A 53,605-nucleotide genomic window follows, 5' to 3' on the forward strand; every position below is an offset into this window, starting at 1 on the left:
TAAGCATGCCGCCAGCGTTCGCTCTGAGCCAGGATCAAACTCTCAGGTTCATCACGTCAGAGCCAAAGCCCCAACATAACAAACAAAGCCAAGTCCTAGCCAAATTCCTATCATTGACAGGAACATGTACTCATCGAAACATCTGTATAAAACGCGTCTGTCAAAAGATACGCTAAACAAACGTCCAATCAGTCAGACTTAACCTAAAGTCCAACCAACCAACCCCCCAGATCAAAAAGCCCGAAAGCCCCCTAACCCAAGAAGAAACGCCGTCAGCATATCCCTCTCTATTCCATATTCTCTTGTCAAAGAGCAGGCCGCCAACCAGCGGGCCGAGAACTTTACCGGCTTCGTCCGAGAAGATCAACCCCTCAGCGCCGCCGGTGAACGGGGGTATAAGCCCCCTCACACCACACCGTCAACACCAACCCACAAAAAAAACGCAGATTTTTCACCTCAACCCGCAGAACCAGCAGCCGACCGCGATTTCAAGCCAATCGTAGCCACCCCGACGGTCGGGAAAGACGACCAACATTGCCCGTTTCTGCCGAATGGCCGATACGGCGACTATGACCGAAAGCAGCCAGAACGCCCGGAACTCTCGCGGTCAGCCGCCGCATTCCGACGCCAACGCCCCTGAGGACGCCCATACCGAACAAGACAACGCCTCTCCCCAGAAGCGTATCGTTCGCAATGTCAGCATCCTTATGGCCGGGCGCGCACTTAACGCACCGCTGGCCCTACTGCACACGTCTCTTGCCATACGGTTACTGGGCGCCCACGATTTCGGCCTGATCGTCCTTCTCTATGCGTTCGCGCGCACGGTTGGAGACATCGCCGACTTTCAGTCGTGGCAGACGGTCCTCAATTTCGGCAGTGAGTCTCTGGGCAGGCGCGACATCAACGCGTTCCATCGAATCCTGCGTTTCGGCCTGACGCTCGATATTGCCGGAGGGCTCTTCGGCGCCCTGATCGGCGCGGCCTTCGCCTGGTTGGGACGCGACTGGCTCGGCTGGCCGGATTCACTCGCCCTCCTGGGGCCGTTATACGCCACGAGCATATTCTTCATGGCGTCAGCCACTCCAGTCGGCATACTCAGGCTTCTGAACAAATACAGCCTGATTTCGGCGCAAAGCGTCGTGGCCACCGTGGTGCGGCTGGTCGGGACACTCATATTATGGGCGTGGGGCGGCAGCGTTACCGCAATGGCTGCGGTCTGGATGCTGGCGGAAGTCGCGTCCTGCGTGACGTTGTTTGGGTTCGCTACGCTGGAATTGGCGAAAAAAGATCTACTGAGGGGCCTTCTGGATCGCCCCGGGCAAATTTTCGAGGATCTTTTTCGTGGTGGAATCAGTCGCGCATTTCCCGGGGTCTGGCGCTTCGCGCTGACAACCAACCTGAATTCGACGCTGACCCTCGCCTTCGGGCATATTGGCACCCTGGTGATCGGCGGCATGTTGGGGCCGGTGAGCGCCAGTTACTATCGTGTCGGAAGCCAGATCGCCGCCGGCATCGCGAAACCCGCGACCCTCGTGCAGTCGACGCTGTACCCGGAGATGACCCGACTCTGGAATAAACGGGATACATTGCACTTGTATGTATTGGCTGTGCGCGCGGCCCTTGCCGCCGGAGCCCTGGGAAGCGTGCTACTGTGCTTCGCATGGTTTCTCGGAGGGCCGATCCTGCAGATCGTAATCGGACCGAACGGAGCAGACGCCCTACCCCTCACGATGTGGTTGCTTGGAGCCGAGGTCGTAGCCATATGGGGATTGCCGCTTGAGCCTCTGTTGTTCACGATGCGCCGGATTGGCGCCGTGATCATCGCCCGAGGCTTGGACGCCATGCTTTATCTGCCACTTCTCGTGCTGACGACCGAGTGGTACGGTCTTGATGGAGCGGGCCCGGCGATACTTGGAGCCACCGTATTTCTTGTCCTTATGCAACTGGGATTTGTCTGGCGACTGAGCGGCGCTAAGCCGGCAGGCGTGGACGCGCCCCCCAAAGGATAGTGCGTAACCTACTGATGCGTTTACTTTTTCCCTATATAGCGCAACCTCACCAGACGCTTCATTCCCTCCCCATCGCCATGGAGACCGCCAGCCGCCACCCCGGCGTGGAGGTCCATGTTGCCTGCGCGACCGAGAAGCACCTGGACTACGCGAAGTTCCTCGCCTCGTTTTACCCGGAGGCACAGGTACGATTCGAGCTCCTACACTTGCCAAACATGATCCGCAGGCAGGTTGAGAAGCACGGACACACCGTTATTTCGAAGTTTGCGAGCCTGTTTTATAACAAGAATTATTTCTCTACATTTCAGGGCATAGTGGTTCCAGAGAGAACTTCGCTCTATCTCCGCAAGCTCGGCGTCCAAACCCCGCGGATGATCTGGACTCGCCACGGCGCCGGCGACCGCGCCATCGGGTTCGCTCGTGACGTAAGATTGTTCGATTACGTTCTCATGGCGGGCCGCAAGCTTGAGCAGCGCCTGCTCGCCGACGGGTCCATCAGGCCGGGGCGCTACAAGACAGGCGTCTACGCGAAATTCGACATGGTCCAGCGTATGCAAACGGGACGGCCCCGCCTGTTCCCAAATGATCGTCCGACCGTCATGTACAATCCACACTTCAGTCGTGGGCTGTCTTCGTGGCCGCGCTTCGGGCTTAATATCCTTGATCATTTCGCCCGACAGGACCGCTACAACCTCGTTTTCGCGCCGCATTATCGTCTGTTCGACACACGTCGCGCCGAGATCGCGCAGCTAAAACGCGCCTATGGCCATTACGAGCACATGCTGATCGATACAGGCAGCCCGCGCAGCCTCGACATGACCTACACCATGGGCTCCGATCTCTACCTTGGCGACGTCAGCTCTCAGGTGGCGGAGTTTCTGATCCGGCCGCGCCCCTGCCTGTTTCTCAACGCTCACGACGTCGCCTGGCAGGACGATCCCAACTACCGTTTCTGGTCGCTGGGCGACGTCAGGGACAGCGCCGACGATATCGGCGGGGCGATTGATCGGGCGTTTTTCACGCATGAAGATTTCATCGCCAGCCAAAAAGACTATATAGGCGACACCTTCGACCTCAGCGGCGACGCCCCTACAGCGCCAGTCGGGGCGGACGCAATTGTCGATTACCTTAGAATGGCCAGCTGATGACCGTCATATCTCGTGTGGATAACGCTTCTTTGAATCTTGCGTTCCAGAACACATCGCCAGCTCCAGTTCCGAGCGCCTCCGGACAGAAGCGCCGCCACGGAGATTTCGACACCTTCACCGCAGCGCTCGATTACGCTGCGGAAGGCTCGGCCGGTTTCAATATATATTCCGGACGTGGCGTGCTGCTTGAAGCGCTTCCTTACGCCGCTCTCAGGGAGCAGGCGCGGGAAATGGCGCTTCGCCTGCTTGCGCTCGGCCTGAAGCCCGGCGACCGCGTCGGCCTGATCGCCGAGAGCGATGGTGATTTCGCACGTATCTTCTTTGGCTGCCAGTACGCCGGACTGGTCGCGACCCCCATGCCGTTGCCCGTCGCCTTCGGCGGACGCGAAGCCTATGTCGCGACCATACGCGGCATGATCGAAAGCTCCGACGCGTCCGCTCTCGTGGTCCCGGACGTCATTGGCGGATGGACCGACGAAATCGTCGCCGGCTTTGATTTGAAATTCGGCGGAAACCCGGCGCAACTGGCCTCCCTACCCGCGCCAATGCGCCCGCTTCCTGCAGTCAAACCAGAAGCGCTGTCCTATCTTCAGTTCTCCTCAGGCAGCACACGCTTCCCTAAAGGCGTTTGCGTCACCCAAAAATCGGGCATGGCCAACGCGCGCTCCATCGCGCGCGACGGCCTCCAGGTGCGGGAAGACGGAGATCGTTGCGTATCCTGGCTGCCACTGTACCATGACATGGGCCTCGTCGGGTTCTTCCTGACGCCCATGACATGCCAGCTGACAGTCGATCTTTTACCGACCCGCGAATTCGCCCGCCGCCCTCATGTGTGGCTGGAACTGATCTCACGCAATCGCGGCACCATTTCCTATAGCCCGTCCTTCGGTTACGAGCTTTGCGCCCGTCGATCCGGCTCGGGCGATATCGACCTGTCGTGCTGGCGGATCGCCGGTATCGGCGGAGACATGATCCGGCCGCACATCCTCGAAGACTTCGGGGAACGCTTCGCTTCCGTTGGCTTCGATCAACGGGCCTTCGTCGCCAGCTACGGCATGGCCGAAGCCACCCTCGCCATCAGCTTCGCCCCTTTGGGAAGCGGCATCCAGACCGACACGGTCGATCTGCGCCGCTTGGAGTCCGAAGGCGTGGCGATTTCCGCGAACGATCCCTCCCTTTCGCTGCGCACGTTCATGCTGTGTGGCCGCGTCCTGCCTGGGCATGAAATGGAAGTGCGCGGCCCGGACGGCTCGGCCCTGCCCGAACGGACAGTCGGCGCGATCTACGTGCGCGGGCCGAGCCTGATGAGCGGTTATTTCCGCCTTCCGGTGGAAACCGCCGAGGCGCTAAGCGCCGATGGCTGGCTGAACACCGGCGATCTTGGCTACATGAAGGACGGCCAGATCGTCGTCACCGGCCGGGCAAAGGACCTGATCATCATCAACGGCCGCAATATCTGGCCGCAGGATCTGGAGTGGTGCGCCGAAACCGAGATCGAGACGCTCCGCAGCCGCGATGTCGCCGTGTTCTCGATCGAGGAAGACGACAGGGAAAAAGTGGTGGCGCTCGTGCAATGCCGCGCAACCACAGCTGACGCGCGAGAGGAACTGCGCGACCGCGTCGCAAGCCTTTTCCGTCGCTTGCACGGTGTCGACGTCAATGTCGTGCTCGTGCCTCCGCACTCCCTACCACAGACGTCCTCCGGCAAGCTGACGCGGGCAAAGGCGAAAACTATGCTGCTGTCCGGCGCTTTCGACCCTCGCGACGAAACAGCCGACGCCGCATGATGCGCCGCGCGCATGACGCGCGCGCAATGCCAGGCCGCTTCTGGCCAGCCATCAGCTTTTAAGCCATAACGACGGCGCTCGGCTCGCACGGCGAGGCGAAGGTCGTCGTCTGCGACAGATACAAGCCGACGCGTGGCGGCGGACAGCAATGATGAAAGGTGATCCGATGAGCGAAACAATTGAGGATGTATCGGCGCTGATCGTCAACAAGCTGCTGGCCAATCCCAAGGTGCCCCGCGACATAAACGGGTCCAGCAAGATAGTGGAAGATCTGGCTTTCGACTCACTCGCCGTGATGAATTTCGTCATGGAGATCGAAGACGAAATGGATGTATCCGTGCCGCTCGACCGTCTTGCCGACATCCGCACCGTGGACGACCTTGCGACCTGTATCGTCTCCCTCAAAAATGGCGGTTGAGGTCTGAATGAGCATCTTCGACAAGTTCCGCACCGTCGAGCAAAGACTCGCCCTGCTGACCGCTGGCGGCGGCCGTAACCCGTTCGACGTGATGATCGAACGGCCCGTGTCCTCGACAGTCGGAATCATCGAAGGCCGCGACACGCTGCTGTTCGGCACGAACAACTATCTCGGACTCAGCCAGTCCCAGCGTGCGATCGACGCCGCGATCGACGCCGTGCGCGCCAGAGGCGTAGGCACTACCGGATCGCGGATCGCCAACGGCACGCAGAGCGTGCACCGGCAGCTTGAGCAACGCATTGCCTCGTTCTTCGGGCAGAAGCACTGCATGGTGTTCTCCACCGGTTATCAAGCCAATCTCGGAATGATCTCGACCCTCGCCGGCAAGGACGATTACCTGATCCTCGACGCCGACAGCCACGCGAGCATCTACGACGCCAGCCGTCTTGGACATGCCCAGGTTATACGCTTCAAGCACAACGATCCCGACGATCTGCACAAACGCCTGCGGCGCCTTGAAGGAGCGCCCGGCGCCAAGCTGGTCGTCGTGGAGGGCATCTATTCGATGACCGGCAACGTCGCGCCACTCAAAGAGATGGCCGCGATCAAACGAGAAACCGGCGCGACGCTGCTCGTCGACGAAGCCCATTCGTTCGGCGTTCTCGGCCCGACCGGACGCGGCGTCGCCGAGGCTGAAGCCGTCGAGGCGGATGTCGATTTTATCGTCGGCACGTTCTCGAAGAGCCTGGGAACCGTCGGCGGTTACTGCGTCTCCAATCACGACGAGATTGATCTCGTCCGACTGCAGTGCCGCCCCTATATGTTCACGGCCTCCCTGCCGCCGGAAGTAATCGCCGCCACGATGGCGGCGCTCGACGACATGCTCGCCCAACCGGAACTGCGGACGCAGCTGTCACAGAACGCAGCGCAGTTTCACGCAGGCCTCAAGGGTCTGGGGCTGAACGTCAGCCAGCAGGTCAGCCCGGTCGTGGCGGTGACTCTGGAAACTGTCGAAGAAGCGATTGCTTTGTGGAACAGGCTTCTGGACCTCGGGCTTTACGTCAATCTGAGCCTGCCGCCCGCGACCCCTGATCATCGCCCGCTTTTGCGGTGCTCGGTGATGGCCAGCCATACGAGCGCGCAGATCGCGCGCGCTGTCGAAATCTTCGCCGAAGCTGGCGCAAGTCTCAGTTAACGTAAAGGCAGGGTCCGTATCAGCCTTTATCGGCAAGTAGACGGACCCCACCGGGTTTTCCACCACCCTTACGGCGCCTCAGCATATCGAGGCCCGATCAGGCGTCCGTTGACGAGCGTCTGCGTTACCAAAGCGCTGTCCAGTCGCCATTTTTGGTACCCCCACCCAACTCGCGTCCTTCCAGCTCATCCGACGCTTCCCCCGCTCGGCAGGCGTCACTCGAGCGTGAGGCGATCCGATGATTACGCAGGATCGGAAAAATCCCCGAAAAAATAGGGATCTGGCACCTTATCTATTCACACGGGTTTACGGATAAAGTTCCTGTTCATCGTTTTGGCGAGCATTATCCGACCAGCCGATTCCATCTGACCGGATGACGCCCCAGGATCGAATACAGAACTGACGTCGACAGGTGCGATTCCACAACAGCCCTATCGCAACTCCGCCGCCGCATACCGACCGACGCCAGTCACGCCCCAAAAAGCGCCGGAGCGTCCGGCAACGCCTCCACACAGAGACCGAAACATACGCTCGACATGCACGAAAACGTCGCCGAGGCGAATTTTTGCGTGGCGCGCCAGCAGAACGCCAACGCGTATGCATCCAGCGTAATCATATCCGAAGTAGAGGCGTCCGCATGATCGGCAAGGCGAAAATCGCCCTCTCCATAAAGGCAAAACACCGACAACGTCGCCGCGGAAGAAAGAGGAATGGAGAAGCTTTTCCTGAACGGCCTCAGGGTTATGCGTACCTTTCTGACGACCGCCAACGCGGCGACGAGAGATACGGTCTGTTCGACATCCTCTCTCAGAAAACGACAATTTTGTGAAATCTTTGCTTTGTCTCGAAGAAACAAGATGGCCTGGTCAACAGTGCCTGAAAACGCCACCCCGTCGTTTACGGGTGCATCATTGACGATATGCGCAGTCCAGTCTCGAGGCGCCTGACGCCCCCAGACCACGATGTCGGAAGATGCCCCTAAAACGTCAGCAACGATGGCTGGATCTGACGACGCCGTGACCCTTGCGCCAGCATCGTCCCGGCTGGCCGGCCAGCTATCGACTACGAACATTTAAGGTGCTCGCTGCAACGGATTGTTGAACGTTCATTCCGCATGCCCCCACGTGATCGACGGTCAGCAGCAAACGCCGCGTCGAAATGGAAAGCTCGGAAAGCGGCGGCGACCGGTGAAGCACGGCTCCTGCGGCCACCCCCCCCGGATAGAGCAACCCTTTAAGAATAACTATATCTCCGGCAAGTGTTTCGTGAATATCGCCATCATCGGCGCGTTTCCACTGCACGCCGGGGCCGATATAGGTGCAGAGCAACCGCAACCCAACATTGTCGACGTGAAAACGGCGGCAACTGTCGTGGTCAATGCACTCAAGTCGAAGACGCACATCGTCTTCTCCGGTCAAATGCCTGTAATGATGCACCAGCGCCAGAATGTCGTCGACGAGACATGCTGCGGCATTCCCGGCAACGCTCATCAGCCGGGTCTCCAGAATCTCCGGCCTGCCCATATCGAGGAAAAGTTCCGGACCACTCTCAAGATAGGCGAATACAGCCCTAACGAGACCTTGATCCAGAACGCGCGGCAAGTGGGCCAGATGACAATCCGGGCGCTCTATCTCGCGCAACGACGAAGGAACCAGCAACCGTCGCTGTGTCGCACATCCGGAGCGCATTTGAGTTCCCTGCATTTGTTATGTTATAACATAACATGACGCTCACCTTCGGCGCAACAGCAGGATCAGCCCCCATGACGTCCCGCCTTCCCGTCACAGTTCTGTCCGGCTTTCTCGGCGCCGGAAAAACCACGTTGCTCAACCATATCCTGAACAACAGGCAGGGGCTGAAAGTCGCCGTCATCGTCAACGACATGAGCGACGTGAACATCGACGCCGAACTGGTGCGAGAAAACGGCGCCCTGTCCCGCACGGACGAAAAACTCGTCGAACTGAGCAACGGCTGCATCTGCTGCACCCTGCGCGACGACCTCCTGCAGGAGACGCGCAGGCTCGTTGAGGAAAAGAGGTTCGACTATCTCCTGATAGAATCAACCGGAGTCTCGGAACCTCTCCCCGTCGCAGCGACATTCGAATTCCGAGACGAAGCTGGATACAGCCTGTCCGACATTGCCCGTCTCGACGCTATGGTGACGGTCGTTGACGCCGCGAACCTGCTGAACGACTACAGCTCCTCCGATTTCCTGCGCGAGAGAGGCGAGAGCGCCGGGGAGGAAGACGACCGTACACTTGTCGATCTTCTTGTGGAGCAGATCGAGTTCGCGGACATCGTTATTCTGAACAAGATATCGGCCGCAACAGTTGAGCAGCAGGATGCGGCGAGACAGATTATTCGCAGCCTGAACCCGGACGCTGACGTCATCGAGACGGACATGGGCGTCGTGGCGCCGGACCGCGTCCTGAACACCGAACGCTTCGATTATGAAAAGGCGCACAAACATCCTCTGTGGTACAAGGAATTGTTCGAGTTTCAGGATCATGTTCCAGAAACCGAGCAATACGGCGTCCGCAGCTTCGTCTATCGCGCCCGCCGACCGTTTGTCCCCGAAAGATTCAAGGCGTTCATCGACGCTTCATGGCCCGGCGTCATTCGCGCCAAAGGGCACTTCTGGCTGGCCACCCGCCCGGAATGGGTCGGCGAACTCGGGCAGGCGGGCCCGATGGTCCGCACCCAGGCCCTGGGCTTCTGGTGGGGAGCGATCCCGAAAAGCCAATGGCCCGAAAGCCCGGAGTGGGAGGACATGATCCTGTCCAAATGGGACCCGCTATACGCGGACCGCAGGCAAGAGATCGTATTCATCGGCACGTCCGCCATGGACGAAGTCGCAATCCGCAAGGCGCTCGACGCGGCCTTGATCCCGGAGCTGGACGCCGGGCGCTTCGACCCGCTGCTTTACGCGCATTTGCCCGACCCATTCCCGATCTGGCGTCGCGAGCAGGAGGAGGCCTTCGAGGATGCCTGATCCCGGACGCTCTAATGAACGCACGCTACGAGGCGAGATGTGGCGGCGATATGAAGGCGACGACTGGGACGCTTTCGACGCTCTGCCCTGCGCCGTCCGCAGGAGGCTGAACGAGCACAGCTATGACGCGTGGGCCGTCAATGTCCTGATGCTGTGGCGTCATTACAAGCGACAATATGGACGAACGCCTCGTGCGGAGCGGGCTCTGATCCGTTATCTCGATTATTGCGAACGACTGGAGCGGCAGGCGTTCGCCGAGCGACATGCGGAGCGGTTCGGATATCCGCTCGCCCACGACGCCGCCCGGGCGAGCGTCCTGCGTCTGTCTTCCTGACTGCTCAAACTCCCTCCGCCGAGAGCGGAGAGAGCGGAAGTCGTTTCGCAATACTATTCGCCTGCTGCGGGCAGGATCGCGACGGACGCTTCGCTGGTCAGAACACGGAACGTGAAGCTTTCCTGCAGATACAGCTCGACAGACTCGGTAGAATGGCTGCTGTACCCGATGGACAGATCCTGCCCGATATTCAGCTCGAAATCGCCGCCACGGATTGAAAGAACATACACACCCTCGATGGCGGGCGCGAAAACGATTTTGTTTTCCACGAGGCGCTCGATGTGGCGGAGAACCGGATATCCTTCTTCGTTCCCCCCGCTGACGGCGGCGGAGGCGGCCTCGCCAAGAACGACGGCGTAGGGCCCGTTGACGCCCGCGAGGCGCAACTCGTTCAGCGCATCAGCGATAACCCGAGGGTAGTCCATGACAGATGTCGGCAAGGTAAGCTTGCGGTTCGACGTTCCCTCACGGACGCCCTGAATCCCGGCGGCGGCGTAACCGTCGAACACAGCGCGATCTTCTGCAAAAGCGATCTTCTTCGCCGCATCCTTCAGCGGCTGCCAGTCGGAGTCCAGTGACCCGCGCTCGACGTCGTCAATCGCCTCCCGGCTCAGGGAGAACGGAATACGAAGCTCCACCAGTGGCAAAACCTCGCGACGTAACGCCCGAATTCCCTCCGCGGGGCCGTCAATTTTCGTCGTGTGACCCGTCGTCACTGCGGCGAAGCCGACGCCCTTGGGCTCCGGCGCATCCACGACACGGCGCGCGCCAAGGTAACGTTTCAGCGTGCGTGAGGCCTCGTCCTCGATTTCCGCCCAGGCGGCGTCCGATATGGGAGCGAGATCCCTGTGCAGATTATTCATGTCAGATTTCTTCCTTCAATGAACCGATACCGAGAGATCCCTTGGGCGAGGCTTGTTCAACGGGGGGCGACTCACCCGCGCCCTGAACGTCCTCGGCCGCCACGGGCTCTGCGTCCGCAGACGTGGCGTCCAGAAAATCCGCTGTAGGGATAAAGAACAACGATCCTGTCACAGCGCGGCTGACGTCGAGGAGACGATCATAATTACCCGGCGGCAGGCCGATGAACATGTTGCCGAGCATCCGCTCGATGCGTGCAGGCGATTTGGCGTACCCTATAAAGTAGGTGCCGAACTCTCCCTTGCCGACATCGCCGAACGGCATGTTGTCGCGGAGAATCTGCAACTGCTCGCCATTCTCTTCAATATTCGTCAGAACGTTGTGCGCGTAGCTGGGCTTGGCGGCCTCTGACAGTTCGATGTCCGAGAGCTTCTTGCGTCCGACAATTCTTTCCTGCTGTTCAACGGGAATCGCATCCCATTTTTTGAGATCATGCAAGTATTTCTGGATGATCACATAGCTTCCGCCAGCGAAATCCAGATCTTCGTCGCCGATTATGGTGGCGGCGACGGCGTCCTGCTTCACCGGGTTTTCCGTCCCGTCCACGAACCCCAGCAGGTCGCGCTCGTCGAAATACTTGAACCCATGGACCTCGTCGACCACGACCGCCGAGCCCTCAAGGCGCGAGACGATGTTGGCCGCAAGTTCGAAGCAGAGGTCCATACGCGCCGCACGGATATGAAACAGCAGATCGCCCGGCGTTGACGGCGCGTGGTGAACGCCGTTGATTTCACGGAACGGGTGCAGTTCCTTTGGACGAGGCGCGCCGAAAGTCTGATCCCACGCCTCCGACCCCACGCCCATCACGCAGGACAGACGACCGTCCGGCGCGCGGAATCCAACGCCGCGCACAAGCGAGGAGAGATCGGCGCAAAGGTCGCGCAGGGTTGCGCCGTGCTCCGGTCCGCGATGCAACGTCAGGGTCAGAAAAATCGCGGCGCTCGTCAGTTTTTCCCCGACGGCCTGCGGCGTGGCTGAAGACAAACCCTGCTCTCCCAATTCAACCGTCGTGAAATCAGCGCCACGACTTTGCTGCGGGCCTCAACGATCGCCGCCCACGATTTTAGACACCTCGGCGTCAGATCGAAAAGCCCCAGCGATACTTTACTCACTTGTCGCCCGGACATTGCCGGGCGCCTCAGGACCGTCCAAAGCGCTCTCGCCACTGGCGTCTCTTGCCGGGCACAACCATCTGACTGCGCAGAAAGCTCATGTCCGGACGCGCTTGCGGACCACGCAGGCCCGTTCGATCAATGCTTCCGGAGCACTCGTCCGGCGACGACTTCCAGCTTGCTCAGCAAGGCCGGGTCGCGGTGCGACGGCGCCGTGATCAGAGCATGCTCCAGCGCCCGGTCGCAGCCAGCCGGACACAGGCCGCGCGCCTTGCCAAGCTCCGGGATCATCGCCTTCACCAAAGCGCGCGCGTGATCGGCGTTGTCGTGCATGACCTTGACCACGGCGTCGACCGTCACGCTGTCGTGCCCGTCGTGCCAGCAGTCGTAATCCGTCACCATGGCGACCGTCGCGTAGCAAATCTCAGCCTCTCGGGCGAGCTTGGCCTCCGGCATGTTGGTCATGCCGATCACGGCGCAACCCCAGCTCCGATACAGTTCACTCTCGGCGCGGGTGGAGAACTGCGGTCCTTCCATCACCAGATACGTGCCGCCGCGCGTATGCGGAACGCCCAGTTCCGCCAGTTTCGCCTGCGCCACGTCGCCTATGCGCGGGCAGACCGGATCGGCCACGGACACATGCGCGACGCATCCCGTGTCGAAGAAGCTTTTCTCGCGCGCGAAGCTGCGGTCGATGAACTGGTCGACGATGACGAAATGCCCCGGCGGCAAATCCTCGCGCAGCGAGCCGACGGCGGAGAGCGAGATAATGTCAGTGACGCCCGCAATCTTCATCGCCGCGACATTGGCGCGATAGTTCAGGCGCGAAGGGGGCAGCGGATGGCCCCGACCGTGCCGGGGCAAAAACACGCAACGCACGCCGTCCAGCGTGCCGAACAGCAGTTCGTCAGACGGCGCGCCCCAGGGCGTCTCGACCTTGCGCCACTCCTTGTTCTCGAGCCCCGCGATGTCATAGAGGCCGGACCCTCCGATGACGCCGATGACGGGGCTCACGCTCTGCGTAGCGTTAGTGGACATTGGACCAGACTCTCCGTTTGAGAATGAAAAGAAGGCAACCGAGGAACAGCAGGTAAAGCGTTACGCGCACGCCGACGCGGCGTCTCTCGTCAAGATGGGGCTGGGCGACCCACGCCAGAAAGGTCGTGACGTCCTGCGCTTCCTGATCCAGCGTCGCCTGCGTGCCGTCGGCATAAACCACCGAACCGTCATGCAGCGGCGGCGGCATGGCGATGGTCCGCCCCAGAGCGAAGCGGTTGTAGAACGTATCCTTGGCCTCCGTCACGCCCGCAGGCGGCGGCCCATAGCCAGTCAACAGGGCGTAGATACGATCAGGACCGCCGGGATAGACGACCGCGAGCCGCGATTGATCGGGCGGGATGACCGCGCCCGGCGTCAGGCCCCGCGCCACAGGCGGCGTCGGGAAAGCATCATCCAGTGTCGCAGGACGCGTCTTTCCTTCCACGCCGTCTGGAACCGTATGGCTCTCCGCGACGGCCTCAGCCTGATGGTCGTTCAGGCCCATCCCGCGAAGATCGCCGAAATAGACATGCTCCATCCCGTGGCAGTTGGAGCAGACCTGTGCGTAGACGGCGTAGCCGCGCTGAACGCTGGCGAGGTCGAAATGGCCGAGCGGTCCGTCGAAGCTCCACGCCCGTTTCGGCGCAGGGTCATGATCGCCCTTGGCGGCGAAAGACGACGCCGGAGACAGGAGCGCTGCGACAATGGCGGCGCTCGCCACCCCCCTCAGAAAGGACGGTCGGTTCATGGCGCGCGCTTCGCCGCCGCGATCTCGCGATGCGAGACCAGCGGCATGAGGGCAAGAAAATGCACGAAGTAATAGAGCGTGGCCGCCTGCCCGACATATAGCCACACACCCTGAACATGCCGTGCGCCAGCCATGCCCAGCAGAATGAAAGACACAACCAGCGCAGCCATCCCGGCCCGATAGACCGGACGCTCGCGGGCGGAGCGGACCGGCGACGTATCAAGCCAGGGCGCAGCGAAGAGCACGAGAATGGAGCCTACCGACGCCAGCAGCCCACCCAGTTTGGACGGCACCGACTGCAGGACGCCATAGAACGGCAGCAGGTACCATTCGGGCTCTATGTTGGGCGGCGTGCGCATCGGGTTGGCGGGACGATAATTCGCCGGTTCGACGATCAGGCTCGGCAAAAAGAACATCACCGCCGCGAACGCCAGAGCGAAGACGACCAGCGCAAGCCCGTCTTTGGCTGTGAAATACGGATGGAACGGAAGGGTTTCGCTCGGCCCTGCTGGAGGGCGGCCGCTCGGCGTCCCCGGCCCGGAGACATGCAGCACCGCGATATGCAGCCCGACGACGCCGAGCACCGCAAACGCGAGCGTGAAATGCAGAACGAACAGACGATGCAGAGTCCCGTCGCCCGGATGATCGCCACCGAGGAACATGCGCTCCAGAAGAGGCCCCACGCCCGGGACGGCAGCGATCGCTTTCCCGGCGACGTCGGCGCCCCAGTAAGACATCTGCCCCCACGGCAACACGTAACCAGCGAAAGCGGTGACAAGCACCATCGCGAACAAGGTCATGCCGATCAGCCAGAGCAACGCGCGCGGTGCCTTGTAGGAGCCGTAATAAAGCCCCCTGAACAGATGCAGATACAACGCGCCAACGAACAGGCTGGCGCCGGTCATATGCATTGAGCGCAATAGCCAGCCGCCGGGGACGCGTCGCTCGATCTCCTCGATTGAGGCGAAAGCATCTGCGGCGCTGGGCGTGTAGTGCAGGGCCAACGCCAGACCGGACAACAGCATCAACGTCAGAGCAACGGTCAGCATCGCGCCGACCGTCCACAACAGATTGAGGGAGCGTGGCATCGGGAAGCGGACATATTCACGCTTGAAGACCCCGACCACCGGCAGTCGCGTGTCGACCCAACCCAGCGGTCCCGCGGGATGATCGACCGAGCAGTCAGTGTCGTGGTCTGAAGGCGCCGTCGTCATGCGCATTCCCTCTCGAAGCCGAAAAGCCGGAAATCGGTTGCGCGACCAGAGCCCGCGCGCCTGTTTAACGGCCGAGCCGCCACTCTTGCAATGAGCCCGACCTTGCAATGATTGACTGGATGGCGCACCCGTCTTGCGCGACTGGCGACGCCGCGCGAACGCAGCGCGTGCGGCCGGACGAGCAAACAGGCGGAGGCCCCGATATGGAACAGTCCGAGAACGTCGGCGCAACGCATGAGGCTATGAAGGCCGAGGCCCGGAGCTGGTTCGAAACGCTACGCGACCGGATCTGCAACGCGTTCGAAGCGATCGAGCAGGACGCGGTGGAGCACGGGACGCAGACCCTGCCAGGCCGGGAGGCCGCCGGACGCTTTGAGCGCAAAAGCTGGTCGCGCGAAGACGAAAGCGGCGGCCATGGCGGCGGCGGCGTTATGAGCCTGATGCGTGGGCGGGTGTTCGAGAAGGTCGGCGTCAACGTCTCGACGGTGCAGGGCGAATTCAGCCCCGAGTTTCGCAAGACCATTCCTGGAGCGGCGGAGGATCCTCGCTTTTTCGCCACGGGAATCAGCCTTGTGGCGCATATGAGCAATCCGCTCGTTCCCGCCGCGCATTTCAACACGCGCATGATCGTCACGACCGAAGGCTGGTTCGGCGGCGGCGGCGACATCACCCCAATGTTCCCCGAAAGCGCTGAGGCGCAGGACGACGCCGCGCGCTTTCACAAGGGGTTCGAAACCGCGTGCGACCGCCACGACCCGGATTACTATCCGCGCTTCAAGGCGTGGTGTGACAAATACTTCTACCTGCCGCACCGCATGGAGCCGCGCGGACTGGGCGGAATTTTCTACGACCACCTGCGAAGCGGCGACGCAGGACGCGACTTCGCCTTCACCCGCGACGTCGGGCTTGCCTTTCTGGAGACCTATCCCGAGATTGTCCGCGCCCGCATGTTGGAACCCTGGACGCCCGAACAGCGCGAAGCGCAGCTGGTCCGACGCGGACGTTATGTCGAGTTCAACCTGCTGCACGACCGGGGCACGCTGTTCGGGCTTCGGACCAACGGCAACACAGAAGCCATCCTGATGAGCCTGCCACCAGAGGTGAAATGGCCCTGATTTTGCCGCAGACGCGCTTTAACCTGGTTGTAAGGCTGGTCGTTTGAACTGATAAAGCGATGAAGGGAGTCTGGAGTCACGTGCCTGAGGCCGATTACGACGTAACTGAAGACGGGAGCGAAGCCCCACGACGTCGCGAGCGAAAGCCGCCGCTGAACGTCGCGGCCCGCCGCGACGTCCTGAAAACTGTCGGCGCTGTCGTGGGGGCGTTGACCGCCGCCCGCTGCGGCCTCCTGCACGCCGCGCCTCCTCTACGCACGCAACACGCTCGCCCCGACATCGAGACGGTGGCGCAGGTCACTGCGGCCACGGCGATCGGCACCCCGACTTTGATTGTGGCTGGAAACGCAGCCCCCGCACGCTGGGCGTCGCTCATCGCCTCGAGTTTTTCGGAAACGCTCTCCACCGACTCCCCGATCGTCCTGCGAAAGACCGGCGGCCAGGACGGCGTGACAGGCGCGAACCTGTTTGACTCACTCGCTTCCGCAGACGAGAGCGGCAGCGCGCTGCTGGCGCCGGGCGCGGCCATTCTCGCCGCCCAGGCCGGCGATCCGCGCGTGCATTTCGACTATCAACGCTGGCTGCCCGTGCTGCTCAGCGTTAGCGCCCCTATCGCCGTCGGTCGCGTGGACTTCCGGCGCAGCTTACGCACCATGCTGAAGGACCGTCCTGTTCGCGTCGCAGTTTCCGCGCCGAATGGACTTGAATTGCCGACCATGCTTGCGCTGACGATCCTGTCGATGCGCGTGATTCCAGTCAGCGGCTTCGGTGGAGCAGAGGCGGCCATAGGCGCCCTGCGCCGCGGCGAGGTCGACGTCGTACAGCTCCCCGCTGACTCTGCCCACCCTGACTTGTTGCAGGGTTTGGCCGCAGACGGTTTCGAACCACTGTTCGCCATCACGCCGACTGCTGATCCGAGCGTCTCCATCGCACAGGATTTCACCACCCGCTATGAGGCGTTGCGAGGTCACGCTCCCACGCACCCCCTTTACCCCGCATTCAAAGCCACAGCTGCGGCCGCGTGCGTCGACATGGCGCTCGTATTGCCCATGCTCACGCCGCCCGCACAGGCCGCGCGTTGGCGGCACGCCGCAACACTGGCGGCCGCCCAGCCCGAAGCCACGGCAATGGCGAAAAATGATGGCGGTCGCTTGATAGCGGGCGCAGACGACGCTTCCGTCTACGCTGCGTTGGCGCCAGACCTCTCGGCCATACTCGCTCTGCGACGGTGGCTCGCGGAGCACGGACCGTCTTGGCGAGTAGGCTGATCTGATAAAATCTGGCTGGCGGCAGCCCACGATTTGAGATCACGGTTTCATCGAGCGCAATGTCGCCGAGCCGCAGTCAGCCACAGCGTGTGCCGCGATATCCGCCAGGCGCCGATCTTAACGTCTGGACATGCACATCACACAGGCCCCGCCCCATCGCGGCGCCGGACTGCCTCCCTGACGAAGATCAGGAATCAGGGCGGGTTCAGGACGCTTTTACGAAAATCCTCGCATAGTCTTTGCGTGCCGCCCGCGAGTATTCCCACATCACTGCCGATCGCTACGAACCGCGCGCCCATCTCGACATAGCGCTGCGACAGAGACAGATTGCTTGACAGGATTCCGGCCGGTTTCCCTGCGTCCATAATGGTATGGAGCGCCGCCTCGACGTGGCGTTGAACATCGACATGCCCCGGATTTCCGCGATGTCCAAGATCGGCCGCCAAATCTGCCGGGCCGATAAAGACGCCATCAACGCCATCGACCTTAAGTATATCATCGAGCGCAGCAAGGCCCCTGCGGCTCTCCACTTGCAATAGCAGACAAATTTCTTCGTCAGCCGTTTGCAGATAATCCGGAAGCCGATTGAACGACGATGCTCTGGCCAACGCGGCGCCCACGCCGCGTTTTCCTGCCGGAGCATAGCGCACGGCGCGCACCATTTCCGCCGCCTGCTCGGCCGATTCAATCATAGGCACGAGGATCGTCTGCGCGCCCGCATCGAGTATCTGCTTTATCATCCATGTTTCGGGCGCTACAGGGCGCACAACGGCCTGTCCTCGCCCCGCCACAATGGCCTGCAGTTGCCGCATGATGCTGCGAATATCGTTAGGAGCGTGTTCACCATCCACAAGAAGCCAGTCATATCCGGCTCCAGCACAGATTTCCGCCGTGTAGGCGTCCGCCAACGCAAGCCAGAGTCCGATGAGGGGCTTATCCCCCCCTAGAGACGCCTTGAAGGCGTTTGACGGAGCAGGCATGGCTTTACGCGTTCCTTTCAAAAAAGCAGCTTATGGTTCCAAGCTTCCCGTAATCAGCGACTATGGTGTCGCCTGGCCTGGCTTCGACCGGCCGTATGAAGGAACCGGAAAGCACGACCTGCCCCGCCTCGATCTTGCCGCCATACTGTTTCAGGCGCGCCGCAAGCCACGCAATGCCCCGCGCCGGGTGGTTGAGAACACCGGCGCCAAGCCCGGTTTCTTCTACCACTGCGTTACGAGAAACCATAGCTCCTGCCCAGCGCATATCGACATCATCGACGTGATGCCTGCTCCCGCCAAGCACAATGCCCGCGTTCGCCGCGTTATCTGACACAGTGTCTATGATGGAGCGCGGAGTCTTTGTGGTGGGATCAACGCGCAATATCCGTGTATCCAGAATCTCCAGCGCGGGGACCACATAGTCCGTCGCAGCGAGCACGTCGAAAGAAGAGATCGCGTCACCCGTCAGATCCCGCTTGAAGACAAAGGCAAGCTCCGCTTCAATCCGCGGCTGGATGAAGCGCGTTGCGGCGATACTCGCGCCATCTTCAAACAGCATATCGTCAAAAAGTACGCCCGAGTCGGGGGTATCAATTCCAAGGGCGCACTGCATCGCGCGAGAAGTAAGGCCAATCTTCCAGCCGATGACTCTTCGGCCTGACAGAAGTTTTTTTCTTATCCATGCATCCTGAATCGCATACGCATCCTCAAGAGCAGCGTCCGGATATTTGAGGGAAAGCAACCCGATCTGCTTTCTGGTACGTTCCGCTTCATCCAGAGACTCAGCGGCCGACAATATCTGCTCCGATGTCAGCATGTCGCCTCCCTATTCCTCATCCGCAATGGAGTTTTCCAGACGACCGAGTCCGGTAGCCTCAACTTCCACAACATCTCCGGGTTTCAACCACACAGGCGGTTCCAGACGCGCGCCGGCGCCTGTCGGCGTCCCGGTGACGATAACGTCTCCAGGAACAAGTGTCGTAAACGTAGAAATATAGGAAATTATCTTACGGAATGAAAAAATCATCCGACCTGTTCTGTCATGCTGTCGGGTTTCCCCGTTCACGCGCGTTATCAGTTTCGCATCGCGAATCTGCTCTTCAGAAACAAAGGGAACGAGCCACGGCCCAATAGAGCCCGTGCCGTCAAAGTTCTTTCCTTGCGTGACGTTGAACTTGGCGTGCCTTACCCAATCGCGAATAGTGCCTTCGTTGCAAAGGCTCAATGCGGCAATATGCTCAAGCGCCTTATCTTCCGGGATTCGACGTCCTGCCTTGCCGATGACCACGACAATCTCGCCCTCGTAATCAAGCTGAGGCGATTCGGGTGGACGTCGCAGAGCCTGCTTGTGACCAACAAAGCTACGCGGGAATCTAATAAACAGGGACGGATTTTTTGGGGCTGTTTGTCCGTCTTTGTATTCTTCGTTACGATCCGGAAAATTCACTCCCACGCAAATAATTTTCTCTGGATTTGTTACCGGAATCAAAAATTCAATTTCCGATTCCTGAAAATCAATTCGATCTGGGGCAGTTTCGACGATCTCCGTCAGTGTGCCTGCTTCTATCACCTCCTTGAGAGTCGACCAACGCTCCCCGAACACAGCGGAGAGATCCGTGATTCCCTCGGGACGCCACAGCCCGTATCGAGTTTCACCACCAGTCGAGAATGTTATCAATCTAGCAGTCACTTTGCCCCCCTTCTTCCTTAACCGACAGACCCAACGCAAATATATTTCAATTCTGTATAATCTTCGATTCCATGACGCGAACCTTCACGTCCGATACCGGACATTCCACGCCCGCCAAAGGGCGCTTCTGCCGTAGACACGGCGCCCGTATTTACGCCAACGATTCCACACTCAAGCGCTTCGCTTACGCGAAAAACACGGGACGCATCGTTGGTGCAGAAATAGGCCGCCAGACCAAACTCCGTATCGTTGGCGACCGAAATCGCCTCGTCCTCTGTATCGAACCGGATAATCGGCGCCACTGGCCCAAAAGTTTCCTCATGCGTAATACGCATCTGTGCCGTGACACCTTTAAGAACCGTCGGTTCAAAAAAAAGTCTGCCTTGTTTGTGTCTCTTCCCACCAACAAGAATCTCGGCTCCGTTGTTACAAGCGTCAGCGATATGCCCCTCCACTTTCAACAAGGCCCTTTCGTCTATAAGCGGCCCAAGCAACACATTCGGGTCCAGACCATTTCCGACGGAAAGCTCCTGAACTCTTTCGCTGAAAGCTTCAGAAAATTTGTCATAAATATTTTTTTGAACGTATATTCTATTAGCACAAACACATGTTTGTCCATTATTGCGAAATTTTGCCAATATGGCAGCCTCAACCGCTACATTTAGGTCCGCATCGTCAAAAACAATAAAGGGAGCGTTTCCCCCAAGCTCCAGACTCAGCTTTTTTATTGTCGGCGCGCATTGTCCATAAAGAAGGGCACCGATCGCAGTAGAGCCCGTAAAGGTCAGTTTTCGAATTTTCTGACTGGACGTCATGACCCCGCCAATTTCGACCGCATTGCCCGTGACGACGCTGAACAGCGCCGTCGGGAGTCCAGCGCGCTCCGCAAGAACAGCAAGCGCGATCGCTGAAAACGGGGTCTGCTCTGCAGGCTTCAGCACGACAGCGCATCCCGCCGCCAGAGCGGGCGCCACTTTACGCGTGATCATCGCGCAGGGAAAATTCCATGGCGTAATAGCAGCCACAACACCGACAGGCTGCCTGATGACCAGAAGACGCTTGTCCTCCTGATGCCCAGGGATTATTTCCCCGTAAAGTCTGCGAGCTTCTTCTGCGAACCAGAGAACATAGCTGGCGCCATATTGAATCTCTCCGGCTGCTTCAGCCAAAGGCTTTCCCTGCTCCAGAGTCATAATCAGCGCAAGGTCGTCTTTGTTTTCAAGGATCAGTTGATACCAATGCCGCAATATCTCGGCGCGCCGACCCGCCGTGACGCGGGCCCATGCCCGTTGGGCGACCACCGCGGCATCTATCGCCTCGTTTACCTGAATGTCACTGACCTCAGGAACCCGCCCTACCGCATCCCCAGTAGCGGGATTGAAAATTGTGCGGCCGGATTTCGGCCGCGATTCAATCCAATGTCCGGCAACCAGGGCCGCTTCACGCAGCAGAGAAGGATCCCGCAATTCCATTACCGTTGTCCTAATTATGGGGCGATAATCGGGCTCGCCGTCACAACCGGCTCTTCGACGCCAACGCCTGAAAACAAGCTACCGTGCTCGAACCACGACCGGGGAGCCGGAGCCCCCCAAAGGGTCTGCCGCTGAGGGTCTTTCAGATTCCAGCGAATCGGTTCGTTATCCGGATCCACCGTCTGATAGTCTGAACAATAAATTTCAATTCGGTGACCGTCCGGATCAAGAACATATAGAAAGAAGGCGTTAGATATGCCGTGCCGGCCAGGGCCACGTTCGATATTCGCGACATAACCAGTCGTAGCCATAAGATCGAGCAGATCAATGATATTGAGGGGAGTTGGAACCCAGAATGCCGTGTGATGCAGTCGCGGTCCCCTGCCACAGGTAAAGGCCATGTCATGAACGCCGCCTTTCCGGTGCATCCATGCCGCCCACAACCGACCAGACTCTTCGTCTTCCGTGTATTCCGTGGTTCTGAAACCCATTTTGTTGTAAAATGAAACAGATTTGTCGACGTCGCTCGAGAAGCAGTTGAAATGATCTATGCGCAGCGGCTTCACGCCGTGATAGAGGGCGTATTTTTGATGGATAGGCGCCAACCGATCCATCTTGAAATAGAACTCAAGCGGAATTCCGGCGTTGTCATGCGTACGAAACGTGCGACCTTGATAAGGCCTGTCAACCCACTCCACCAAGTGCTCCAGCGCGCGAAAATATTCAGCCGCCTTATCCAGATCCAATTCAGAAAAAACCTTGAATGACAGGGATCTGACTTCGGCGACGTCGCTTTTTGTGAGCACCATACAATGGTGTCCCCGTTCCTCCATAGCCCGGAGGTAGATATGTTCACTGTCTTCGTCCGTGATCTGTAACCCCAGAGTGTCCGCGTAGAACGCCCGACTGCGAGCCAGATCGGTCACAGAAAAATTGACGTGACTAAGACGAACGATATTAAAATCAGGATATAAATTGAACGGTTCTAGAGCCATGGTCCTGCTTCCTGATAAGTCGGCTCTCGGCCGCCGACATGTTGTTTTTCTTACTTAACTCGAAGGAAACGTTATCCGAGGCGTGGAATGACGTGTTCCGTTGTAGCGAAGGAGACATTTTTGGTCTCCATGTAGAAATCGAACGACCAGTCTCCACCGTCACGACCGATACCGGATGCTTTGACGCCACCAAATGGAGTATCGAGATGCCTCACATTTTCAGAATTCACCCAGATCATGCCAGCATCCAACTTTTCTGACACGCGAAACGATCTTGTGACATCCGAAGTCCAAAGGTAAGCGGCCAGGCCGTACTGGGTGTCATTCGCAAGACGAACTGCCTCATCCTCCGACGCGAAGGGAATCGCTGTCAGCACAGGGCCAAAAATCTCTTCTTGCGCAATGCGCATGTTGTTCGTCGCATTTGTAAAAAGTGTAGGCGCGACGTAACATCCGCCGCCAGGGCCAGAGAATTTTTCGCCCCCTGCGGCGACGGTCGCGCCTTCCGTTTTCCCGATTTCTATATATTCAAGAACCTTTTTCTCGTGAACGGGATGAATAAGAGGTCCTACAACGGTCGTTGGATCGAGCGGATGCCCTACTTTTATATTCTTCGCACGCTCAGCCAGAGTGGCCGTGAACCTTTCATAAATGCTCGCTTCCACAAGGAGGCGCGATGACGACGTGCACCGTTCCCCGTTGAGGGAGTAAATCATGAACAACGCTGCATCTGCCGCTCTCTCAAGGTCCGCGTCTGCGAAGACTACGATCGGATTCTTTCCTCCTAGTTCAAAGTGAAAACGCTTCAAAGTATCTGCGGCCTGCTTCATGATCAGCGACCCGGTGCCGCTTTCTCCTACAAAAGCTATCGCCTTGATATCCGGATGCCGCGTCAGTTCAGCTCCAGCATCTTCACCAAATCCGTTTACAAGATTCCACACACCCGGTGGCAACCCGGCGTCTTCAGCAATTCGAAGTAAAAGTGATGCAGTGATCGGTGAAAATTCAGCAGGCTTGTGAACGACGGTACATCCGGCGGCCAAAGCAGGCGCGATCTTCCATGTCGAAAGCATAAAGGGAGTATTCCATGGCGTGATGACACCCACCGGTCCGACCGGAGTTCGCGTCGTCACATTCGCCTGTCCAGAGGCGGGCAGTGACAGTCCGTTTCGGGCGGCGGGCGCCTTGTCCGCGAAATACCGGAAATTTTCTGCGCCACGCAAAGCCGCCTTTGACATAAACCGCAGAGACTGACCGGTATCCAAGCACTCCAGAAACGCAATTTCTTCCGCACGAGCTTCAATGGCATTAGCTATCGCGTGCAGGATTTCTCGACGTTTCGGCCCGCTTAACGCGGTCCACCCGGGCTGTGCGGCTTTTGCAGCCTTTGCCGCCAGATCGATATCTCGTTCATCGCCCCTTGCAACGGAGGCAAGCGGCTTGAGATCGATTGGAGAGATGGTTTCAAAAAACTCGCCACCAAAAGCTGGGCGCTCCTTCCCACCTATACGGTTGAGAACGCCCGTTTCCCGAATATGCGCGATATATTGCTCCGCTTTGTTTATGTTTTCCTGCAACGTCGCCATACCAGATCTCCTGCTTTACTTATTTTCGTTCTTTTGTTTTTCGCCATGCTATCTTCTTAACGAAGGCGGCCGTGCATTGAATTTTTTTTCCAACTTAATCGAGAATCTATTTCTCGAATCTCAAGAGAAAGAGCAAAGTTAGATTTTTCTAGGAGCTGTCCGGTCACCATGGCGGCGGTGGAAAAAATTGCTTCACCCGCGCGCTTCTTTTCGTCGAGCGTTCTACCTTCTCCGATTCGAAAAGACATATCGATGAACGCGTTTTCTGGAAGCATATCCGCCACCGCCCAAGCCGACGCCTCGAACGCCCGAACACGAACCGCACCTACTTCAAACAAACCCGTTTCCAGGATCGCATCTCGCAATCGGACGCACAGCGTCGTCAGGTCCACGCTTTCCCGCAGGTTCGCAGAATACTCGATAGAGAGGTGCGGCACGAAGAGCCTCCTGTTTTCGAGACAATTTAATTAACGTGTTAACATTATAACAACCAACCGGCCTATTCGTGTCCTCACATTTACGTTACGCTTCCTCATTTTACAGTTCATGATATTCTTTTCAGAACGTTCCCTGCCGAGGCTAAGCATGCCCCCCCTGAAGCGCCCGTCGGCCCCGCGCGACACTAAGTCCCCCGCATCCAACCCAGCCTCCGAGCTACCTCACGAAGCGACCAAGGCCATGCCGATCGCGCTCCTCAGAGCCCGAGAGGCCCTTATGTCCCGCTTTCGGCCCATGCTGGCTGAGCACGATTTCACGTCCCAACAATGGCGCGTTATCCGGCTTCTGAACGAGCATTCGACGCTTGACGCCGCCCAACTCGCAGAGAAAGCATTCATCCTCCCCCCCAGCCTGACGCGCATCCTTGCTAATTTGGAAACCCGCGATTTGGTGACGCGCGTGCAGTCTTCATCAGACCGTCGGCGCTATCTCTTCACGCTGACGGCGCCCGGCGAGGAGGCATTTCGCAAAATTTCTCCTGACAGGATAAAGGTTTACAAAGAAATAGAAGCGTATTTTGGCAAGGAGAAAATCAACCTGCTCCTGGGCCTTCTCGACGAACTGGCTCAGTTCTGAGGTATGGTCAGTTCGGCGCGACGCCCACCGTCGCGCCGACGAAAGCTCGATCCAGATAAAGAAGCGGATGACCTACCGCCGAACAACGAATGTCCTGAACCTCGCCGAATATTACGTAGTGCGTGCCAACGACGTGATGCGCCGCGATTTTACAGTCGAAGGACGCGATCGCCCCCGTCAGAGCAAGGTTGCCAGAGGGCAATTTCTCCCACATGCCTGACGCGTAACGCTCTTCCATATCCGCCACCTTGCCTGCGAAATACCCGGCAAGATCGACGTGTTCGTGACCGAGCACGTTCACACAGAATACTTTATTCTGGAGAAACAGATCGCACTGCGCGGATCGCCGGTTCATGCAAACAAGCAGCGTCGGCGGATCGTCGCTCACGGAACACATGGCCGTCGCAGTAAAGCCGCCACGCCCTGCGCTTCCGGCAGATGTAATGACGTTCACCGACGCGCCAACTCTCGCCATCGCCGCGCGGAACTCGAGTTGGGCGGACTTCACGCTGGACGCCCCGCGTTGCTGTTCATGCGTGGAATTCATTGCGCGCCTCCCCCAGCCCCTACCGGCTGTAACCACGTTTCCCCAGTCCAACCGTTTTCGTCGTAATCGCTCATGCAGGTGTCCACGAGTTCTTCCATTTGACGCAATACCGATCCGCGCTCGGCTCCTTTCAGTATCTGCAAGCGGACATCTTCGGGACTTCCCGCGTAGTTCAGCTCGTAGAGGGCATGACGACCGCCGAATTCCGTGCCAGTCGCATCCCACAGGAGCTTCATGACCTTGATACGCTCCTTATGGCTGATGCCGTTTGAGCCGCGCACATACTGGGCAAGGTATCCGTCGATTTCTGGGTTGGAGAAATCCTTCACGGAAGAGGGAAGATAGATAAGCCCGGACGCCACACAACGACGCACCAGGTCGATGACTCGCGGGTATGCGTCCGACATGAAAGCCCGGTAGGTCAGCGCGGCTTCAAGGTTGGGAAGCACTGCTCCGTTGTGCCACTGCTGCGGCGCTCGCGCCATGGCGTTGGAGAGAGACCAGAACAGGTGACGTAGCCCGATGACCTCCCCCAACGCCGCCTGATTGCCACGAAAGGCGTCGCCCCCGGTGCAGCGAAGCGCCTTCGCAAGCACGCCCGCAAGAAAGTCCAGCTTGACCGCGAACCGCGTGCATCCCTGAAAGCAATACCCCTGCATGAAGCCGGAGCCGATCGGGAAAGACAGGATCTTCTTCGCATCCCGGAGGATCAGGACATCCTCCCATGGCACGAACACGTTATCGAGCACGAGAATAGCGTCATTTTCGTCAAAACGTGACGACAGCGGGTAGTCGAAGGGCGAGGACACCCTGTTTGCCGTTTCTTCATATGAGGTACGACAGATCATTTTTATGCCCGGCGCGTTCATCGGAGCGATGAACGTCACCGACATCGAAGGATCTTCTGTGACTGTCGCAGAACTCTGGGCGAGAAGGTTATAATGAGTCAAAGCGGACGAGGTCGCGACGACCTTCGCTCCAGAGACATAGATGCCAGCGTCCGTCTCCTTCGTTATATGGACGAAGACATCCTTGACCTCTTCAGCCGGCTTATGCCGATCGATGGGCGGGTTTACAATCGCGTGATTAAGGAAGAGAACTTGCTCTTGTGTTTTCGCATACCACGCGCGGGCGTTATCTGCGAAAGGACCATACCACTCCGCGTTGACCCCCAGAGTATTGGTCAAAGCCGCCTTGTAGTCCGCAGTCCGGCCCATCCAGCCGTAGGTCATTCTGGCCCAGCCAGCTATCGCCTGCTGTTGACCGACAAGATCATCGACTGATTTGGGGGACACAAAGCTTTTATGCGTAAACCCTCCATTGCCCGTATCGGTGAGGGTGGTCAGCGTTTTACTTTGCTGCTCATCATGGAGCGCGTCGTATAGGCGCGCTATCGAGCGTGCAGAATTGCGCATCGCCGGATGCGTAGTGACGTCATCTATGCGCTTTCCGTCTATATAGACATTGCGCCCATCACGGAGCGATTCTAGATATTCCGCGCCAGTAAAAGGGCGTTTCGTCCGGTTCAGCTCGTTGCCTTTCGAGAGTCGCATCTCGGCTGCATCGCTCATTTTCGAACATCCTTTGTCATTATTATTGCTTTTTATGGTATGCTTTCCCCCATCGTTCGGGAATGCAGAAAAAAAAGAAAAACTTGGATTTTTTTGAAATGCGCCAGAAGCCTGATATTCCAAATTTCCTGACATACGGCGTCGATCAAAAAACTGACGACATAGGTTTTGTGCATGTTGAAAAGGTTATGGATCGTAAATTGATCCATAACGGCCATGTCCCGGCGCACAGACATGAACAGATCTGCCAATTATGTCTATGGACCTCAGGCTCTGGCGCTTACGCCATTGAGGATCGTCTTATCGAGTTTCAAGCGCCCATGTTTCTTTTTATTCCCGCGCGGGTGGTTCACGGCTTCGATGTATCGTCAGACTCCGACGCCATCGTTTTTTCTCTCGCCAACAGCTATACTGATTCTGATCCTCTATTTAAGAGTGCGGCAACCAGAACCCCGCTGATTTTGGGTGCCCTTGGATACGCTCCCCCGACACCGCTCATGACCACGCTAATGCAGGTCGGGTACGAGCGTTACAAGAGCGCTCCCCAAACCTCTCAAAGCGTAATTCGAGGTATTGCGATCGCAGTTTTTGGCGAAGTCGTATCGTTAACTAACGCGCCGCGGACCCATGATGAGAGCAGCGCCGCCGCCAGAATCAGATGCTTAATCGAAGAGCGATTCCGTGAACCGTGGACGGTCAATGACTATGCCCATGAACTCGCTCTCACGCCTTATCAGATCAACAGTGCGGCGCAGACCGCTTTTGGTCAAAGTCTCAAACGATTGATCATTGATCGCAGGCTGCTTGAGAGCAAGCGGCTTCTTGCGTTTACGATTCGTCCCGTAGAGGCGATAGCAGCAGAAGTCGGAATTCCGGACGCTGCTTATTTTTCACGCTTCTTTCATACCTCATGCGGGTTTTCCCCACGAGAGTGGAGGCGCCGATGGGCGGAAAACGCCAAAAACCGTCCACCGGCGGCCGCGTCAGAGAACACGCTTACGTGAGGTTGCTTAACGTTCATTTTTTTAGTTAACATGATAATCAAATTATTCTAAACTCCGGGACTAGACGGCAGTGCGACGCGTTCGACGCCCGAACATCTGTCAGGAGATTCATGTAAGTTTTTTCTGCCTGAACACGGGCGAAGTCACGCTGAATAAAAAGAAAAAGGCGGCCTTCAATGTCTGAAAACCTACAACATACCCTTGCGCCACGACGAAGCATGGGATTGCAAATGCATGACCTGCTTGCCGTTCTGTATTTGGCGTTGGTTACATGGTTGGTGATCTACCTCGTCCAAAACGTACACGATCATCCGTTTATTCTCGCTTATGTAAAATTTCTACTTTTGGCTACATTTGGCGAGTGTCTTAAAAAGCGTATAACCCAAGGCACATGGATGCCTGACCACCTGATTCTGCGCGCCCTTATCTGGGGTTGCTTCGGCGTGTGGATTGCGACGTCGTTTATGATTCTCGATTCAGGCGTCCGCTGGCTTGTCAGCGCGAGTTCTCCCTCGAAGGCGATTACCGCATTCGCAATCAGCGCCTGGATGAATGTTTTTTCAGGATACGGCTTCTTTATGATGCTGACTCACTTTATTACTGATCGAATGATCGATGAGGGCGTAAAAAATCCGGTCGAGTATATGCGCTCTCAGGGCTTCGCCAGATGGGCGAAAATAGTTTTCCTGTGCCTGATTTTTTTCTGGACACCGGCTCACACGATTACATTCCTTCTGCCAAATATGTGGCGCGTCGTTTTTGCCGCCTACTTAGGAATCGCGTTGGGAGCGATTCTTTCTTTCGCGTCCGACCCAGGCGCCCGGACGCCACGAGCCGCCTGATACGGCCGCCTGACAATAACGCGTCTACCCCATCCCTCATACGCTTCTGTCTGAATAACAAAAAAATTCAGTCAGGGAGGAGTGTTTCATGAACTTCGTCCATTCGGGGCGAATGCTTTCGTCCGACCAGGCAACGCGGTTACGGGCTGGGTTGCTCAGCCTTTCGCTCCTGGCAACCGCCACGTCAGGCGCCGCCCGTGCGCAAAACGCGGCTCAGTTCCCGAAAACATCCTCCAGCAGTCACTTTTGGGACTCAACCAGCGTCGCAAAAGATTTGCAGATTCGTTACGAAAACGTCCAGGGGCCGATTACGCTGGTCCCATCCGAGCTCCCTCCCCAGGTTTTGGCCGGCGCACCGCTTCTGACGTTGCCCGAGTCTCGGCCGCCGAAAGGCCCTCTTACGTTTCTGGGACGCTTTCTTCGCCGCATCGGATTGACCCCGCATGCCATTTTCAACCAACTCTATATGACCAATCCTGATACCGGTCCTCGGCCTGGTCGATTTTCTCTCGGAACCGGAATCGCTTTAGGTCTGGACGCCAATCTTCAGAAAATCATCGGCGTAAAGGGCGGCGAGATACATTTCGAGGAGATTCTCTTTCGCCCAACCGCGAATGGCGGTTACCCGGCGGGCCCAGCATGGGCGGGCGCGGTCGGCAGCTATTTCGCGGGCATAGATCAGCATAACGATATCGCGGGAGGGTGGCTTGCTCTTCTTACGTATCAACAAAAACTCTTTCATAATCGCGTTAATTTTTCTGTCGGCAGAACTCATCCGAGGCGGTATTTTTTCTTCAACAACTGCGATAACGTCCTGAATTGCACGGATCCGATCATGCAGGCTTCCGCCGGTATACTTCCGCCTCCATATGCGACATGGGGCGGGTATGTCACGGCCCGCATGTTTAACGACGTCAGCTTCGAAGCCGGAGCCTTTGAGGCCAACCTGAATCAGTATTTTCAACACGGAAACGGGTGGCGCTGGGACACCCGCACGGCCTCCGGCTATCTTTTGCTTGGCGGTTTCAATTACAGACGACTGCAGGTGACGCATCTCTACGGCGGCCGCTATCAATTATCCGGATTTTATAACAGTTCTCAGTATACTGACCCCTATACCAAAACGACGCATTATGGGCGTGCCGGCGCCGAATTTCGTGGCCAGCAACTCATCTGGCGCCGCGATCACAACCATCCGGTTCTTTCACCTATCCCCAAAGGTCTTAATGTCTTTGGAACTCTCGGCTTTGCGGCCGACCCCTCGGCGCCATTCAAGGCGCTCGCCGAAGGCGGGTTCAGCTACCATGGCCTTTTCGGACGCCTTCTGGATAGAGAGCAGATCAAGTTCAGCTATGTCAGGGCGTCCAGACATCAAATGCTCTATCAACGAAATCTCCGCATAGCGGCTGGCGGAGATCCACGAATGGGATCGCAGGACATTATGCGTCTGGAAGCCAGCGGGCACATCTCGATTTATCCCGGAGTGGCGTTCGAACCCAGCATTCAGTACATATTCAATCCGGACAATTACTATAATCCGTCAGCGAAAAAGATCAGCTCCAATGGAGTCGTTCTTGCCGGACAGCTGATGATCGATATGGGCTTTCTGTCTGGACTTTCCGCTCACTGACCAAATCCTCGGTCCTGAAGTTGGCGAGACATGGTCGGACCCCCGCGTTTCCTCGTCCGACCACATCGCGCAAACATGCGATCTCATTGCTCCCGATCATAACGACTCACTCAGGAAGGCGCTCGGACGGAATTACAACAGTCGGGCTAGCAGAGTATCGCGGCTCCTCACGTCCGGTTCCCGTCCATTGCGGATCACACCGTGTTTTCGTGGCGATGAGTTGGAGGCGCCTCCGAATTCGTGCGCAGCCTCGGCTCGGAGACCGTGCTCATGCACGACGCTTCCCCTGAAGCCACAGCCGTCAAGGATCGGCGTCATCACGGTATCGCGGCGTCGAGGCTTGATAAACTTTAGCAACGATATCTACTATCCCGCGCGACAAGCCAGCAGCCGCGGGCGAGGACTGCGATTGGTCTTCCGTCAGAGCACGGACGTCGGGACGGCCGCCGACCAGATGCTGTCTCCGGCGCATATTATGACACTTTGTTACCGAATGGAGCAGAAATTGAGCGACGATCAGTTGTCCGCCGAGCAGCGCGACGCGCGGTATGTGATGCATCCCCTGACGGATGCGCGCGCCAACCTGCAAAGCGGCTCGCTGCTCATGGAGCGTGGTGAAGGCGTTTATGTGTTCGACAACGCAGGCAATCGTTACATAGAAGCCATGGCCGGCCTCTGGTCCGTCGGGTTGGGTTTTTCCGAGCAGCGTCTGGTCGATGCGGCGATCAAACAGTTGAATCGGCTGCCTTATTATCACGCTTTCAGCCAGAAGGGTCACAACCCGATGGTCGATCTGGCGGAGAAGCTGGTCGGTATGGCGCCGGTTCCCATGAGCAAGGTTTTCTTCACCAACTCCGGGTCGGAAGCCAACGACACGGTCGTGAAAATGCTTTGGTACCGCTCAAACGCTCTTGGCGAGACACAACGCAAAAAATTCATCGGACGCAAGAAGGGCTATCACGGCATCACGGTCGCGTCGGGAAGCCTGACGGGCCTGCCAGTAAACCACCGCTCCTTCGACCTGCCTCTACCGGGGTTCCTCCATGTCTCCACGCCACATCATTGGCGCGAGGCGCAGCCCGGCGAGGGCGAGGAAGCGTTCGCGACGCGCCTCGCCACAGAACTTGAAGAACTGATTCTCAAGGAAGGGCCGGAAACTATCGCCGCGTTCATCGGCGAACCCGTCATGGGCGCAGGCGGCGTAATCGCGCCACCGGCGACATACTGGGAGAAGATTCAGGCCGTCCTCTCGAAATACGGCATTCTGCTCATCGCGGACGAAGTAATCTGCGGTTTCGGGCGAACCGGCAACATGTTCGGGTGCGAGACGTTCGGCATCAAGCCGGACATCATGGTGCTTTCCAAACAATTGTCGTCCTCCTACCAGCCGATCTCGGCGATCCTGCTCAATGAACGCGTGTTCGAGCCGATCGCTGACGAGACGCATACGATCGGCACGTTCGGTCATGGCTTCACCGGGGGTGGACACCCGGTCGCGGCGGCAGTCGCACTCGAAAATCTCAACATTCTCGAAGAGCGCAATATCGTTGGTCATGTCCGCGATATTGCGCCCGCTCTGCAGGAGGGCCTCCGCACGCTCTCCGATCATCCGCTGGTCGGAGAAGTGCGCGGTCTTGGCCTGATCGCAGCCGTCGAACTGGTCACGGACAAGGGCGCCAAATCATCGCGCCACCCAGCGGGCGCGCTCGGCAAACGTGCCGCCGCCATTCTTCAGAACAAGGGCGTCATATCGCGCGCCGCTGGCGACGCGCTTACTTTTTGCCCGCCGATGATCGTCGAAAAGGATCAGATTGACGCCATCCTGACCGCCCTCCACAGCGCTCTCGATGAAACGGCGAAGGAAATGCTGTGATGTCCACCGTCTCTTCGTCAGGAAGTTCAGCAGCGCCAGTTCAGGATCTTTGCGATCTGGATGCCCGCGCTCTGCTGTCCGGCTATGCGGCGAAGAGGTTTTCTCCCGTTGACGTCACCAAGGCTGTGCTGACGCGCGCCCACGCCATGCAGGACACGCTGAATCCGTTCGTGCATATCGACGACGACGACGCCCTCGCCTCGGCGCAGATGTCAGAGCGGGCGTGGAGCGCAGGTTTGCCAACGCGGCCGCTCGAGGGCGTTCCGGTGTCGATCAAGGACACGGCCCTGGTGAAAGGTTGGATACCGGGCCGGGGATCACGGTTGTCCATCGGGCAGCCCCCCGCGGCCGAGGACTGTCCCTCCGCCCGCCGTATCCGGGCGTCAGGCGCAGTCATCTTCGCCTGCACCACGACCTGTGAGGGCGGCTGGAAGGCCGTCACGGACTCGCCTCTGACGGGAGTGACCCGCAACCCGCACAATCCGCACGTCACGCCGGGCGGAAGCAGCGGCGGCGCGGGAGCGGCCATCGCCTCGGGTTGCGGCCCCCTCGCACTCGGCAGCGACGGCGGCGGTTCGATCCGCGTGCCGGCGAGCTTCAGCGGCGTATTCGGCATGAAGGCGACCTTTGGCCGGGTGCCTCAGTGGCCGATGGGCGTGCATTATTCCGATTTTTCCCATTACGGACCGCTGACCCGTTCCGTCGCTGACGCCGCGCTCATGCTCTCGGTGCTGGAAGGCTACGACCCGCGCGATCCCTACAGCTTCGCCCCCGCCGAATCCGGCGCGTTTCTTGCGGGCCCTCTGCCCCTGGCGGGTCTTCGGATAGGCGTGACCGAGGATTTTGGGTTTCTGCCGGTCGATCCGGAAATCCGCGACGCCTTCCGTCGCGCCGTCGCCATCGCAACTCAGGCAGGCGCCGACATTCGTGCTGCGCCCGTATTCGAGGACTGGCGCCCGACCTACCGGACTCTCTGGCGCTCACGCGGTTGGCAGGCCCTGAAGAATCTGCCCCCGGAGCAGGCTGCGCAGGTCGATCCGGAGTTTTGGCAGGAAGCGACAAAAGGACGTCTCCTGAGCGCTGATGAGGTAGCCGACGCTCATCTCCGCCGCATCGGATATCGGCAGCAGGCCGGGCAGATGTTCGAAAATTTCGACATTGTTCTGTCTCCCTCCGTCTCGATCCTGCCATTCGAAGCCGGAAAAACCGTGCCTGATTCATCCTGGCCGGACTGGCTGGAATGGGGTGGTTTTGCTTTCCTTAATAACCTCACCGGACAACCGGCCGCATCGTTGCCGATCGGTTTTTCATCCACGGGACTTCCCATTGGAATGCAAATCGGCGGGCGCTCGCAGGACGACGTGACAGTTCTGCGAATTTGCGAGACCCTGCAGGGCCTGATCACCGAAGGCGCCTATGCGCCTTCACGGATTGCGGCGAAACTCGCTGCGACGAAACCGAACTGAAGCGAACCATGAGCGCATATCCAGACACACGCCTGTTCATTGACGGCGCATGGCGACCTGCCGATGACGGCCAAACCCTTCCCGTCGTCAATCCGGCTACAGGCCTCGTCATCGGGCAAGTCGCCCGCGCAGGCGAAGCCGATATTGCGCGCGCCGTCGACGCCGCGCGGAAAGGTTTCGCCGCGTGGAGCCGCGTCGGGGCGTTCGAACGCTACAACGTGATCCGCCAGGCTGCATCCTTGCTGCGCGAACGGGTTGATACGATTGCGCGTCTGATGACCGTCGAGCAGGGCAAGCCTCTGGTGGAAGCCCGCACGGAAATCCTTGGGTCGGCCGACATTCTGGACTGGCTTGCTGAGGAAGGGCGGCGCGCCTATGGACGCCTCGTGCCGCCGAGAGCCCCGGACGTAACGCAAATGGTGCTGCGTACGCCGATCGGGCCGGTCGCCGGCTTCTCCCCCTGGAACTTCCCAATCAGTCAGGCGGCCCGCAAGCTCGGCGCAGCTCTGGCGACCGGGTGCTCCATCATTCTCAAGGCGCCGGAGGAAACACCGGCGTCTCCGGCGGCTCTCGTGCAGGCCTTTATCGACGCCGGATTGCCAGGAGACGTGCTCTCGCTGCTTTATGGCGTTCCTGCGGAGATATCGTCCCGCCTCATTCCAGACCCTGCGATCCGCAAAATCAGCTTCACGGGGTCTACCGCCGTCGGACGCGAGTTGGCCGCAATGGCTGGTCGCCATATGAAGCGGAGCACGATGGAACTGGGCGGCCACGCGCCGGTGATCGTCGCTGCTGACGCCGATCTGGATCAGGCGGCGGCGTTGCTGGCGGCGTCCAAGTTCCGTAACGCCGGGCAGGTCTGCGTCTCTCCGACACGGTTTCTTGTCGAGCGTCCGGCCTATGATGGTTTCCTTGATCGTTTTCTATCCCATGTATCGGCCGTAAAGCCCGGTGACGGACTCGACGCAACGACGACCATGGGGCCGCTAGCGCATGAGCGTCGCGTCAGCGCGATCGAAACCTTGATCGACAACGCGACCTCGCTGGGCGCCCGCGTCGAGACAGGCGGCGGCCGCATGGGGAACGCCGGGTATTTTTTCCAGCCGACTGTCGTCACGGGTTTGACGCCGGATATGCAGATCATGAACGAGGAGCCGTTCGGCCCGGTCGCCCTGATTACCCCGGTTGAAGACATCGACACAGCCTTGAAGGAAGCCAATCGGCTGGATTACGGGCTTGCGGCCTACGCTTTCACCCGGTCCGGCGTGACAGCCACCCGTCTGCGTGACGAGGTCCGGTCAGGAATGCTGACAATCAATCATCTGGGGCTCGCCTTGCCGGAAACGCCTTTCGGCGGCATCGGCGATTCCGGCTACGGATCGGAGGGCGGCGCGGAGGCGATCGAGCCTTATCTGGAGACCCGGTTCGTAACCCACAAGACAGTCCTCTGAACCACGAAGCGTCGGCGATGTCCGACGCTTCGTGGTTTGTTCTCTCCGCGGAATTTCATTCAATTTTGGCGCCCGCCAAAGGTGTCCGCAATGGACGACAAAGGCGGCGGCACGTAAGATCAGCCCGCACATACATTCCGATGCGGGAACGATATTTCATGCCCCCCAACATTGCTTCCGAGCACGGGCGCGCGTCCGGCAGCATGACGTGGCCCATGACCGGCAACCTGCCGGCTGACGATTATTCGCGGAGCTTCGAGAGCAACATGAACAATATTTTGGCGCCTACAGAAGAAGCCACGACGGAATCTTCTATTTTCTAGTCCGCAGAGCCTACGGCTTACGATCTTGCCCAGATAGGCTCTGATCCGCAGGCCAAGGCCTATTTCGAGGCCCACGGACTGCCGAACCTGCACGACGCGTTCACCGTCGCCAACATTCTCCATACCAATCAGAACTTCAGCGGCGCCGCAGCGATTTATGGCCTCGCCTTTCGTATGCACCCGCGCGACCCGGGCGTTTACCCCCTGGCGCAGTCGCTACTGCAGGCCCGCCTCTTATGCCTCCTGAAGGGAGGATGCCGGGCGCCGCAGGATGAAATTGAAGCCTTGCGTCGCCTCAACCTTCCATTCGCCAACTATATTCAGGGAATTGAAGCTGCATGGCGCGACCGTGACGGGGAAAGGGGACCGCGAACCATCGGTAACGCCTTTGAAGAGTTTCATACCGGCTAGGAAATCGACAGCCTGTATCTTGGCCTCGTGCGTCAGTACATGCCGGGATTGCTGGACGGGGCAGCCTTGGATTCGTCGCGCATCCCGTTCCGCGTCTACATGTATTGGGACCAGAATCCGCCGACCGAAATTCAGGAGAATTTTGACTATCACCGCCAGATTCAAGGGTTGGATTATCAGGTTTTCAACAAGGACCACGCAACCGAGTGGCTTTATCAAAACTATGGAGTCGAAGCGCGGGGGCTGTTCCTCGGCGCCAGGCATCCCGCTGAGGCCGCCGATTTTCTCCGCGTGCATATAATGCAGCTTTACGGCGGCTGGTGGCTGGTGGCTGGTGGCTGGTGGCTGGTGGCTGGTGGCTGGTGGCTGACGCCGATATCCGGCTCCGGGATGAAGAAAGCGTTAACTTCCTGCGCGAACAAACTGCACAGAACGTTCTGTTGCTGACCGACAACGGCGTTGTTCATAACGATTTCTACGGCAGCGTGCGCAACAGCATCATTGGTCAGGACTGTCTGCTGTCGTTGTACCGAAACTGCTACCTTCATCACGGCCTGTTCATCGCCTACAAGACCGGCCCGGGCATATTCAATCGAGCGCTTTCACGGATCGCGCACCACTCGCTGATCGGCGAGAAGCCCAACCAAACTATAAAAATTTACGACCACATCATGTTCGACCGGGTCATCCACCAGTTCGCGCCCCCCTACAAGCAGCGCCTGCCGTCCTGGCACACAGCCTGACTTGAAGCTGGTCATGCGTGCGTCACCGGACTCCCAAATGAGGTCGTCCGAGACTACTGTGACGCAATGGCTGTCGCAGGGAACATGCTTCGACCGCCCACACCCGCAAAGCTGGTGGGCGCGATCGGCGCTTGATTATTGCGCAACCTACGCAGACGGCCTCGCATAAGCGGATAGCCACGCCAGCATCGTGCTTGGTGCTGGCGTGCAACAGGCACTATTTCGTCGTATAGCCGCCATTCGCCAAAATGGTCTGCCCTGTGATCCACCACCCATCGGAAACGAGGAAACGGATCAGAGGCGCAATATCTTCGATATCCGTCAGGCCGGTCTTGCTGAACGCTGACAGCGCGGCCGCGGATTTGTGATAGGCGACGGCGTCTGCCCCTTCCTGCCCATAGAAGAATGGTGTGTCCATCGGACCAGGGCCGACCGCATTCACGGAAACCCCGCGCGCGCCAAACTCTTTGGATGCCGCGCGGGTGAAATGCTCAACAGGGGCTTTAGAGCCTGCATAGGTCGAATAGAACGGCGTGTAAGCGCCCAGAAGCGACGTAACCACCGTAACCAGCTTTCCGTGATCGTTAAGGTGTATGCCTGCTTCCTTGATGAAAAAATATGCGACTTTCGCGTTGATCGCGAACATCGAATCAAATTCTTCCTCGCTTGTCTCAACTATTGGCTTCTTCAGCACCTTGCCGACCGTATTGATCGCTATGTCAGGCCGACCGATAGCAGCGACGGCGTCTGCGAAGAATTTCTCTGTAGCCCCTGAAGCCGTCAGGTTAGCCCGAAACGCCACAGCCTCGACGCCCGCAGCCTTCAGTTCGCTCAGCGTTTGCTCCGTCTGCAGCCGACTGCTCTCGCTGTTATAATGAATGGCGATCGCTTTCGCCCCATGCGCAGCCAGATCCCTGGCGATCAACGCCCCGAGGTTTTTGCCGCCGCCGGCGATAAAGGCCGTCTTGCCCGCAATAGAATGGTCGACCATGTCAGTCTCTCCCTGCTTCGAAAGCGCCGGTCATGTCGGCAAGCGGCGCTACGTTTATGACCATATCGTCCAGAATTGACGTATAAATACGCTCACTCTGACAACTCTGGTCAGGTTTGACGAACAATAAGACGGGAAGCGCGCTTGGACCGGATAGACCTCTTTCGCATCTTCGTGCGTGTAGCAGACACCGTCAGTTTTTCCCGTGCGGCGGACGCCCTGAACATGCCGCGTTCGTCGGTTTCCGCCGCAATCATGGAACTGGAGGCGCGGCTTGGCGTCCGCCTCCTGTCACGCACCACACGATCAGTCTCGGTCACGCCCGACGGGCGTCTGTTCTACGAACACTGTCAGCGGCTGATCGCCGACATGGAAGAAGCAGAGGCCCTGTTTTTGACAGAACGCAACCGCGTCCGGGGCGTGCTGCGCGTCAGTCTCCCCGGACGTATCGGACGGCTTATCGTAGCGCCCGCGCTGCCGGATTTTCTCGAACGGTATTCGGACGTCGATATTGACCTCGACGTCACAGACCGCGTCGTTAATCTTGTCGAGGACGGCGCCGACTGCGTCCTGCGCGTCGGAGCGTTGCAGGACTCTGCTCTGGTCGCGCGGAAAATAGGAATGCTGCGCATGGCGAACGTCGCCAGCCCGGCGTATCTCGCCCTCAAGGGACAGCCGAAGACGCCGCACGAACTCGTCGGACACGATGCCGTGCGCTATGCATCGCCATCGAATGGACGGGTTGAGCCCTGGGAGTGGGAGGAAAGCGGGAAGCTTCACTCCATAGCGCTGTCAGGTCGCGTGACAGTCAACAGCGCCGAAGCCATGATCACATGCTGCATTGCCGGTCTCGGCGTGGCGCAAGCTCCTCTCTACGACGTGCGCGGTCATATTGATCGGGGCGAACTGATCGAGATTTTGTCGGATTATCCAGCCGAGGCGATACCCATGACATTGCTCTATCCGCACCGCAGACATCTCTCCGGCCGCCTTCACGTCTTTGCGGACTGGCTGGATGCGCTTCTCCGTCCGCATCTCGACTGCGACGCTACGTAAACGATGGCGCAACTCATGAACGCGCAGAGATTCCCCGCTGGAAACACTCACACGACGCATCATTCTGATCGTGGCGCGCGGAGTTCAGCATACTGCTGACATGAACGTGAATTCTATCCGGCGCCGCTCACGCGCAAGCATTTCGCGCAGAAAGCTTTTTTGCTCCGAAACCTCACCTGTTTGCAGGACGGCATGTCATGACTCACTCTGCACATATGCACCCGGACGACATCCGGTCGCAATTTTCGGCTGCGATGTCTGTAATGTACAAAAAGGAGGTGCCACTTTACGGCGTCCTTCTGGATCTGGTCGCTGACGTAAACGAAGCCACATTACGCAGACGCCCGGACCTTCAGGCAGACTTCGAACGCACCGGCGAACTTTCCCGTATCAGTCTGGAGCGCCACGGAGCCATTCGCGTCGGCTCGCCGGAGGAACTGCACACACTGCGGCGTCTATTCGCTATCATGGGCATGGCTCCCGTCGGCTACTACGATCTTTCGGTCGCAGGAATGCCGGTCCACTCCACGGCGTTTCGTCCGATCACCGACGCCAGCCTGACGCATAATCCGTTTCGCGTCTTCACGTCGCTGCTACGCGTCGATCTGATCACGGACGAGGCCTTGCGCTCGGAAGTCGCCGCAATTCTGTCTCGCCGCAACATTTTCACCCCAGGCGCACTTCGTCTGATCGAACGGGCCGAGCAGGAAGGCGGCCTTACACCCGGAGAAGCCGATCTCTTTGTGAGCGAGGCGCTCGAGACTTTTCGCTGGCATGGGCAGGCGTCAGTCAACGCTGAAACCTACGAGCGTCTCTCCGCGACGCATCGGCTGATCGCTGACATCGTCTCGTTTCGCGGGCCGCACATCAATCACCTAACGCCGCGCACTCTGGACATCGATACGGTTCAAAAAGAGATGCCTGCACGCGGCGTCTCGCCGAAGGACGTTATCGAGGGCCCTCCGCCCCGCGCCTGTCCGATCCTTCTTCGCCAGACGAGTTTCAAGGCGCTCGACGAACCGATCTCCTTTCCGGCCACAGACGGAACTTTGGAAAAAGGCGTCCATACCGCGCGGTTCGGAGAAATAGAGCAACGCGGCGTCGCGCTGACCCGCAAGGGACGGGCGCTGTATGACCGCCTTCTGGCGGATGTCCGGGAAAAGGGCGGCTCCGGCTCTACCGCAAGCGATTACCCGACACGTCTGGCTGAGGTTTTTCGCGACTTCCCGGACGACTACGACGACATCCGGCAGCAGGGCCTAGGCTACTTCCGTTATACCCCGACGGACGAAACCATCACCGAGGACGTCACCACCATGCCCCCGGAAGCGCTGGTGGAACGCGGTTACGCGATCGCCACGCCCATCATCTACGAGGATTTTCTCCCCGTCAGCGCTGCAGGAATTTTCCAGTCCAATCTCGGAGGGCAAGAGCGCCGCAGCTACGCCGCCAACGCCAACAGGGAAATGTTCGCGAATGCTCTGGGCGCGGACCTTATCGACGAGTTTGATCTGTATGACGCCGCGCAGGCCCGCTCCGTTGAGGCGACGAAAGCCAGCCTGAACGAGCGTTCGAGCACCGTCGCCAAGTCTTTTTGAGCATGCTCATCAAGGGACGGCGCCATCCTTCGCGGCTTCTCCCTTGTTCCCGCTCCGGACCGCAGTCCCGCACACTCTCATCCGCGTAACTGCGGCTTTCATAACAGGCGAACAATAATGACAATAACGACCGCCTTAACGAACGACGACGCACTTCAAAGAGGCGCACTCTACCGTCGCGTCGCTTTTCGCATCATCCCGATTCTCGCTATCTGCTATCTGATCGCCATGATCGATCGCGCCAATGTCGGTTACGCCAAACTGCAACTTCTATCCGATCTGGGCTTTAGCGAAGCCGCCTATGGTTTTGGCGCGGGCGTTTTCTTTGTGGGCTACATCCTGTTCGAGGTGCCCAGCAACATCTGGCTTCACCGCACGGGGGTTAGGCGAACGCTCCTGCGCATTATGACGTTCTGGGGCGTCGTGACCATGGCGACAGCGCTGGTGAAGACGCCGCTGCAGTTCTATGTGGCGCGTTTTCTGCTGGGCGCCGCGGAGGGCGGCTTTTTCCCCGGGCTCCTGCTCTATCTCACCTACTGGTTCCCAGGAGATCGCAAGGCCAAAGCTTACGCCCTCTGCATGCTCGCCAATCCAGCCTCAGGCATCGTCGGGGGGCTACTGGCCGGAGGGTTCATGTCCCACGCCGAGATGCTCGGCCTGCGTGGGTGGCAAATCCTGTTCATCGTCGGCGGGGCCATGGCGGTGATCGCGGGCGTCGTCGCCTTCTTCAGTCTGGCGGACTCCCCGAGAACCGCTTCCTGGCTTAAGGCGGAGGAACGCGACTACATTATCCATGAGGTCTCACGCTCCCGGGCCGTCGCCACAAACAGCGCGCCTGCCGCTCCACATAAGTCCGTGTGGACCGATGCTCGCGTATACATGGCGGCGCTCGCCTACTTCACCCTGATGTCCTCCGTTTCAGTTCTATCTCTCTGGGGACCATCGATCATCCGCTCGCTTGGCGTCCAGAACGCAGGCACGGTCGGATTCGTCTCGATCATCCAGTATCTTGTCGGCGGTGTCGGGATGTATCTCATCGGCGCGTCATCCGACTTTCGTCGCGAGCGCGCATGGCATTATGTCGTTTGCGCGGGCCTCATCTCGACCGGCGCTTTTCTTCTGGCGTTCGTTCATCTCTCCGCCGCGCTGTCCATCCTGTTTCTGTCGATGATCGCTTTCGGGATCTACGGTGGTTACGCTGTATTTTTTACGATCCCGGGAGAATTCCTGGAGCCTGACGACGCGCCTGCCGGACTTGCGATGGTGACCATGATCGGTGGGCTGGGCGGTTTCGTCACGCCGTCTGTGCTGGGCGTCATCAAGAGCGCCACCGGCAGCCTCGACTACGGCGTCGCGTTCGCAGCCCTGCTTGCGTTTTTGGGCGGATTGATCGTGGCTTTCCGTTTCGCGCAGTGGCCGGGTCAGAAAGCAGCAACACACGACAGACGCCTCTCAACGGAGGCGTAGCGCAGCCTTGAACATTCTGGGCCCCTCCTACGCGAAGCCTGATAAAAACGCGCGAGTCAAAACCGGCCCAACAAGTGGATTCTAGAAGCGCTCGGAACGCGCTGTCACGCGACGAAACTCTGCCACCGGTCAGGACTGATCGCGGAGGATCCCAGTAATCGGCGCGCCCTCCAGTTCGAGCAGCCAGACCTTGTCGTCCGTACCGCCGTCCCCGGAGTATCCACCTATCCCCTGTGCCGCCACCACGCGATGGCAGGGGATAAGGATCGGGATCGGATTACGCCCCACCGCCTGCCCCACGGATCGCGACGATCCCCCCGCCGCCGCGGCAACCTGAGCGTAAGTCCTCACCTCGCCCGCCGGTATCTTCAGAAGCTCGTCCCATACCCTCTTCTGATATGGCGTCCCGAACGGGGCTAATCTGAAGGGAATATTGTCAGATGGCGCGTCAAACCACTTATCCAGCCATTCCCGCGCCGCCACCAGCACGTCGGTTTCAGTCTGGTCGCGTCCCCACCCCCAATCCAAAGCAATGATAGCGCCGTCTTCCTCCGACAAGGTAAGCGGTCCGAGCGGTGAGTGCAGAGAGAGTTGGGGCATGATGATGGCCTTTATGCGCGACGCTCGCTATGGCGTCGCCGCATGGTATCTCTTTGCGCCACGAGAGCGAAAGGGTCGTCTTCGAAAGAAGAGTCCGCTTTGCCCGCCACCTCTATCTGGACGACGCACGCATGATCAAAGCCACGCCAGCCGGAAGCGGCGAAACGCGAGATAACGAAACACCGGACCGCAGAGCGCCTACGATTTTCGCGCTCGCGACCGGAGCCGGACGCGCCGCTATCGCCGTGATGCGCGTAAGCGGCGACGGGTGCGGAGCCATCCTGACGCGGATGCTCGGCGGACCGCCCACGCCACGCCGCGCCGTCCTGCGAAAATTGTGGCGCGATGCAGCGACGCAGAATGATCACCTGGATGACGCTCTGGTGCTGTGGTTTCCGGGACCTTCGAGTTACACCGGAGAGGACAGCTTCGAACTTCATCTGCACGCAGGCCCCGCGATCATCTCCGCCGTCGCCGATGCGCTGGTGGCGGAGGGAGCGCGCCCGGCTGAACCAGGCGAGTTCACCCGGCGTGCGTTTCTGAACGGTCGAGTCGATCTGGTCGAAGCGGAAGGCGTCGCCGATCTGATAGAAGCGGAGACCGAAGCGCAAAGGCGACAGGCTTTGACGCAGACCGATGGCCGACTGAGCGCTCTCTACCACGAGTGGGCCGACAGGCTGCGTAGTGTGCTGGCGCGTCAGGAAGCGCTGATCGATTTCCCCGATGAAGATTTACCCCCGGAGGTCGAGGACGCACTGATCACCGACATCACGGCGTTGCGGGAAGAGATTGCCGCACATCTGGCCGACGGCGCCCGTGGCGAGCGCATTCGGCGAGGACTTTCATTTTCGATCGTCGGCCCGCCGAATGCCGGGAAGTCCAGCCTGCTCAACTGGCTGGCCGAGCGAGACGCCGCGATTGTGTCTCCGATCGCAGGTACGACGCGCGATGCGATCGAGGTCGCAATCGTGCTCGCCGGCGTAAAAGTGACGCTCGTCGATACGGCAGGAATCAGAGAGACAAGCGACCCCATCGAGGCCGAAGGCGTTCGTCGCGCGATGTTTCACGTGGAACACTCTGACTGCGTCGTGCAAATTTTCGCGGCCGACGCGCCTCCAGACACGGAAACGACTCCGCTTCCGGACGCGATTGTCGTATGCAACAAGATCGACCTGGCGCCCGCGCCCGCACGTTTCGGAGAAATATCCGTTTCCGGCGTCAGCGTCCGCACGGGACAGGGCCTCGACGACCTGCGCGAGACGCTTGAGCTAAAGGCGCTTGCGTTGACTTCGGGCAGTGGGGCGCCGCCTCTCACCCGGGCCAGACATCGGGCTGCGGCTGATGAGGTTTATGCAGCCCTAAGCGCCGCCCTCGCGCAACCGTGGGCGGAAATGCGCGGCGAGGAGTTAAGACTGGCCATGCGCGCTCTGGGACGCCTGACCGGGGAAGTCGGCGTCGAGGATATTCTGGATACCGTTTTTGGTCAGTTCTGCATTGGCAAGTAAGGGAACTACGTGGTGGACAAGCGGTTCGACGTCATAGTCGTCGGTGGGGGACATGCCGGGTGTGAGGCGGCGGCGGCGGCGGCGCGTTGCGGCGCATCCACGCTCCTGCTCACCCACAGCCGGGAGACGGTAGGCGTTATGTCCTGCAATCCGGCCATCGGCGGTATCGGCAAGGGCCATCTGGTACGCGAAATCGACGCGCTCGACGGCCTGATGGCGCGTGCGGCCGATCAGGCGGGTATCCATTTCAAGCTGCTAAACCGCTCGAAAGGCCCCGCCGTCCACGGACCGCGCGCACAGGCTGACCGCGGCCTCTATCGCCGCGCCATCATGAATCTGCTGGAGGACACAGCCAACCTCACGATCGAAGACGGCGCGGCGGGCGATCTGATGCTCGACGGAGACGGTGCGGTCGCGGGGGTGGTCAGCGAAGACGGGCGCGCCTGGCGGGCTGGAGCCGTCGTGCTTGCAACCGGCACGTTCCTGCGCGGCGTCATCTACATAGGCCATGCAAGCGAGCCGTCGGGACGGGTCGGCGATCGACCGGCGAACGCACTCGGTCAGCGCCTTGAGGCGTTGGGGCTTCCTATGGGGCGGTTAAAAACCGGCACGCCCGCACGGCTGGATCGCAGCAGCATCGCCTGGGACGATCTGGCCGAGGATCGCGGAGACGCCGAACCGGAGGCGTTCAGCCGTCTGACGACCACCCTTCCCAATCCGCAGATATCCTGCCGCATCACAGCCACCACTGAACGCACGCACGTCATTATCCGCGAGAACATCAATCTCTCGGCCGTCTATGGCGGCGCCATCGCCGGCCGCGGTCCGCGCTACTGCCCCTCGATCGAAGACAAGGTCGTTCGCTTCGCGGAACGCAACGCACACCAGATATTTCTTGAGCCGGAGGCGTTGCCCGGCAATCCCGGCGGCGATCTCGTCTATCCCAACGGGATATCGACCAGCCTTCCCGCATCGGTGCAGGAGGCAATGATTCACACCATTCCAGGCCTGGAGAACGCCAGAATCGTTCGTCCGGGTTACGCTGTAGAATATGATTACGTAGACCCCCGCGCTCTCGCTCCGACACTCGAACTGCGCGCCCTGCCCGGCCTGTTCCTCGCCGGCCAGATCAACGGCACGACGGGATATGAAGAAGCCGGGGCGCAAGGTCTGCTCGCCGGGATCAACGCCGCACGCAAGGCGGGCGACGCATCCCCAGTCACCCTCGATCGCGGACAAGCCTATATCGGCGTGATGATCGACGATCTGGTGACGCAGGGCGTGTCCGAGCCCTACCGTATGTTCACGTCGCGCGCCGAATACCGACTGACCCTGCGCGCAGACAACGCCGATCTGCGTCTTACCCCCATTGGCGTCGATTGGGGCTGCGTCGGAGCGCTTCGCGCAAAGCTGCACGACGAAACGCAGACTGCGCTGACGAACGCGATGGAGCGCGCGCACGACGAAACCTGGCCACCTGCGGCGGTCGCCGCCGCAGGCGCAACCGTGTCACAGGACGGGCGGCGACGCTCCCTGTTTGACGTTCTCGCATCCACCCCTGACGCGTCCGTAGCCAATCGACTGGCTCCGTGGTTCGCTGACCTGCCTGAACGCGTCCGGAAACATACGGAAACCGAGGCCCGTTACAGCGGCTATCTCGCCCGACAGGAGCGCGAAATCAAACAATTGAACGCTGAGACGTCCGTCACCGTGCCGCCCGATTTCGACTTCGCACGCGTGGGCGGCCTTAGCTCCGAAATGCGCGAACGGCTGGAGCGCGCGCGCCCGGCGAACTTCAGTGCGGCGCAACGTATCCCCGGCATGACGCCGTCCGCGCTTATGGCGCTTCTGGCGCACCTGCGACAGGCTGCGTGATGACGGCATCAATCGCAGCCCCGCTGGACGTTTCACGTGAAACCCGTGAACGCCTGAACTGTTTCGCCGACCTGCTTCTACGATGGACCGCGCGCATCAATCTGATATCGCCCCGCGACGTCCCACATCTTTGGCCGCGCCATATCGAAGACTGCCTGCAGCTGGTTCCCTATGTCGAACGTGGCGCGCGCATCACTGATCTGGGTTCCGGCGGCGGATTTCCCGGACTGATATTGGCCATAGCCGCGGACGCGGACGTCACGATGGTCGAATCCGACCACAGGAAAGCGGCATTCCTTCGGGAGGCTGGCCGGGCTACAGGCTGCCGTTCCCAGGTCATTGTCGATCGCATAGAAAACGTCCAGTTGGACCCCGCGCCCGTCGTCACGGCGCGCGCGCTGGCGCCTCTGCCGCGCCTGCTGGACTGGACGCACCCACTGCTCGCGCCAGATGGCTATGCCCTGTTTCTTAAAGGGAAACAGGCGCCTGACGAGTTGACCGACGCGGCACCCGGCTGGCACATGTCGGTGGACCAGATTTCAAGCCGCACGCCCGGCGGCCTCATCCTCAAGATAAGCGATCTCAGACGTGTCTGATTCCACATCTCCGCGCAAAAAACGCGGCTCCGGTCCGAATGGTCCGGCAAACTCCATCAATACTCCTGTCATCCTTGCAATCGCGAACCAGAAAGGCGGCGTGGGCAAAACCACAACGGCGATCAATCTCGCAGCGGCTCTGGCGCAGGAAGCCGGGCGTGTGCTTCTGATCGATATGGACCCGCAGGGGAACGCTTCGACCGGCCTTGGCGTGGACTTCAACGCCCGCAAACAAGGCTCCTACGCCCTCCTCATGGGAGAAAAGGACCCCGCGTCGCTCGCCAGACCCAGCGACGTTGCAAACCTGTCGGTCATCTCGGCTGACACGGATCTTGTGGGCGCGGAGATCGAACTTATCGGGACGGACGACCGCGAACGCCGCTTGAAGGCGGCGCTACAGGATATTGGGAAAAGGTTTGACTATATCCTGATAGATTGCCCACCAAGCCTCGGGCTTCTCACCCTGAACGCGCTTGTCGCGGCTGATGGCGTCATTGCCCCCCTCCAGTGCGAATTCTTCGCGCTGGAGGGCATAAGCCACCTGACCAAGACTGTGGAACGCGTGCGCAGCCAGTTCAATCCGGCGCTGCATCTCGCAGGCATCGTGCTGACAATGTATGACAAGCGCAACAATCTGTCTGAACTGGTCGCAGCTGACGCCCGCAGCTTTTTCGGCGAGGCCGTTCTGGAAACTGTGATTCCGCGCAATATTCGCATTTCCGAGGCGCAAAGCCATGGCGCGCCGGTGATGATTTACGATCCGCGTTCAAGCGGCGCACAATCCTACACCGCTCTGGCGACAGAATTGCTCGCCAGATTCGACGCCAGACAGAAGGGGAAAAGCTGATGAGCCCACCGAAGCAAGCGGCCAGACCCCGTCTTGGGCGAGGATTAGCGGCCCTTCTCGGCGAACAGGCTCCCACAGCAGCGCCGCAGGGCGGCCCCAAAGGCGGGATAGCCGCTCTTCCCATCGAAAGTCTCGAGCCCGGTCCATTTCAACCCAGACAGGTCATGGAGCCAGAAGCCCTCGACGAACTAACCGAGTCCATCCGCGCTCGCGGCGTCCTGCAGCCCATTCTGGCGCGCCCTCACCCTGAACGCGCAGGTGTTTACCAAATCATCGGCGGCGAACGTCGGTGGCGGGCCTCACAGAAAGCGGGCCTGCATGAAATCCCGGTGCTGGTCCGTAATCTCGACGATGCGGACGCCATGGCCGCCGCCCTGGTGGAGAACCTGCAACGCAGCGACCTCAACCCCATGGAAGAGGCGGAGGGCTTCAACAGGCTCATAGAAGAATATCAGTTGACGCAGGACGAACTCGCGCGCGCCATTGGCAAATCGCGCCCGCACGTCGCCAATACGCTGCGCCTGCTGCGTCTTCCGCCCTCTCTGCGACAGGACGTAACGCGGGGCGCTCTGTCGGCTGGACACGCCCGCGCATTGCTCGGGCACCCCGACCCACTCGCCGCAGCTCGGGACGTCATCTCGCGAGATCTTTCCGTGCGCCAGACAGAGGCGTTGGTTCAGAAAGCCCAGTCTCACCGCAAAATCCCGCCCGCCGAAGCGGTGAAGATTCGGGCGGAGCGCGGCGATCCGGAAATCGCCATGCTGGAGAGAGATCTCAGCGCCAAACTGGGTCTGAAAGTGCAGGTTCAGTTCGACGGCAAGGGCGGTTCGATCCGCTTCGCCTATCGGACGCTCGATCAACTCGATCGTCTGCTGGAATTGCTGAATCGCTAATTTAGCCGCAAGAGACGCTTGCACTTCTGTTTCACGCCTGATAGAACCCCGCCTGTTCGCCGGGGACACCCGGTGGAGATAAATCCTGGGCGCATAGCTCAGTTGGTAGAGCAGCTGACTCTTAATCAGCGGGTCCAAGGTTCGAGTCCTTGTGCGCCCACCAGGATTTTTACTATTCCCCTAAAAATTGCACATGACTAGCCGTGGTCGGCAATGCTTGGCGCACTCAGAAAACGCACGAGCCGCGCGTCCCGCGTGAAACGCCCAAGAAGGGTATAATTTCCCGAAAACTGAAAACACCCGTACAGCCGCAGTCCATTCTACGCGGGGCAAGCTATCGTTCTCCATTCACGCCATTTCTCAACCAAAGAATCAGCGAAAAATGTTTCCTACACGGCCTGCTGCTTTTGAAACTCGTGCGAACGGTTTCGCGACGACCAAACCTTGATGCGTCCGCTTGTATGCTGAATTTATATTGAGAAAACCAAAGCAACCGCCAAAGGGTCTGCCAGAAACAGCGAGTAGATACCTACTCAACGTCACTTCCACGCAAGGCTGACGCTGTAGAGCGCCAACCTTGTGTTCATTGAATGCAATTACGCAGCGCTTTGCCTCTTAGTGCGCAATCTGTCTCAGCGTTCTTCAGGCGGCTAGAACCGCGATGCGCTCCTGAGCGGCCTTCGTGGCTGTAGCGCGTTGTTCCGGGCCCCTTGCGACGCCATCCGCGGCGATCACTTCAAGCTGCGTCACGCCGAGTAGGCCAAAAACCGCGCGGAGATAGCTTTCGCCATGCTCAAAGGCCGCGTTCGGGCTGCCTTCCCCATAAAAACCCCCACGCGAGATGGCAAGAATAACGCGCTTCCCTCCGGCAAGGCCCTCAGGACCAGCCTCGGTGTAGCGAAATGTCTTTCCTGCGACGACGACCCTGTCGATCCACGCCTTGAGCTGGCTCGAAACGCTCAGATTATAAAAACCGACGCCTACGACGACTATATCCGCCTCAAGAAACTGCTGCAGCGCAACCCCGCCTGCCGTCACGTCGTCTTTCAGCGCCTGATCAGGCTCGCCCTCTGAACCCTGCGCGGCAAGAACCCCGCCCGAGAGATGCTGGATCGGGTCTGCCGCCAGATCCCGATAGCTGACCTCAAGCCCCGGTATTTCAGCGACAAACTTCGCCGTGATCGCACGCGACAACCCCCGACTGACACTGTGATCGGCGAGGATGGAAGAATCGATGTGCAGAAGCTTCATGGAAGCGCCCCTTGCTTTGTGGTAACTTTTGAATACCGACTCACATTATGTAATCACCGAGAACGCACAAGGAGGCACATTATTGTCACCTGAGAACAGCCCTGTTCCTGCCACTGAAGTTCATGAGCCCAGTCAGTGCCGTGCGGTCAGTGACGTCCTGTCACGCATCGGCGACAAATGGTCCGTTCTGGTGGTCATGCAGTTGAGCAACGGATCGCGCCGTTTCAGCGACCTGCGCCGCTCAATCGGCAGCATCTCACAACGCATGCTGACCCTTACGCTACGTGGGTTAGAGCGCGATGGCCTTGTCACCCGGACAGTCACGCCCAGCATACCGCCGCGGGTCGACTACGCGCTGACCGACCTTGGTCACTCATTGCGCGAGCCGGTACAGACACTCGGGCGTTGGGCGTTTGCGAACCGCGAACGCATCGCCGACGCCCGCAGCCGTTTCGATCAGGACGCTCGGTGACCACACCAGCCCGCGATCTGCGCCCGCCGTCGTTTACGCCTCCGGCACAGTCGGCTCACCCGTAAAAATTCGTCGCACACGGTTCAATGCGTTCTGCTCGTTGAAACAGGAGTTTCGCATGTTTGGAAACAACGCGTTTGCGTCGCTGACGCACTTCGCTCTTGCTTATCAGATCGCCGAATGGGGGTGGAAGATCGGTGAGCACACATATGGTTCCCCGACGGTCATCGAAGCCGAATATGCAAATCTCGAAATTGGCCGCTTCTGTTCGATCGGGCCGGAGGTGCTGATGATACTCGGCAATCACCGGCACGACACTGTGACGACCTACCCTTTCAAGACGCTCTCGCACTTCTGGCCCGAAGCCGCTGGCGGCGTAGACGATCACTGCTCCGGCGGAGATATCATCATAGGCCACGACGTCTGGATTGGCGCGAGAGCCTCCATCCTGTCCGGCGTGACGATCGGATCTGGCGCCGTCATCGCTACCGGCGCTGTTGTGACGAAAGACGTGCCCGCTTACGCAATCATGGGCGGCAACCCGGCAAGGGTCATCCGGTATCGTTTCCCGGAACCAATCATCGCACGACTTTTACAAATCGCCTGGTGGGACTGGTCAGAAACGCTTCTCCGCGAACGTTTACAGGCGTTGATGAACGACGATATCGAAGGGTTTCTCACGAAATATGAAACACCGGCCACCGATGAATGAATTCCCCGCTCCTGCGTCGCACGTAAAATCTATGCGCGGTGATGCGTAATCAGAATCACGCAAACGCCCAGCAGGCACAGTCCTGCGCCGAAAAAATCCCAACGATCCGGACAGACGCCTTCCGCAAGCCATAGCCACACAAGAGCTATACTGATGTAGACCCCGCCATACGCTGCGTAGGCCCGGCCGGCGGCGACGGTGTCGATCTGCGTTAAAAGAAACGCGAAGACCACCAGAGAAATACAGCCAGGACCAAGCCAAGCCGCAGATTTTCCCATACGAAGCCACGCCCAGAACGAATAGCACCCGGCAATTTCGGCAAGAGCGGCAGCCATATAAATCAAGGTCGTCATCATCGCCGGGTCAAACCTTTCTGCCCATTTGAGGATCTGCAGGCGCCACCGACAAAGCCGTCTCCCTTGAATGATTCCGAGAAAAAATCGAGAAAAGCGTGAATACGAGAAGCCAGACGCTCGTGTCTGACATAGACCGCATGAATGTCTTCTCGATCGCCCGGATTAAACGCCTTCAGGATTTCGACCAACCGCCCGTTCGCCAGATCATCCGCGACATGGAAACGCCCAAGCCTGGCCACGCCGCCGCCAGCGATAGCCATCAGGCGAACGACTTCGCCCGAGTTACCGAAAAATGCGCCTTCTACAGCCTTCTGGACCCCAACGCCGTCGATCAGAAATGGCCAGGCGTCCACTGTCCGCCGAAAGCTGAACCTCAAGCACAAATGCCGCTCCAGATCCTCGGGCCGTGATGGATGGCCATAACGGGCGAGATAATCCGGACTCGCCACGACCGCCATACCACTCCGCCCGATCTTGCGCGCCAGCAGACTCGAATCACGCAATGGCCCAACTCTGAACGCCACGTCTGCGCGCTGGTCCACCAAATCGACGACAGAATCCGTAAGGTCGACGTACGGGGTTATTCCCGGATGACATTCCATGAATCGGGGCAGCAAGGGGAGCAGAACATGAACGCCAAACGGCACGGATGCATTAATGCGCAACGGGCCGCGCGCAGTCTGCGCTTCTTTTCCAAAACTGCGTTCAACATCATCCAGTTCTTCAACAAGCCCTGAAACACGCGCTCGGTAGGACTCGCCTTCCGGGGTCAGCGCCAGCGAGCGCGTCGTGCGTGACACAAGTTGCACGCCAAGACGGGTTTCCAGACGCGACATCGCGCGGCTGACCGCTGATGGCGTCAGGCGCAATGACTTAGCCGCAGCGGCAAACGTTCCCGTCCGCGCAACCTCCAGAAAAACCAGCATTTCTCCCAGTCGGTTATCCATTTTCAACTCATGATTAAAATGCACTTTTATCGTGATTACGTGCATTCTAATCATCTAAAGTCCACTGCACTAATGTCTTGCATGACGAACCATCAGGGAGCAGATCATGGATTTACAACTCACGGGAAAAACAGCGCTCGTAACTGGGTCGACAGCCGGCATCGGACTGGCGATAGCCGAGCGTTTTGCGGAAGAAGGCGCCCACGTAATCCTGTGCGGTCGTTCGCAAGCAAAACTGGACGAGGCGGTGAAACTGGTCGCTGCCAAGGGAATCGCCCGAGGCGTCCTCGCTGATCCTGCGACCGCCGAAGGCGCCGAAGCGTTGATTACCGCTGTCCCTCAGGTCGATATTCTGATCAACAATCTCGGCATCTATGAAGCCAAGCCATTCACGGAGATCACCGACGACGATTGGCGACACCTGTTCGAAGTCAACGTCATCAGCGGCGTGAGGCTGACCCGCCATTATTTTCCGCAAATGCTGGCCGCCAACTGGGGACGGGTTATCTTCATTGCGAGTGAAAGCGCTCTGGTGATCCCTCAGGAAATGATCCACTACGGCATGACCAAAACAGCGCAACTTGCGATTGCCAGAGGGCTTGCGGAGCAAACACGAGGCACGAAGGTTACGGTGAACTCCGTCATGCCAGGCCCGACGCGCTCCGAGGGAATCGTCGAGTTCATCCGCTCCGTCGTCGATGACAAAGACGCCCCTGAAGCCGACCGGGAGGCAGAGTTCTTCGCCAAGATGCGCCCTCTTTCTCTAATTCGCCGCCTTATCGACGCAGACGAAGTCGCGGCGCAGGTCGCGTTATTGGCAAGTCCCCTGGGAGCGGTCACCAATGGCGCCGCCATTCGTGTCGAAGGTGGAATCGTGCCTACAATAGCCTGACGAATTTGGAGAGTTCTGGACGTACTCACCCTTGACGACTGAGCCATCCGGCCTCGTCCGGCGTGGGGTCGCCCCTCCGCAGTGGCAGGCGGAGGATAGGCGATGTTTTTGCCCTGCTGAGCATACGATAAAGCCCCCGGGTGAGGGTCACCGATGGTCTAGGGTATCTGAGCAAAAGGCGGAGGTAGATATTACTGTCAACCATCGTCGCTTTTGGGTAATCGAGCGCATTGTCTGATTCGACTGTTGCGTTCGACTAGGTCCCGTTGACAAAAGATCCAATCCAGAGCCTTGCTGCGGCGATATTGAGGAAACTTATGAAGGACAGGGCGGTCTTGTCGTAGCGGGTCGCAATGCGGCGCATCTGCTTGAGGTGGTTGAACATCCGCTCGATGCGGTTGCGGTCCCTGTAACGTCGCCAGTCTGTTTTCTGTGGAACACTGCGGCCTTTTCGTGAGGGAATAACCGGCAGGATCCCGTGGATCAGCAGGTCCTGGCGGAAACTGTCGCTGTCATAACCCCGATCGGCCAGCATGGCCCTGGGGTTTGGAGCCGGAAGTTCCAGCAGGGCAGTTACGGCTTTATAGTCC

The 53,605-nt window shown here is 59.1% G+C and carries 52 protein-coding genes and 1 tRNA gene; 32 read left to right on the forward strand and 21 right to left on the reverse strand.

Going from position 1 to position 53,605, the window contains the following annotated elements; translation table 11 throughout:
* The first annotated feature begins 569 nt into the window (after positions 1 to 569).
* The 6 genes from G442_RS22810 to G442_RS25285 all read left to right on the forward strand — a co-directional run bounded on the left by G442_RS22810 (position 570) and on the right by G442_RS25285 (position 7,386).
* Positions 570 to 2,009, forward strand: coding sequence for a lipopolysaccharide biosynthesis protein (locus G442_RS22810; protein WP_084440659.1), 1,440 nt, complete (start codon positions 570 to 572; stop codon positions 2,007 to 2,009).
* A gap of 14 nt (positions 2,010 to 2,023) precedes the next feature.
* Positions 2,024 to 3,154, forward strand: a complete 1,131-nt coding sequence (locus G442_RS0116010) for a hypothetical protein (protein ID WP_026398799.1) — start codon at positions 2,024 to 2,026, stop codon at positions 3,152 to 3,154.
* Complete coding sequence (locus tag G442_RS0116015; protein ID WP_084440656.1) at positions 3,154 to 4,944, forward strand: fatty acyl-AMP ligase; 1,791 nt, start codon at positions 3,154 to 3,156, stop codon at positions 4,942 to 4,944. Before G442_RS0116010 ends, G442_RS0116015 begins: the two co-directional genes overlap by 1 nt.
* A gap of 166 nt (positions 4,945 to 5,110) precedes the next feature.
* Positions 5,111 to 5,362 (forward strand): acyl carrier protein, encoded by a 252-nt coding sequence (locus G442_RS0116020; RefSeq protein WP_026398801.1) that lies wholly within the window; start codon positions 5,111 to 5,113, stop codon positions 5,360 to 5,362.
* Between the two features lie 7 nt (positions 5,363 to 5,369).
* A complete protein-coding gene (spt, locus tag G442_RS0116025) occupies positions 5,370 to 6,557 on the forward strand; it encodes a serine palmitoyltransferase (RefSeq protein WP_026398802.1) in 1,188 nt (395 codons plus the stop codon).
* Positions 6,558 to 7,194: 637 nt separating this feature from the next.
* Positions 7,195 to 7,386: a hypothetical protein gene (locus G442_RS25285; RefSeq protein ID WP_154660399.1), complete on the forward strand. Its 192-nt coding sequence runs from the start codon at positions 7,195 to 7,197 to the stop codon at positions 7,384 to 7,386.
* 226 nt (positions 7,387 to 7,612) lie between these two features.
* Here G442_RS25285 and G442_RS22815 read toward each other — a convergent pair whose 3' ends face one another.
* Positions 7,613 to 8,260: a DUF1826 domain-containing protein gene (locus tag G442_RS22815; protein ID WP_456303711.1), complete on the reverse strand. Its 648-nt coding sequence runs from the start codon at positions 8,258 to 8,260 to the stop codon at positions 7,613 to 7,615.
* A 59-nt stretch (positions 8,261 to 8,319) separates the two neighbouring features.
* Here G442_RS22815 and G442_RS0116040 point away from each other — a divergent pair, with 59 nt between their 5' ends.
* Together G442_RS0116040 and G442_RS0116045 are read left to right on the forward strand one after the other, a co-directional pair.
* On the forward strand, positions 8,320 to 9,549 hold the full coding sequence (locus tag G442_RS0116040) for a GTP-binding protein (protein WP_026398804.1): 1,230 nt from the start codon (positions 8,320 to 8,322) through the stop codon (positions 9,547 to 9,549).
* Positions 9,542 to 9,883, forward strand: a complete 342-nt coding sequence (locus G442_RS0116045) for a DUF6525 family protein (RefSeq protein ID WP_026398805.1) — start codon at positions 9,542 to 9,544, stop codon at positions 9,881 to 9,883. The genes G442_RS0116040 and G442_RS0116045 overlap by 8 nt, the downstream gene beginning before the upstream one ends.
* Before the next feature lie 53 nt (positions 9,884 to 9,936).
* On the opposite strand, the gene G442_RS0116050 is transcribed toward G442_RS0116045, so the two are convergent.
* The 5 genes from G442_RS0116050 to G442_RS22820 form a co-directional block, all read right to left on the reverse strand.
* Positions 9,937 to 10,746, reverse strand: a complete 810-nt coding sequence (locus G442_RS0116050) for a family 1 encapsulin nanocompartment shell protein (protein WP_026398806.1) — start codon at positions 10,744 to 10,746, stop codon at positions 9,937 to 9,939.
* A 1-nt stretch (position 10,747) separates the two neighbouring features.
* Entirely contained in the window at positions 10,748 to 11,788 is a 1,041-nt protein-coding gene (locus G442_RS0116055) for a Dyp-type peroxidase (protein WP_035376789.1), read from the reverse strand.
* Between the two features lie 266 nt (positions 11,789 to 12,054).
* Positions 12,055 to 12,954, reverse strand: a complete 900-nt coding sequence (locus G442_RS0116060; protein WP_026398808.1) for an S-methyl-5'-thioadenosine phosphorylase — start codon at positions 12,952 to 12,954, stop codon at positions 12,055 to 12,057.
* Positions 12,944 to 13,702, reverse strand: coding sequence for a cytochrome c1 (locus G442_RS0116065; RefSeq protein WP_146882594.1), 759 nt, complete (start codon positions 13,700 to 13,702; stop codon positions 12,944 to 12,946). The genes G442_RS0116060 and G442_RS0116065 overlap by 11 nt, the downstream gene beginning before the upstream one ends.
* Positions 13,699 to 14,922 carry a cytochrome b gene (locus G442_RS22820; RefSeq protein ID WP_051292428.1) on the reverse strand — a complete coding sequence of 408 codons (1,224 nt, stop codon included), beginning with the start codon at positions 14,920 to 14,922 and terminating at the stop codon, positions 13,699 to 13,701. The genes G442_RS0116065 and G442_RS22820 overlap by 4 nt, the downstream gene beginning before the upstream one ends.
* 197 nt (positions 14,923 to 15,119) lie before the next feature.
* On the opposite strand from G442_RS22820, the gene hemF reads away from it, so the two are divergent.
* On the forward strand, positions 15,120 to 16,031 hold the full coding sequence (gene hemF, locus G442_RS0116075; RefSeq protein WP_026398810.1) for an oxygen-dependent coproporphyrinogen oxidase: 912 nt from the start codon (positions 15,120 to 15,122) through the stop codon (positions 16,029 to 16,031).
* Between the two features lie 80 nt (positions 16,032 to 16,111).
* Positions 16,112 to 17,299 carry a hypothetical protein gene (locus G442_RS0116080; protein WP_146882591.1) on the forward strand — a complete coding sequence of 396 codons (1,188 nt, stop codon included), beginning with the start codon at positions 16,112 to 16,114 and terminating at the stop codon, positions 17,297 to 17,299.
* 194 nt (positions 17,300 to 17,493) lie between these two features.
* Here the strand turns inward: G442_RS0116080 and hpaI are convergent, their stop codons facing one another.
* The 7 genes from hpaI to G442_RS0116115 form a co-directional block, all read right to left on the reverse strand.
* Positions 17,494 to 18,279 carry a 4-hydroxy-2-oxoheptanedioate aldolase gene (hpaI, locus tag G442_RS0116085; protein WP_026398812.1) on the reverse strand — a complete coding sequence of 262 codons (786 nt, stop codon included), beginning with the start codon at positions 18,277 to 18,279 and terminating at the stop codon, positions 17,494 to 17,496.
* A 4-nt stretch (positions 18,280 to 18,283) separates the two neighbouring features.
* The gene (gene hpaH / locus G442_RS0116090) at positions 18,284 to 19,096 is read right to left on the reverse strand and encodes a 2-oxo-hept-4-ene-1,7-dioate hydratase (protein WP_026398813.1); all 813 of its coding nucleotides are present in this window, start codon (positions 19,094 to 19,096) and stop codon (positions 18,284 to 18,286) included.
* 9 nt (positions 19,097 to 19,105) lie between these two features.
* A complete protein-coding gene (locus tag G442_RS0116095; RefSeq protein WP_026398814.1) occupies positions 19,106 to 19,969 on the reverse strand; it encodes a fumarylacetoacetate hydrolase family protein in 864 nt (287 codons plus the stop codon).
* A gap of 17 nt (positions 19,970 to 19,986) precedes the next feature.
* Positions 19,987 to 21,441 carry an NAD-dependent succinate-semialdehyde dehydrogenase gene (locus G442_RS0116100; protein WP_026398815.1) on the reverse strand — a complete coding sequence of 485 codons (1,455 nt, stop codon included), beginning with the start codon at positions 21,439 to 21,441 and terminating at the stop codon, positions 19,987 to 19,989.
* Positions 21,442 to 21,455: 14 nt separating this feature from the next.
* Complete coding sequence (hpaD, locus tag G442_RS0116105) at positions 21,456 to 22,436, reverse strand: 3,4-dihydroxyphenylacetate 2,3-dioxygenase (protein ID WP_026398816.1); 981 nt, start codon at positions 22,434 to 22,436, stop codon at positions 21,456 to 21,458.
* A 71-nt stretch (positions 22,437 to 22,507) separates the two neighbouring features.
* Positions 22,508 to 24,022, reverse strand: coding sequence for a 5-carboxymethyl-2-hydroxymuconate semialdehyde dehydrogenase (hpaE, locus tag G442_RS0116110; RefSeq protein WP_026398817.1), 1,515 nt, complete (start codon positions 24,020 to 24,022; stop codon positions 22,508 to 22,510).
* A gap of 56 nt (positions 24,023 to 24,078) precedes the next feature.
* Positions 24,079 to 24,459 carry a 5-carboxymethyl-2-hydroxymuconate Delta-isomerase gene (locus G442_RS0116115; protein WP_026398818.1) on the reverse strand — a complete coding sequence of 127 codons (381 nt, stop codon included), beginning with the start codon at positions 24,457 to 24,459 and terminating at the stop codon, positions 24,079 to 24,081.
* Between the two features lie 241 nt (positions 24,460 to 24,700).
* On the opposite strand from G442_RS0116115, the gene hpaR reads away from it, so the two are divergent.
* Positions 24,701 to 25,096 (forward strand): homoprotocatechuate degradation operon regulator HpaR, encoded by a 396-nt coding sequence (hpaR, locus tag G442_RS0116120; protein WP_051292430.1) that lies wholly within the window; start codon positions 24,701 to 24,703, stop codon positions 25,094 to 25,096.
* Between the two features lie 7 nt (positions 25,097 to 25,103).
* On the opposite strand, the gene G442_RS0116125 is transcribed toward hpaR, so the two are convergent.
* Together G442_RS0116125 and G442_RS0116130 are read right to left on the reverse strand one after the other, a co-directional pair.
* Positions 25,104 to 25,643 carry a flavin reductase gene (locus G442_RS0116125; RefSeq protein WP_051292431.1) on the reverse strand — a complete coding sequence of 180 codons (540 nt, stop codon included), beginning with the start codon at positions 25,641 to 25,643 and terminating at the stop codon, positions 25,104 to 25,106.
* Positions 25,640 to 27,214, reverse strand: a complete 1,575-nt coding sequence (locus G442_RS0116130; RefSeq protein WP_211229159.1) for a 4-hydroxyphenylacetate 3-hydroxylase N-terminal domain-containing protein — start codon at positions 27,212 to 27,214, stop codon at positions 25,640 to 25,642. The genes G442_RS0116125 and G442_RS0116130 overlap by 4 nt, the downstream gene beginning before the upstream one ends.
* 62 nt (positions 27,215 to 27,276) lie before the next feature.
* Between G442_RS0116130 and G442_RS22825 the strand changes: the two genes are divergently transcribed.
* The 9 genes from G442_RS22825 (at position 27,277) to G442_RS25300 (ending at position 36,957) form a co-directional block, all read left to right on the forward strand.
* A complete protein-coding gene (locus tag G442_RS22825) occupies positions 27,277 to 28,218 on the forward strand; it encodes a helix-turn-helix domain-containing protein (RefSeq protein WP_084440657.1) in 942 nt (313 codons plus the stop codon).
* A 176-nt stretch (positions 28,219 to 28,394) separates the two neighbouring features.
* Positions 28,395 to 29,060, forward strand: a complete 666-nt coding sequence (locus G442_RS22830; RefSeq protein WP_146882589.1) for a hypothetical protein — start codon at positions 28,395 to 28,397, stop codon at positions 29,058 to 29,060.
* Between the two features lie 466 nt (positions 29,061 to 29,526).
* The gene (locus G442_RS0116145) at positions 29,527 to 30,690 is read left to right on the forward strand and encodes a carbohydrate porin (protein WP_161628385.1); all 1,164 of its coding nucleotides are present in this window, start codon (positions 29,527 to 29,529) and stop codon (positions 30,688 to 30,690) included.
* A 505-nt stretch (positions 30,691 to 31,195) separates the two neighbouring features.
* Entirely contained in the window at positions 31,196 to 32,563 is a 1,368-nt protein-coding gene (locus G442_RS0116150) for an aspartate aminotransferase family protein (protein ID WP_307188552.1), read from the forward strand.
* The gene (locus G442_RS22835; RefSeq protein ID WP_246789496.1) at positions 32,563 to 34,029 is read left to right on the forward strand and encodes an amidase family protein; all 1,467 of its coding nucleotides are present in this window, start codon (positions 32,563 to 32,565) and stop codon (positions 34,027 to 34,029) included. The genes G442_RS0116150 and G442_RS22835 overlap by 1 nt, the downstream gene beginning before the upstream one ends.
* 8 nt (positions 34,030 to 34,037) lie before the next feature.
* Entirely contained in the window at positions 34,038 to 35,480 is a 1,443-nt protein-coding gene (locus G442_RS0116160) for an NAD-dependent succinate-semialdehyde dehydrogenase (RefSeq protein WP_026398824.1), read from the forward strand.
* A gap of 158 nt (positions 35,481 to 35,638) precedes the next feature.
* Positions 35,639 to 35,803 carry a hypothetical protein gene (locus G442_RS25290; protein WP_154660400.1) on the forward strand — a complete coding sequence of 55 codons (165 nt, stop codon included), beginning with the start codon at positions 35,639 to 35,641 and terminating at the stop codon, positions 35,801 to 35,803.
* A 450-nt stretch (positions 35,804 to 36,253) separates the two neighbouring features.
* A complete protein-coding gene (locus G442_RS25295) occupies positions 36,254 to 36,661 on the forward strand; it encodes a glycosyltransferase family 32 protein (RefSeq protein ID WP_026398827.1) in 408 nt (135 codons plus the stop codon).
* Entirely contained in the window at positions 36,655 to 36,957 is a 303-nt protein-coding gene (locus tag G442_RS25300; protein WP_026398828.1) for a hypothetical protein, read from the forward strand. The genes G442_RS25295 and G442_RS25300 overlap by 7 nt, the downstream gene beginning before the upstream one ends.
* A gap of 217 nt (positions 36,958 to 37,174) precedes the next feature.
* On the opposite strand, the gene G442_RS0116185 is transcribed toward G442_RS25300, so the two are convergent.
* The gene (locus tag G442_RS0116185; RefSeq protein WP_026398829.1) at positions 37,175 to 37,948 is read right to left on the reverse strand and encodes an SDR family oxidoreductase; all 774 of its coding nucleotides are present in this window, start codon (positions 37,946 to 37,948) and stop codon (positions 37,175 to 37,177) included.
* Positions 37,949 to 38,092: 144 nt separating this feature from the next.
* Here G442_RS0116185 and G442_RS0116190 point away from each other — a divergent pair, with 144 nt between their 5' ends.
* The 3 genes from G442_RS0116190 (at position 38,093) to G442_RS22845 (ending at position 42,069) form a co-directional block, all read left to right on the forward strand.
* Positions 38,093 to 39,004 (forward strand): LysR family transcriptional regulator, encoded by a 912-nt coding sequence (locus G442_RS0116190; protein ID WP_026398830.1) that lies wholly within the window; start codon positions 38,093 to 38,095, stop codon positions 39,002 to 39,004.
* A gap of 197 nt (positions 39,005 to 39,201) precedes the next feature.
* Entirely contained in the window at positions 39,202 to 40,602 is a 1,401-nt protein-coding gene (gene hglS / locus G442_RS0116195) for a 2-oxoadipate dioxygenase/decarboxylase HglS (protein ID WP_026398831.1), read from the forward strand.
* Positions 40,603 to 40,719: 117 nt separating this feature from the next.
* Positions 40,720 to 42,069, forward strand: coding sequence for an MFS transporter (locus tag G442_RS22845; protein ID WP_051292435.1), 1,350 nt, complete (start codon positions 40,720 to 40,722; stop codon positions 42,067 to 42,069).
* A 129-nt stretch (positions 42,070 to 42,198) separates the two neighbouring features.
* On the opposite strand, the gene G442_RS0116205 is transcribed toward G442_RS22845, so the two are convergent.
* On the reverse strand, positions 42,199 to 42,669 hold the full coding sequence (locus G442_RS0116205; protein ID WP_026398832.1) for a methylated-DNA--[protein]-cysteine S-methyltransferase: 471 nt from the start codon (positions 42,667 to 42,669) through the stop codon (positions 42,199 to 42,201).
* A gap of 131 nt (positions 42,670 to 42,800) precedes the next feature.
* Between G442_RS0116205 and mnmE the strand changes: the two genes are divergently transcribed.
* The 6 genes from mnmE to G442_RS0116235 all read left to right on the forward strand — a co-directional run bounded on the left by mnmE (position 42,801) and on the right by G442_RS0116235 (position 48,548).
* Positions 42,801 to 44,174: a tRNA uridine-5-carboxymethylaminomethyl(34) synthesis GTPase MnmE gene (mnmE, locus tag G442_RS0116210; protein ID WP_084440660.1), complete on the forward strand. Its 1,374-nt coding sequence runs from the start codon at positions 42,801 to 42,803 to the stop codon at positions 44,172 to 44,174.
* 12 nt (positions 44,175 to 44,186) lie between these two features.
* Complete coding sequence (gene mnmG, locus G442_RS0116215) at positions 44,187 to 46,049, forward strand: tRNA uridine-5-carboxymethylaminomethyl(34) synthesis enzyme MnmG (protein ID WP_026398834.1); 1,863 nt, start codon at positions 44,187 to 44,189, stop codon at positions 46,047 to 46,049.
* Positions 46,049 to 46,645 (forward strand): 16S rRNA (guanine(527)-N(7))-methyltransferase RsmG, encoded by a 597-nt coding sequence (gene rsmG, locus G442_RS0116220; protein WP_026398835.1) that lies wholly within the window; start codon positions 46,049 to 46,051, stop codon positions 46,643 to 46,645. The genes mnmG and rsmG overlap by 1 nt, the downstream gene beginning before the upstream one ends.
* Positions 46,646 to 46,700: 55 nt before the next feature.
* Positions 46,701 to 47,492 carry a ParA family protein gene (locus G442_RS0116225; protein WP_026398836.1) on the forward strand — a complete coding sequence of 264 codons (792 nt, stop codon included), beginning with the start codon at positions 46,701 to 46,703 and terminating at the stop codon, positions 47,490 to 47,492.
* Positions 47,492 to 48,385, forward strand: coding sequence for a ParB/RepB/Spo0J family partition protein (locus tag G442_RS0116230; protein ID WP_026398837.1), 894 nt, complete (start codon positions 47,492 to 47,494; stop codon positions 48,383 to 48,385). The genes G442_RS0116225 and G442_RS0116230 overlap by 1 nt, the downstream gene beginning before the upstream one ends.
* Before the next feature lie 87 nt (positions 48,386 to 48,472).
* Positions 48,473 to 48,548 (forward strand) — tRNA-Lys (locus G442_RS0116235).
* A gap of 479 nt (positions 48,549 to 49,027) precedes the next feature.
* On the opposite strand, the gene G442_RS0116240 is transcribed toward G442_RS0116235, so the two are convergent.
* Positions 49,028 to 49,636 (reverse strand): FMN-dependent NADH-azoreductase, encoded by a 609-nt coding sequence (locus G442_RS0116240; protein ID WP_026398838.1) that lies wholly within the window; start codon positions 49,634 to 49,636, stop codon positions 49,028 to 49,030.
* 82 nt (positions 49,637 to 49,718) lie between these two features.
* Between G442_RS0116240 and G442_RS0116245 the strand changes: the two genes are divergently transcribed.
* Both G442_RS0116245 and G442_RS0116250 read left to right on the forward strand, forming a co-directional pair.
* Positions 49,719 to 50,108: a winged helix-turn-helix transcriptional regulator gene (locus G442_RS0116245; RefSeq protein ID WP_026398839.1), complete on the forward strand. Its 390-nt coding sequence runs from the start codon at positions 49,719 to 49,721 to the stop codon at positions 50,106 to 50,108.
* 118 nt (positions 50,109 to 50,226) lie between these two features.
* The gene (locus G442_RS0116250) at positions 50,227 to 50,820 is read left to right on the forward strand and encodes a CatB-related O-acetyltransferase (RefSeq protein ID WP_026398840.1); all 594 of its coding nucleotides are present in this window, start codon (positions 50,227 to 50,229) and stop codon (positions 50,818 to 50,820) included.
* Between the two features lie 29 nt (positions 50,821 to 50,849).
* On the opposite strand, the gene G442_RS0116255 is transcribed toward G442_RS0116250, so the two are convergent.
* Positions 50,850 to 51,176: a YnfA family protein gene (locus G442_RS0116255; protein WP_026398841.1), complete on the reverse strand. Its 327-nt coding sequence runs from the start codon at positions 51,174 to 51,176 to the stop codon at positions 50,850 to 50,852.
* On the reverse strand, positions 51,173 to 52,123 hold the full coding sequence (locus tag G442_RS22850) for a LysR family transcriptional regulator (RefSeq protein WP_084440661.1): 951 nt from the start codon (positions 52,121 to 52,123) through the stop codon (positions 51,173 to 51,175). The genes G442_RS0116255 and G442_RS22850 overlap by 4 nt, the downstream gene beginning before the upstream one ends.
* 106 nt (positions 52,124 to 52,229) lie before the next feature.
* Here G442_RS22850 and G442_RS0116265 point away from each other — a divergent pair, with 106 nt between their 5' ends.
* Positions 52,230 to 53,015, forward strand: coding sequence for an SDR family NAD(P)-dependent oxidoreductase (locus G442_RS0116265; protein WP_026398842.1), 786 nt, complete (start codon positions 52,230 to 52,232; stop codon positions 53,013 to 53,015).
* Between the two features lie 256 nt (positions 53,016 to 53,271).
* Here G442_RS0116265 and G442_RS0116270 read toward each other — a convergent pair.
* Positions 53,272 to 53,605 (reverse strand): transposase (locus tag G442_RS0116270; protein ID WP_084440607.1); only part of this gene is annotated, 334 nt, incomplete at its 5' end.

Origin of the sequence: Acetobacter nitrogenifigens DSM 23921 = NBRC 105050, assembly GCF_000429165.1 — a bacterium.
In the GTDB taxonomy this organism is placed as follows: domain Bacteria; phylum Pseudomonadota; class Alphaproteobacteria; order Acetobacterales; family Acetobacteraceae; genus Acetobacter; species Acetobacter nitrogenifigens.

What these genes read in the sequence shown, in the direction of transcription:
- G442_RS22810 (WP_084440659.1), top strand. Translation starts at nt 570, where the DNA reads ATGACCGAAAGCAGCCAGAACGCCCGGAACTCTCGCGGTCAGCCGCCG.
- G442_RS0116010 (WP_026398799.1), top strand. Translation starts at nt 2,024, where the DNA reads ATGCGTTTACTTTTTCCCTATATAGCGCAACCTCACCAGACGCTTCAT.
- G442_RS0116015 (WP_084440656.1), top strand. Translation starts at nt 3,154, where the DNA reads ATGACCGTCATATCTCGTGTGGATAACGCTTCTTTGAATCTTGCGTTC.
- G442_RS0116020 (WP_026398801.1), top strand. Translation starts at nt 5,111, where the DNA reads ATGAGCGAAACAATTGAGGATGTATCGGCGCTGATCGTCAACAAGCTG.
- spt (WP_026398802.1), top strand. Translation starts at nt 5,370, where the DNA reads ATGAGCATCTTCGACAAGTTCCGCACCGTCGAGCAAAGACTCGCCCTG.
- G442_RS25285 (WP_154660399.1), top strand. Translation starts at nt 7,195, where the DNA reads ATGATCGGCAAGGCGAAAATCGCCCTCTCCATAAAGGCAAAACACCGA.
- G442_RS22815 (WP_456303711.1), bottom strand. Translation starts at nt 8,260, where the DNA reads ATGCAGGGAACTCAAATGCGCTCCGGATGTGCGACACAGCGACGGTTG.
- G442_RS0116040 (WP_026398804.1), top strand. Translation starts at nt 8,320, where the DNA reads ATGACGTCCCGCCTTCCCGTCACAGTTCTGTCCGGCTTTCTCGGCGCC.
- G442_RS0116045 (WP_026398805.1), top strand. Translation starts at nt 9,542, where the DNA reads ATGCCTGATCCCGGACGCTCTAATGAACGCACGCTACGAGGCGAGATG.
- G442_RS0116050 (WP_026398806.1), bottom strand. Translation starts at nt 10,746, where the DNA reads ATGAATAATCTGCACAGGGATCTCGCTCCCATATCGGACGCCGCCTGG.
- G442_RS0116060 (WP_026398808.1), bottom strand. Translation starts at nt 12,954, where the DNA reads ATGTCCACTAACGCTACGCAGAGCGTGAGCCCCGTCATCGGCGTCATC.
- G442_RS0116065 (WP_146882594.1), bottom strand. Translation starts at nt 13,702, where the DNA reads ATGAACCGACCGTCCTTTCTGAGGGGGGTGGCGAGCGCCGCCATTGTC.
- G442_RS22820 (WP_051292428.1), bottom strand. Translation starts at nt 14,922, where the DNA reads ATGCGCATGACGACGGCGCCTTCAGACCACGACACTGACTGCTCGGTC.
- hemF (WP_026398810.1), top strand. Translation starts at nt 15,120, where the DNA reads ATGGAACAGTCCGAGAACGTCGGCGCAACGCATGAGGCTATGAAGGCC.
- hpaI (WP_026398812.1), bottom strand. Translation starts at nt 18,279, where the DNA reads ATGCCTGCTCCGTCAAACGCCTTCAAGGCGTCTCTAGGGGGGGATAAG.
- hpaH (WP_026398813.1), bottom strand. Translation starts at nt 19,096, where the DNA reads ATGCTGACATCGGAGCAGATATTGTCGGCCGCTGAGTCTCTGGATGAA.
- G442_RS0116100 (WP_026398815.1), bottom strand. Translation starts at nt 21,441, where the DNA reads ATGGAATTGCGGGATCCTTCTCTGCTGCGTGAAGCGGCCCTGGTTGCC.
- hpaD (WP_026398816.1), bottom strand. Translation starts at nt 22,436, where the DNA reads ATGGCTCTAGAACCGTTCAATTTATATCCTGATTTTAATATCGTTCGT.
- hpaE (WP_026398817.1), bottom strand. Translation starts at nt 24,022, where the DNA reads ATGGCGACGTTGCAGGAAAACATAAACAAAGCGGAGCAATATATCGCG.
- hpaR (WP_051292430.1), top strand. Translation starts at nt 24,701, where the DNA reads ATGCCGATCGCGCTCCTCAGAGCCCGAGAGGCCCTTATGTCCCGCTTT.
- G442_RS0116125 (WP_051292431.1), bottom strand. Translation starts at nt 25,643, where the DNA reads ATGAATTCCACGCATGAACAGCAACGCGGGGCGTCCAGCGTGAAGTCC.
- G442_RS0116130 (WP_211229159.1), bottom strand. Translation starts at nt 27,214, where the DNA reads ATGAGCGATGCAGCCGAGATGCGACTCTCGAAAGGCAACGAGCTGAAC.
- G442_RS22825 (WP_084440657.1), top strand. Translation starts at nt 27,277, where the DNA reads ATGCAGAAAAAAAAGAAAAACTTGGATTTTTTTGAAATGCGCCAGAAG.
- G442_RS22830 (WP_146882589.1), top strand. Translation starts at nt 28,395, where the DNA reads ATGTCTGAAAACCTACAACATACCCTTGCGCCACGACGAAGCATGGGA.
- G442_RS0116145 (WP_161628385.1), top strand. Translation starts at nt 29,527, where the DNA reads ATGACCAATCCTGATACCGGTCCTCGGCCTGGTCGATTTTCTCTCGGA.
- G442_RS22835 (WP_246789496.1), top strand. Translation starts at nt 32,563, where the DNA reads ATGTCCACCGTCTCTTCGTCAGGAAGTTCAGCAGCGCCAGTTCAGGAT.
- G442_RS0116160 (WP_026398824.1), top strand. Translation starts at nt 34,038, where the DNA reads ATGAGCGCATATCCAGACACACGCCTGTTCATTGACGGCGCATGGCGA.
- G442_RS25290 (WP_154660400.1), top strand. Translation starts at nt 35,639, where the DNA reads ATGCCCCCCAACATTGCTTCCGAGCACGGGCGCGCGTCCGGCAGCATG.
- G442_RS25295 (WP_026398827.1), top strand. Translation starts at nt 36,254, where the DNA reads ATGCCGGGATTGCTGGACGGGGCAGCCTTGGATTCGTCGCGCATCCCG.
- G442_RS0116185 (WP_026398829.1), bottom strand. Translation starts at nt 37,948, where the DNA reads ATGGTCGACCATTCTATTGCGGGCAAGACGGCCTTTATCGCCGGCGGC.
- hglS (WP_026398831.1), top strand. Translation starts at nt 39,202, where the DNA reads ATGACTCACTCTGCACATATGCACCCGGACGACATCCGGTCGCAATTT.
- G442_RS22845 (WP_051292435.1), top strand. Translation starts at nt 40,720, where the DNA reads ATGACAATAACGACCGCCTTAACGAACGACGACGCACTTCAAAGAGGC.
- G442_RS0116205 (WP_026398832.1), bottom strand. Translation starts at nt 42,669, where the DNA reads ATGCCCCAACTCTCTCTGCACTCACCGCTCGGACCGCTTACCTTGTCG.
- mnmE (WP_084440660.1), top strand. Translation starts at nt 42,801, where the DNA reads ATGATCAAAGCCACGCCAGCCGGAAGCGGCGAAACGCGAGATAACGAA.
- rsmG (WP_026398835.1), top strand. Translation starts at nt 46,049, where the DNA reads ATGACGGCATCAATCGCAGCCCCGCTGGACGTTTCACGTGAAACCCGT.
- G442_RS0116230 (WP_026398837.1), top strand. Translation starts at nt 47,492, where the DNA reads ATGAGCCCACCGAAGCAAGCGGCCAGACCCCGTCTTGGGCGAGGATTA.
- G442_RS0116240 (WP_026398838.1), bottom strand. Translation starts at nt 49,636, where the DNA reads ATGAAGCTTCTGCACATCGATTCTTCCATCCTCGCCGATCACAGTGTC.
- G442_RS0116250 (WP_026398840.1), top strand. Translation starts at nt 50,227, where the DNA reads ATGTTTGGAAACAACGCGTTTGCGTCGCTGACGCACTTCGCTCTTGCT.
- G442_RS0116255 (WP_026398841.1), bottom strand. Translation starts at nt 51,176, where the DNA reads ATGATGACGACCTTGATTTATATGGCTGCCGCTCTTGCCGAAATTGCC.
- G442_RS22850 (WP_084440661.1), bottom strand. Translation starts at nt 52,123, where the DNA reads ATGGATAACCGACTGGGAGAAATGCTGGTTTTTCTGGAGGTTGCGCGG.
- G442_RS0116265 (WP_026398842.1), top strand. Translation starts at nt 52,230, where the DNA reads ATGGATTTACAACTCACGGGAAAAACAGCGCTCGTAACTGGGTCGACA.